Raw genomic sequence first — 56,392 nt, forward strand, 5'->3', positions numbered from 1 at the left:
TGACGGTTGTAGAGGGCCGGGCTGCAGGGGACGATGAGGCGCCAAATGTCTCCGGTTCGAACAACACTGCCACGCGTCATGCGGGCAAGCGCCAGATACGCGCAGCGTTGTGGCCCAGCCCGGATTTTCGCGATGTGGGTATTCTGGGGGATCTCTCTGAAATGCAGGGAGCGCGCTATGCTGCCGAGCCGGATAGGGCAGAGGCGATGAGCGGCTCTCCGGGCAGAGTTGATGGATCGAACCATGTCGCGGTATCCGATCGTAAATTTATCGACGTAGTGGCCGACGTGATGGCGCGCCGTATGCAGCAGGACGCATCGGTGATTGTGATGGGTGAAGACGTCCATCGCCTGAAGGGCGGCACCAACGGTGCGACGCGTGGGTTGAGCCAGCTGTATCAGGATCGATGCCTGGGAACGCCTATCAGTGAGAATGCCTTTGTAGGCTTGGCAGGTGGCATGGCACTGGACGGACGCTATAAGCCAGTGGTCGAGTTCATGTACCCTGATTTCATGTGGGTCGCTGCCGATCAGGTCTTCAATCAGATCGGTAAAGTGCGTCATATGTTTGGCGGCGATAGCGATGTGCCCTTAGTGTTGCGCACCAAGGTAGCAATGGGAACGGGCTATGGCTCGCAGCATTCGATGGACCCTGCGGGTATCTTTGCTACCAGTCCTGGGTGGCGCATTGTTGCGCCTTCCACGCCGTTTGATTACGTCGGGTTGATGAATACGGCCCTGCGTTGCAAGGATCCGGTGCTGGTCATCGAGCATGTTGATCTGTACAACGCGACGGCCTTGGGGCCGGTAGATGATTACGACTATTGCTTGCCTGTGGGCCGAGCCTGCGTGCGTCGAAGCGGGACTGAGCTGACAGTCATCACGTATTTGTCCATGGTTCACCATGCCGCAGAGGCGCTGGACGAGACCGGCATATCGGCCGATTTGATCGATCTGCGCTGGCTGGACCGCGCCAGCCTGGATTGGGAGACGGTGGGGGAAAGTATTCGAAAGACAAACAATGTGCTCATCGTCGAGCAAGGCGCGCGCGGGACTTCATACGGCGGGTGGCTGTCCGATGAGATCCAGCGCCGTTTTTTTGATTGGCTGGATCAGCCCGTACAGCGTGTGACAGGGGGCGAGGCCGCACCCAGCATTTCCAAAGTGCTAGAGCGCGCCGCCGCCGCACGGACGGAAGAGGTGCTCGAGGGACTGCGTGAGGTCATGCAGCAAAAAGGAGCCGCATAATGGCCAGTATTGTTCGTATGCCCGAAATTGCCGCAAATGCCGAGTCAGCGACGCTGTTGTCTTGGGAGGTCGAGGGCGGTGCCACGGTACATGCAGGCGACACCTTGGCGTTGATAGAGACCGACAAGGCGACGGTAGACCTCGTGGCCGAGCATGATGGAACACTGTCGCACATCCTGGCACCGGCGGGACAAGAAGTCGCCGTGGGAGCTGCAGTTGCTGTGTTGTTGGAGAATGGTGAGTCGGAGGAAAAAGCACAGACGCTGCTGGCTTCTCTTTCGGCCGAGAATGTGTCGATTGCTGCAGAGACGCCGTCTCGTGCAGAGGCATCATGTGCGCAGCCAGCGGAGAGCCTTACCCATCGACAATTCGCGAGCCCGCTGGCGCGCCGTTTAGCGGCCGAGCGTGGCATTGACCTGCGTGGTGTGCAGGGGTCGGGCCCAAATGGGCGGGTAGTGAAACGTGATCTGCCACAGGCTGCATCCCAGCCCGCTGCGACAGCGGCTGAAAACATATCCGCAGGCAGCAGCGTACGAACCGGGGCAAACGAGCATGCCGCCGCTGTTCGCGATGCCATCATCCGAGTACCTCATTCCAAGATGCGCAAGACTATCGCGCGGCGTTTGTCGGAAAGCAAAGCCACGGTTCCGCATTTTTATCTCGATGCAGAATGCCGTGCCGGGGCATTGTTGACGTTGCGGGAACAAATCAACGGCTCGATCGACGGGAAAATTTCGATCAATGACCTGATCGTCAAGGCCGTGGCTTGCGCGCTGAGAGACCTGCCAGAGATGAATGTCACCTGGGCAGAGGAGGACATGCTGCATTATCGCGATGTCGATGTCAGTGTCGCGGTGTCAACCGATAAAGGACTGTATACGCCGGTGCTGCGGCAGGTAGAAAAAATGTCTCTGACCGAAATCAGCCACACCATGAATACCTTGGCGCAACGGGCGCGTGACGATCAGTTGTCACCCAACGAATACCAGGGCGGTGCGTTCAGTATCAGCAATCTGGGTATGTTTGGTGTATCGCGTTTCAGCGCCATCATCAATCCTCCTCAGTCCGCCATTCTCGCCGTCGGCGCGGTGCAACGTGTCCCGATCGTCGTGGATGACCAACTCGCCATCGAGTCCGTGGTGAAATGCACCCTGTCTGTCGATCACCGTGCGATTGATGGCGCGCTGGCGGCCCAGTGGTTGAGCCGTTATACACGCTACATCGAGCAACCTTGGGCCATGCTGGTCTGAGTACCAACAAGCGATTGCATCATGGCTATCTACGATTTTTCCGGACGTACATTGGTGGTGACGGGGGCGGCCGGTGGTATTGGGCGTGCCGTGGCAGAACGCTTTTTCCGTTCCGGCGCCAATGTGTTCTTGCTGGATCTGGATCAGGGCGTGCTAGACGCCTTTGCAGCAACTTTGCAGAGCGGCATTGATGTGGCGCATCCGCCGGCCATCGCCACCTTTGCTGCCGATTTATCTGATGCGCATGCGGCCGCCAGGGCGGTGGATCAGATTGAGCAAGCATTTGGCGGCGTTGATTTTCTGGTGTCGTGTGCAGGGATTTATCTCGCCGAGCCGTTGGCCCAGATGATGGACGAACAGTGGCGGCGCACGCTGGCGGTGAATCTGGACGGCGTGTTTTACTTGACCCGCAGGGTGTTGCCGTTACTGCGCGATAACAGCGCGATCGTGAACCTGAGCTCGATGGCGGCGCATCGAGGCGCGTTCTACAACGCACACTACAGCGCCTCAAAGGGGGCACTGTTGAGCTTTACGCGCAGCATCGCACGCGAGCTGGGGCCACGCACCCGTGTCAATGCGGTTTCGCCTGGTATCATCGAAACCCCGATGACCTCGGCATTGCTAAAGACCCGAGCGGCCGAGTCGATCGACCAATCCATCGCAAAGCGCCTGGGGCAAGCCCAAGAGGTTGCATCGGCGGTGGCATTCTTGTGCAGCGATGACGCCAGCTTTATTACCGCCGAGGTCTTGCACGTCAATGGTGGACTGTATGTCTCAGGATGATCCTGTGGTGTTGCCTGATCCGTTGCGAGAGAGCCTGATTCCTCGCCCGGCAACTTTGCCGAGCGAGGTCGCCGATCGTTTGCGCCAGGCGATTTTGCAGGGCGATATCGTCGATGAGAATCACAAATTGCCGTCTGAGGCGGCGTTGGCTGCTACCTATGGTGTGAGCCGGCCTGTGATACGCGAGGCTATCTTCATGCTGAAATCGGACGGCCTGATCATCTCTCAGCAAGGCAGGGGACAGTTCGTCAATCCGCACGGCAGCAATGTGTTCCGCCTGGATGCGAATATGGGCAACGGCGACGAGATCGATGCGTTGTTCGAGTTCTTGTTATCGGTGGAGGTCTCGGCGACGCGTCTGGCTGCGCAACGCCGTACTGCTGACGATCTGAAACGTATTCGCGCATGCTATCAGCGGCTGTACGATGCCACCCGGGGACTGGCCGACGGCACGGAGGAGGACGGGCAGTTTCACAAGTCTATTGTGCTGGCCAGTCACAATCAGCATTTCATCGCTTTTGCTGGATTTTTGGACGGGCAAGTCCGCAGGCTCATACGCACGGCGCGCAAAAACACCCGTAATCGTTCGCATGATTTGATGTGGCAGGTGCAGGCCGAGCACGAGGCGATCCTGAAGGCGATCGAGGCAGGCGATGCAGAGCAGGCCGCGCAGGCGGCCAGCGCGCATTTGCAAAACGCATCTGCGCGACTGGCGTCATATCGATCTTAGACCTCGGCCCCGCCGTTGTTGGCTGTGCGAGATATGGTTCTTGGATCGACACGGCGTGGCTCGCTGCAGTAACGGATTGCGTTACGTCATCAGCCATCCACCGGCCACATCGAGTACTTGGCCGGTGACGAATCGAGCCTGGTCGGAAGCAAAATACAGGCATGCATCGGCCACCTCCTGAGGGGTGCCCAGGCGGCCCAGGGCCGTGACCTTGACCACGGCATCATTCATTTCCTGAGAGACGGTTTTTAATAGTGGTGTGGCGATACGTCCCGGCGCCAGCGCGTTGACAGTGACCTGGTGCGGGCCTAACTCGGCCGCCCAATGGCGGGTGAGGCCAATCAGCGCGGCTTTGGTCGCGGCATAATGTGCCGCCACGATATCGCAATACGCCCGGCCTGCGACTGACGACATATTGATGATACGGCCGGTGTTTTGCTGCACCATGTGGGGCGTGGCCAGGCGCGTCATGTAGAACACGCTGTTGAGGTTCACATCTACGACCTTGTCCCATTCCTGCGGGGACATTTCCCAGACATTCAGCGCGCGGCCATTCGTTTTCGGAGAGATCCCGACATTGTTGACCAGAATCGTGGCCGGGCCGAGGGCTGTAGAAATGGCCTCATAAGCCGTCTGACATGATTCAAACTGCGAGACATCTGCCTGCACAAAATGGACGCGATGTCCTTGTTCGCGCAGAACCTTTGCGTATTCCTGGCCCGTCGACGCATTGGTGTCGATCAGGCCCACGTGCGCGCCCTCGGCCAGTAGCCCCTCGACGATGGCGCTGCCGATGCCGCCAGCGGCGCCGGTCACGATCGCGATTTGATCGCTAAAACGCATGATGGTCAGTCCTTGATCTTCAGCATGATCTTGCCGATATGTTTGCTGCTTTCCATGAGTTCGTGCGCCTGCACGGCTTGATCCAGCGTGAATACCTGATGGATCAATGGCAGGCAACGGCCCGATTCCATCAGGGGAAAGACGCGCTCCTGCAGTGCCTGGCCGATCGCCGCTTTGTCCTCGTCAGTTCTGGGGCGCAGTGTGGAGCCAGTGAACGACAGCCGCTTTAGCATGATAGGCATGGCGTCGATCTGTGCCTTGCTGCCCTCCAGAAAGGCGATCTGCACCAGGCGGCCGTTCAGCGCCAAGCTGCGCAGGTTCTTGTTGATATAGTCGCCGCCTACCATGTCCAGAATGACATCGACTCCCTTGCCTTGTGTGGCGTCGCCCAGCACTTTCTCAAAGTCCTGGTCACGATATTGAATCGTGTGATCGGCACCGGCCTTTGCGCAGGCCGCGGCCTTGTCGGCATTGCCGACCGTGGTCCATACGGTGGATCCCAAGGCATGAGCCAATTGGATTGCCGTCAGGCCAATGCCGCTGGAGCCGCCATGCACCAGCAATGTTTCTCCGGGCTTTAACGCCGCGCGTTCGAATACATTGGTCCATACGGTGAAGTAGTTTTCCGGAATCGCAGCCGCGTGCAACAAGTCCAGGCCCTTTGGTATGGGTAGGCATTGCCGTTCGTCGGTCAGGCAATATTGCGCGTAACCACCGCCGGGTGTCAGTGCACATACGACGTCGCCGACGCGCCGGTCACGGACGTCCGGGCCTATGGCAATGATGCGGCCAGAGACTTCCAGGCCCAGGTGAGGCGATGCGCCGGGAGGTGGGGGGTACGATCCGGCGCGTTGCAGGATATCCGGGCGGTTGACGCCGGCGTACGCAACTTCGATCAAGACCTGCCGTCCCTGAGGTTCCTCCATGGGACGGGTGGCTATTTGCATGCAGTCGGGCGTTCCGCCCTTGCCGTGGTCGATATAGGTGCAGTTCAGCGACATGACGCCGGTCCTTATAGGAAACAGATTGAAGGTCAGTGGCCCAGGTAGGCTTTCTTCACGTGAGGATTGACCAGCAGTTCTTCGCCCGTGCCAGAGAGGACGATGGCGCCGTTTTCCAGCACGTAGCCGCGATCTGCCAGGCGCAGGGTGCGAAATACATTTTGTTCGACCAGCAACACGGTCATGCCATGCGAGGTGACGTTGCGGATGGTGTCGAACATCTGCTGTACCAGTAGTGGCGACAGGCCGAGCGACGGCTCGTCAAACACCAGCAGTTTCGGGTCGGCCATCATGCCCCGTGCAATCGCGACCATCTGCTGTTCGCCGCCGGACAGCGAGCCGGCATATTGATTCAGCCGTTCCTTGACGCGGGGGAAAATGGTGAGGACTTCTTCCAGCTTGCGACTCACAATCGGCCGGGCCGCGCGTTTGTACGAACCCATCACGAGGTTGTCGCGCACGGTGAAATGAGGAAATAGCTGACGGCCCTCGGGGATCATGGTGATTCCCGCATCGACAATGTCGTAGGGTGTGAGGTTGGTGAGGTCTCTTCCCTCGAACTCGACTTTGCCTGCCGTGCTGCCAATGACGCCGCACAGAGTTTTCAAGGTCGTCGTCTTGCCTGCGCCATTCGCGCCGATCAGTGTGACGATTTCTCCGGCATGGACTTCAAAATCCAATCCGTTCAGGACCTGAGTCTTGCCATAGCCCGAGGTCAGGTTCGATATCTTAAGCATCTTGATACTCCTTGCCGAGATAGGCTTCAATCACCGCGGGATGCTCGACCACTTCTTTCGGGGAGCCCGTCACGAGTACGGCGCCTTCGTTGAGAACGATGATGCGATCGGACAGCGCCATCGTGGCCTGCATCATGTGCTCGATCAACAGCACCGATACGCCGGAATCGCGGATGCGCTTGATCATTTGAATGGCTTTTTCGATGTCGGTAGGATTGAGCCCAGCCATGACTTCATCCAGCAACAGTATCCGTGGCTGCGTGGCCAATGCGCGGGCGATTTCCAGGCGCTTCATGCCTCCCACGGTCAGGCTGCGCGCTTCCGTGTTCAGGTGCTTTAACAGATCCGTCTGTTCGGCGACGGACAAGGCGATCTGTTCGGCCTGCTCGCGATCACGGGTGTTGATGAACGCCCCTAACATGATGTTTTCCAGCACAGTCAGGCCGGTGAAGGGCTTGGCCGTCTGAAAGGTGCGGCCCAGGCCTTGGTGCGCAAAGGCGTCTGGCGTGTTGCACGATATCCAGTTGCCGTTCTTGTCGCGCAGTGTGACTGAGCCTTTGTCCGGCGACAAGAAGCCCGACAGTAAATTGAATACCGTGGTTTTCCCCGCGCCGTTCGGACCTATCATGCCCAGAATCTCGCGTTCGTTCAGCTGCAACGACACGTCGTTTGTCGCGCATAGGCCGCCAAAGCTCTTGAACAGATTCTCTGCACGTAGGACGGGTTCGCCGCGATGAGGCGTGTCGGTATGTGCCAGACCATGCCTCATCGGCGGTTTTGATTTCGGAGTGCCGAGATAGGGTAGCCGTGCCATCAGACGCCCCAGCGCGGGACCAAACGCGCCAGCCAAGCCGCGCGGAATCGTCAACACCACCGCGACCAGAATCAGGCCATAGATCAATCCGTGCATGCCGCTGCCGACACTGCTGAGCCAGCCGCGAGCCAGCTCTGCGATCGGCAATACGAGGAATGTGCCGGCAATGGGGCCGCCCACAGTACCTAGGCCGCCGATCAGGGCGAACATGGCGATCTGTATGGACAGATCCAGAGAGAACGCCGAGCTCGGATCCACAAAGGTCAGATAGGTAATGTGAAAAGTGCCGATCAAGCTGGTCAACATGGCGGAGACCACGGCAGCCAGGATCTTGACGCGTACGGTATGGATGCCGACTGCTAGAGCAGCGTCTTCGCGTTCGCGGATCGCAATGAGGTAATGGCCCATGCGAGATTTGCGGATGAACCAGGAGGCCCAGACGACAAAGAGAAACAGGGCAAACGCGATGATGACGTAATTGATTTTTTCGCGGAACACGATCCAGGTCCAGCCGATGTTCAACGGCAGGCTGATACCGCTCGATCCGCCGGTCCAGCTTTCCTCATGGATGACCAACAACCGCACGACCTCCAGGATCGCGATCGTCGCCAGGGCAAAGAATGGACCACGCAGACGCAGGGTAGGATAGGCGATCACGATGGCGACCACGCCGGAAATCACCGCACCGGTCAACATGCCGATCCATGGCGAAATGCCAAAATTCTGCGTCAGCAATGTGGCGGTATAACCGCCTATGCCATAGAACACGGCGTGGCCCAATGACAATTGGCCTGCGTAGCCGCCGACGATGTTCCAGGCCACGGACAACGAAGCGAACACAAATAGTAGGACAAACAGGTTGGTCCAGAATGGCGTACCCATGATGACGGGCACGAGGAACATCACCAGGAACAGGATGAGGCTGGTGTAAACCTTGGGATGACGGATATCGGGAAACACGGCAGGCTCCTTGTTATTCTGTGCCGATGCCAAACAGGCCGGTGGGACGCAGGACAAGGATCAGCAAGAAGATCCCGAAATACACGACCTCTTTCAGGTCGGGGGCGATGTAATAGCCTGCCAGCGTATCGACTACGCCCAGAATCATTGAGCCGGCAACCGCGCCATAGAGGCTGCCCAGTCCGCCCAGCACCACAATGACAAATGCCGTGAGCACAAAATAGGTGCCTACGGTGGGAAAGACGGGATACTGTGGCGCCAGCAGTCCGGCCGCGACCCCGACAAATGCGGTGCCCAGTCCAAACGCGATGGCATAGACGGTATGGACGTTGACGCCCATCAACATGGCGGCGTAACGATGTTGGGCGACGGCGCGCAGCGCCCGGCCCAGATAGGTGCGATGCATGAACAGATGCAGCAGCACGGCTAAAGTCAGGCCGATAATGAACGTGATCAACTGCCCCGTCACCACGGTGTACGTCCCGACGTTCATCGTGGAGGTACCGAGCTCTACAGGGGCACGATAGACATTGGCGCCAAAGATCACCAGGGCCAGGTTCAGCAGTATTGTCGATACGCCCACGGTGGCAAAGATCTGTATATGTTCATCGGCGTTGAGCAGAGGCTGAATAATGGCCTTCTGCGTCATTGCGCCTAGCGCAAACAGAATCACCGCAACCGGGATCAGGCCGGCATAAGGATGGACGCCGAAATGCGTGGCGATCAGATAGACCATGTACATGCCTATCATGAGGAATTCGCCGTGCGCGAAATTCACCACTCGCACCACACCGAATATCAACGTCAGCCCCAGACTGATGATGGTGTAGGCGCCACCTAGCAACAGGCCATTGATGACCAGTTGAACAAAAATGTCCATTGTGCAACCTCTGTGATGGGAAGCCTCCCGGTGTCCCGCGCGGACCGGGAGGCTTTTGAGGGGCAAGGAAACGTGAGGCGGTCCCGCATTTCCTTGAGAGCCGCGGGCCGTTTCTTTTGAACGGCGCTGCAGCGGCAAATCATTTACTTGTTAAAGATGGGCTTGCCTTGAGCGAGATTTGACGGCGCGATGGTGACGAGTTTGCCGTCTTGCCACTGCATGACGTAGAACGTGGATGCCTTGTTCTGGCCATCTTCGCCAAATTCAAAGCCCCAGCCATTGGCTGTTTGTCCTGCAGGTTTCTTATAGGCCAGCACAGCCTCGCGGATTTTTTCGGGGTCGGTGGATTTGGCGTTGCCGATGGCTTCGAAGAATGCCTTGGCACCTACGTAGTTGGTCAGGCTGTGGCCGGATTGCGGGTCGCTTTTATAGGTGGTTTTATAGGCCTGCAGGAACTTGTCCAACCCCGGAGCGCCCGCCGGATTGATCGAGGATTGCGGGAAATCCAGATCAAAAACGCCGTTCATATCGGCGCCCACGGCCTTTGCGGTGTCCGCCAGCGAATAGCCGCCGCCCGCGCCGATGACGACTTTGGGTTTGAACCCGCCAGCGCGTGCTTGGCTGAAATACAGGATAGCGTCGTTCTGATAAGCCGTCTGCAGCACCACGTCAACCTTGGCGCCTTTCAGGCGCAAGATCAACGACGACAGATCGACGGTCTTGGCCGAGTAGGGCAGGACTTCTGCCACGGTATAGCCCAGCTCCTGGGCACGTTTTTTCTCGGTGGCTGCGACGTCCGTGCCGTATGGGCCGTCTTCGTGAATGATCCCTATCCGGATTTCTTTGGGGTTCAGCCCCATGCCTGGCGCGACGATGTCATGCAAGGCATCGATCACTGCGGCCCCGTACAGCCCTGTATTCGGATTGCTGCGGAACAGGTACTTGTAGCCGCGGGTCGTGATTTTGTGCGCGGTCGCACCCAGTTCGAAATAGGGGATGCCGGCAAGTTCGGTCACGGGCGACGCGGCATAGGAAATGCCTGAGGCATAGCTGCCGAATACTGCTGCCACACCTGAGGAGACCAGGCGTTTGGTTTCGGACACGGCCTGGGTGGGATCAACTGCGTCGGCCTTGAGAATCTCGATCTTTTCGCCGTTGACGCCGCCTGCGGCATTGATTTCATTGACCGCCAGCTCCAGGCCTCGATAGCTCTCCTGGCCCAACAGCGCCAGGGCGCCGCTGAACGGAAACAGGGCGCCAACCTTGATATCTGCCCATGCGGTGGTGGCCGAAAGCGCGCTGCATAACCCTAGTGCCAATGTGAATTTTTTGATTTTGAACATTGTCTCGCTCCATGCGTTGATGTGGGAGTGCGTGGGACTTTTCAGAGAGTCCGTCTTGGTTTTTATAATATATGATATATGAAATTTTGGGCTAAAAACGCCCTGTTCGATTCTAGTTGCCGAGGGAATGAGACGAATCGGGGATTTCCCTAAATCCGCATAAGCATCGGATTTTGAAAGAATTTTTTTCGTTATCCATCAGGTTCCTGTTCAAACTGGGGCGGCGGACGACGAGTTTGGCGTTGCAAAAATTTTCTGAGCATGAAGTGAAATTATCATATATCGTATATCGAAAATAAAGCGAGACACGTATAACAATTCGGAGACTCAGGTATGTTCGAAGAGGTTAATTACGCAGGCAAAAAGGTGCTGATCACCGCGGGCGCGGATGGATTGGGCCTGGAGATGGCCAAGGTCTTTCACCATGCGGGCGCGACCGTGTTCATCTGCGATGTGAATGACACTCGGCTGGCTGAGGCGGCGAGCCAGCTACCAGGATTGCATGCGGCGCATGCGGACGTGTCCGATGAAGTCAGTGTCGAGCGGTTGTTTGCCCAGGTTCGCAACGAGTTGGGCGGACTGGATATCCTCGTCAACAATGCGGGCGTGGCTGGGCCGACGGGATTCGTAGAGACACTCAGCAAAGCCGACTGGGATCGCACGCTGGCGGTGAATATCACGGGGCAGTTCCTGTGTGCCAGGCAGGCGGTGCCGTTGCTAAAGCAGTCGCAAGCCGGTGTCATGATCAATCTGTCGTCGGCGGCAGGGCATTTGGGCTTTGCCGGGCGCTCTGCCTATTCCGCATCGAAATGGGCGGTGATCGGTTTTACCAAGACGCTGGCGATCGAATTGGGAGCTTATGGCATACGCGTGAACGCCATATTGCCCGGTGCGGTCGAGGGGCCGAGAATCCGGGCAGTGATCGAGGCCAAGGCCAAAACGCTGGGGCGTCCGGTCGCAGAAATCGCCGAGCAATACGAGAGTCAGGCAGCCTTGGGCCGTATGGTGAGCGCGCGCGATATCGCCAACATGGTGCTATTCAATGCCAGTGAGGCAGCGCGCAGCGTCAGTGGGCAGGCAATTGTGATCGATGGTTTTACGCAAAAGCTCTATTGATCGAGGATCTCTCATGCGTACTGTTGCCGTTATTGGCGCCGGCCTGATAGGCCAGGGTTGGGCCATTGTTTTTGCACGCCGCGGTTGGAATGTCAGGCTGTACGATGTGCAGACCCAGGGCTTGGGTCAGGCTCGCGAATTGATTGTGCAGCAATTGGCAGAACTGCAGCGCTATGGTTTGCTGGACGACGTACAGGCAGCTGCTGATCGCGTCAGTATTGCCGAGTCGTTGCAGGCTGCATTGTCGGGTGCGGATTATGTGCAGGAAAATTCGCCGGAACGGCTGGAAATCAAGCGCGCCGTCTTTGCCGAGCTGGACCAATATGCCGAACCCCACGCCGTAATCGGCAGCTCGACATCCAGCTTGCCGGCCAGTGAATATACGGAGTCGTTGGCCGGCAGGCATCGCTGCCTGGTAGTGCATCCCGTCAACCCGCCGTATTTGATTCCATTGGTCGAGTTGTGCGGCGCCCCGTGGACGTCACCGCAAACGATAGAAACCGCACGGCAGATCATGCAGGAACTGGGACAGAAGCCCATCACGGTCCGGCACGAGATCGAAGGCTTTGTGTTGAATCGTTTGCAGGGCGCGCTATTGCACGAGGCGTTTCGGCTGGCGGCAGCGGGGGTGGCCAGCGCCGAGGACATCGATACCACGATCAAAGACGGCCTGGGCCTGCGTTGGTCATTCATGGGGCCATTCGAGACCATAGATCTGAATGCGCCTGCAGGCCTGGCAGACTACTGCGCCCGTTATGGCGGCCTGTATCAGTCGATTGGTGCGACGCAGTCTCAATCCGTGCCGTGGGACGAGGCATTGGTGGGATCGCTGGAGCAGCAGCGCCGAGAGCAATTACCGGCGAGCCAATTGCAGGAACGCCGATTTTGGCGCGATGATCAGTTGATGAAATTGATGCGTCACAAGAACCAAACTGGAGACGAGCATGGCCAGAGCTAAACCGAAGATCGTTATCACGTGCGCCGTGACAGGCGCCATTCATACGCCCAGCATGTCGCCGCACCTGCCGGTGACCGCTGACGAGATTGCGGAGGCGGCGATTGGCGCAGCCGAGGCGGGCGCAGCAGTATTGCACTTGCATGCGCGCGATCCGCAGACTGGCAAGCCATCCCAGGATCCTGAATTGTTCCGGCCGTTCCTGCAGAAAATAAAGGAACGTACCAACGCCATCATCAACATCACGACGGGTGGCAGCCCGCATATGACGGTAGAGGAACGCATGCGTCCGGCGACGACGTTCAAGCCCGAACTGGCATCGCTGAACATGGGGTCGATGAACTTCGGGCTGTTTCCCATGCTGGACCGGTTCAAGGAGTTCAAGCACGACTGGGAGCGCGAGCATCTGGAAAACAGCCGTTCGCTGATTTTTCGCAATACGTATCAGGACATCGAGTCCATCCTGACCTTGGGCAATCAAAACGGCACGCGTTTTGAGTTCGAGTGCTATGACATCAGCCATTTGTATAACCTGGCCCATTTCGTCGACCGCGGCCTGGTCAAGTCGCCACCGTTCATTCAGTCGGTGTTTGGCATCCTGGGCGGCATCGGTCCCCATCCGGAAGACCTGATGCACATGAAGCGCACGGCGGACCGGCTATTCGGCAACGAATACGAATGGTCCATCCTGGGGGCGGGGCGCAATCAGATTCCGCTAGCGACTATCGGCGCCGCCATGGGATCGAACGTGCGTGTTGGGCTGGAGGACTCGCTATGGATCGGGCCGGGTCAACTCGCCGAGTCAAATCGTGTGCAGGTCGAACGGATTCGCACGATTGCAGAGGCGTTGAACCTCGATATCGCGACGCCCGATGAAGCGCGAGAAAAGTTGGGACTGAAAGGCGCAGACAACGTGGCGTTCTAACGTAGAGCACCACGAGACGCAGCGTCCTAACGCCGCCGCAGCGCGTCGACCAACTCTTGCTCGGTCAGCGTGCGATCGAAATTGGTCGCATGGCGCGCGGCCAATGTCAGCGTGGCGGCTTCGTGCAACACCGCATCGTCGATGGTGCCCGCCGCACCTAATTCGCTCAGTCGCGTTGGTAATCCTACCTGCGCATACCAAGCCAGTAGATCGTTCAGCATGGTGTCGGAACGATGCTCCAGATCCAATTGCACCAACAGTCCCACGGCGACTTGCAGGCCGTGCAGGGCCTGCCCTATGCCTGGAATACGTGGCAGGCCGCGAGTCAGCGCATGGGCGATCGACAGGCCGCCGCTCTCGAATCCGAGGCCGCTCATCAGAATCATGGCTTCAACGACCCGTTCGAACGCCGCTGTCGGGCGGCCGGTGCCTGCCGCGTCCAGTGCGGCCGCACCATCGGTCAGCAGCGTGCGCATGCAGCCCTCGGCAATCAACTGCGCCGTCAGTGTCGACGCCGCGTTGAACATGTTTTGTCCTTGATTGCGGAAACACTGTTCGGCTTCGAATTTTTTCGAGATGGCATCGCCCATGCCGGCACGGAAAAACAGGGCAGGGGCGGTGCTGATGACCTCGGTGTCCACCAACACAATGGTCGGATTGAACAGCATGTGTTCGACCGCCAGCAGATTGTGATGCGCGTCGTACAAGACGTAGTTTTTGCTGGTGGGGGCGTCGTTAGAGGCCACTGTCGGCACGGTGATCAAATGCTGGTGTTGGGCTTTGGCCACGGCTTTGCCCGCGTCCAGTGCCTTGCCTCCGCCCACCGCGATCACCATATCTACCGATTGCGCCTGCGCCTGGGCCCGCAGCGAGGCAATCGTATCGGGCGTCATTTCGCCCTCTACGATCAGGGGGATCAATTCCACGTTTGCGGGTTTGCAGAGATCGGCCAATCGCTCATGCAGTACGCCATAGACATAGCTGTCGATGACAAGTGCGGCGCGCCGTCCGAACAGGGCAGCCGATTCGCCAAGCGTGCGCAATGCCCCGGGGCCCTGGAAATAGCGGCCCGGACCTCCGAAAACCTTCAGCATGGTGTCTCCTTATTTACGTGGTGTCGTGCTGAGAAATTGTTGTTCTTTTTCTTTCTCGACCAACCAGTCGATCATGATCTGTCCGCCCCATACCAGGTCGGCCTGGATCGCTGTGCGGGCAGCCTCGGGATCACGGGCGATCAAGGCGGCCAGCACGGCCTCGTGGCGGTGTTCGTCGGTCGAATAGTCCAGCCCGGCGGTCTTGATATGAAAGACCTTCAGAATGGGGCCCGTGATCACCCAGAACGACTCCACGGTAGCGCGCAGGATCGGTTTGTTGCTGGCCTCGAGGATCGAGAAATGGAATTTGCGATTCAGGGCGCTGGCACGCTTGGGATCCGTCGAGGTGCAGGAAATGAATTCCTTTTGCAGCGCTATCAGGTTGTCCAGTTGTTTGCGGGTGATGTTTTTGGCTGCCTCGGCCGCGCCCATGCCCTCGAGGTGAAAGCGGATCTGCTGGATTTCCCGCAGCTTTTCCGAGTTCACATAGGGCACGTAGACCGCCGTTGCTGCCTGCATTTCCAGGCCTTGCTCGCTGATCAGCCGAAAGATGGCCTCGCGCACAGGCGTAATAGATACCCCCATTTCCGCGGCCAGCTCTCCAATGATCAGGCGCTCGCCAGGCTCGTATTGCCCATTGATCAAGGCATTACGGATCTCGTTATAGACCTTGACGGAGAGGTTTTCTTTTTTGACCGGTTTCAGGCTCGACATGACGTGACAGCGCTTGCAAGTGACGGGACGGTGAATTCTAGCTTGCCATAGCGTATTATCCGAATTTGAGTATATTATATATCATATATCTTGAATAGAAGAGGAGACAGGCATGGCATCGGATGAGCAGTGCCCCGTGGCGCAGCCCCCCACATCACAGCAAATTGCGCTGCTGCGCGACAAAGCACGCTATATACGACTGGAAACGATCCGACTGATCGAGATCGCAAAAGTCGGTCATTACAGTTCCGTGTTTTCCTGCGCCGAGATATTTGCCGCGCTGTACTACGACGTGATGCGCCTGCGTGCGGGTGAACCCGATTGGCCGGATCGCGATCGATTCCTGATGGGCAAGGGCCATGCGGCCGTCGGTCTGTTCCCCGTGCTGGCGGACCACGGATTCATCTCGCGCGAGTTGCTGGATGGTTATACGCGGCTGGGCAGCCCGTTGGGAGACCATCCGGACATGACCAAGGTGCCGGGCATTGATTTCAGTTCTGGCTCGATTGGGCACGCGCTGTCCAACGGTATCGGGATAGCATTGGGTGGGCGCATGAATCAGCGTCCCTATCATGTGTTCGTCATGCTGGGCGATGGCGAGATGCAAGAAGGCCAGGTATGGGAAGCCGCATTGTTCGCTGGCCATAACAAGCTCTCGCGATTGATCGCCATCATTGATCGCAATGGCTATCAACTGGACGGCAAGGTCGACGATGTCGTGGGGGTAGAGTCGTTGCGCGATAAATGGACCGCGTTTGGATGGGAGGTGCACGAGGTCGATGGTCATGACCTGAATGCCTTGACGCACACCTTGCGCAAACTCAAGGCCGATGGCACACGTCAAAAGCCAGCTTGCCTGATCGCCCGCACCGTCAAGGGCAGAGGCGTGTCGTTCATGGAAACCGAGCCCGGTTGGCATTTGGGGTATCTGGCGCCCGCCGACGCACAGATCGCCATTGACGAAATCCAATCGCAGGAGATCTGAACATGACACATACCCTGAGTCCAGAGTCTTGGCAGTATCGCGCACTGAATGCGATGAATCCCGGACTGAGCTATTTGTCCAACGCCCTCATTGAGTTGGCCCATGAGGGGCATCCCGTGGTAGCGGGGTCTGCCGACCTGCAGTATTCGAATGGCCTGAATCGTTTTGCCGCCGCCTATCCGGATCGCTATGTGCAGTTTGGCATTTCCGAGCAAAACATGGTGTCCGCCGCGGCAGGGCTGGCGACGACGGGGGTGATGCCGTTCGTGGCGACATTCGCGTCGTTTCTGGGATTGCTGTGCTGCGAGCAGATACGCATGGATGTCGCGTATACGAAACTGCCAGTGCGGCTGATCGGCCATCATACGGGGATCAGCCTGGGGTTCTACGGCACGTCGCATCACGCTACAGAGGATATTTCGACTATGCGCGCGATCGCCGGACTCACAGTGGTGTCGCCGGCGGATGGCGCGCAATTGGCGTCGGCCATCAAGGCCTCGGTCGATTGGCCCGAGCCGATTTACTTTCGGATCGGCCGTGGCCGAGATCCCGAGGTTTATCCAGATGGTGTTCCGTTTGAGTTCGGCCGTGCCATTGAGCATAGCCTGGGCAGTGATTTGAATATCATCGCATGTGGCATTACCGTCAGCGCGGCATTGCAGGCTGCGCAAGCGCTGCGGGATCAAGGCTATTCCGTGGGGGTGATAGATATGCCGACGATCAAGCCCCTGGATCGTGATGCCGTACTCAAAGCAACGGGCGCGTCGTCGCGTTTGTTGACGGTAGAGGAACACAATGTTTTGGGTGGCCTCGGATCGGCGGTAGCGGAAGTCCTGGCCGATATCGGCAGCGGGACGCGGCTGCGGCGGCACGGCATCTATGACGAATACAGCTTGATTGCGCCGCCGACCACCTTGTATGCCCATTACAAGCTGGACGCTGAGGGGGTAGCGGCCGTTGCGTTGGAGCAATTGCGGTCTTGAAGTTTCGATTTTGGTTGCGCCATGCGCGGTATCGCTGCATGGCGTGCGCTGGCATTGATAAGTGCACAAAGGAATGACAACGTGAAAGAAATCACTGGTACGACCCGCCTGTACGGCATTCTGGCCGATCCCATTCATCACGTAAAAACGCCTCAGCGGTTGAATGAGTATTTTGCGCAGATCGGTCACGATGGCGTGTGTGTGCCGTTTCACGCGACTCCGGACAGTTTGGCCACCGTCGTCGCGGGCTTGCGGCAATTGCGCAATCTGGGTGGATTCATTGTCACCGTGCCGCATAAGACTGCGATTTTGCAGCTGGTGGACGAGGCCTCCGATGCGACGACATTGATTGGTGCGGCCAATGTCGTGCGCCGCGAACCCGATGGGCGGCTGGTGGCGGACATGCTGGATGGCGAAGGCTTTGTGCGTGGCGTACTGGCCGCTGGTCATGAGCTGCGGGGCAAGACCGCCTATATGGCCGGAGCAGGCGGAGCGGCAAACGCGATTGCCTTTGCGTTGGTCAAAGCTGGCGTGGCCAATCTGACTATCGCAAATCGCACGAGTGCCAAGGCCGAGGATCTGAAGCAGCGTATTCTCACGCTGTATCCCGATGCACGGATTCATGTGGGCACACCCGACCCGTCAGGGCACGAGATCGTGGTCAACGCCACGTCGCTGGGTTTGGCCGAAGGCGATGCCTTGCCATTGGAGGTCAATCGCCTGACGCCGGACCAGCTCGTGTGCGAGATCATCATGCAGCCCAAGGACACGGCCTTGTTGCAGGCCGCACAGGTGCGAGGATGCCGTATTCATTATGGTGCCCCTATGTTGGCGTGCCAGATTCCGCTGATGGCTCAGGCCCTGGGCGTGCCGGGGGCAGGGCAGTGATGCATCAGTACGACTTCATCATCGTAGGGGGCGGGACGGCTGGCTGCATTCTGGCCAATCGATTGACGGCCGACGGCAAGTATCGCGTGCTGATGTTGGAGGCTGGCACGGATGCACGCAGCATGTGGATTTCGATTCCCGCCGGTTTTAGCAAGCTGTTAGTGAATCCGGTGTTCAACTGGCGGTTTCAGACTGAGCCGGAGGAAAACGTACTGGGTCGAACCATTGCGGTGCCGCGCGGCAAAGGACTGGGCGGTTCTACCTTGATCAATGGCATGATCTATGTGCGCGGCCAAGCCGGCGATTATGATGCCTGGCGTGATGATGGCGCGACCGGTTGGTCGGCGGCGGATGTCGCGCCGTATTTTCAGAAGATCGAGAACTATGCGCTGGGTGGTCCGAATCGCGGTACATCCGGGCCCATGCATATTGAGCAGGTTTCCGAGCGCTACCCAATCGCCGATGCCTTTCTGGCGGCGGCGCAAGAGGACGGTCAGCCCATCAATGCCGACTACAACGATGGCGATCAAGAGGGCTTTGGCTATTATCAGGTGGTGCAGCATCGCGGGCGTCGCTGGAGCGTGGTCGACGGCTATCTGAAACCCGCATTGGGACGCAAGAATCTGACAGTGATCAGCGGTGCGCACGTGTTGCGCTTGTTGTTTGAGGGGCAGCGTTGCGTGGGTGTGGTTTACCAAAAAGATGGCCAGCAACACACCGTGCGCTCGAGCCGCGAGACGCTGCTGTGCACGGGGGCGATTCAGACGCCTCAGGTGCTGGAGCTATCTGGTGTGGGTGATCCCGAGAGATTGCGAACGCTGGGTATCGACGTGGTGCATGCACAGCCCCGCGTCGGAGAGAACTATATCGATCATTTCGCCACGCGGATGAACTGGCGTGTGCGGGGCACGGTGACTCTGAACGAAATGTCCAGAGGATGGCGCCTGGCCAATCAGGTCTTGCGGTACTACGCGTCTCACAAAGGCATACTGACGCTGGGCACGGGCCTGGTGCATGGCTTTGTAAAGTCCGCGCCGGATCTGCCGAGCCCCGACGTGCAGTACTTTTTTGTGCATGCCAGCTATGCGAACGCGGCCGAGCGCATTCTGGATCACCATCCCGGCATGACCATAGGGGTCGCGCAACTGAGGCCCCAGTCTGTGGGCAGCATCCATATCAAAAGTGCTGATCCGTTCGATGCCCCCGCGATACGTCCCAACTTTTTGAGTGCAGAAGAGGATCGCGCGAGCTTGGTGGGAGGGATGCAGGTGGCGCGGCGTATTGTGGGGCAGCCCAGTATGCAGCGATATATCGAACAGGAAACCAGCCCGGGGGCGGCGGTGCGAACGGACGATGAATGGTTGGATTTTGCGCGCCGGAACGGACAAACCATTTATCACCCCATAGGCACATGCCGCATGGGGTCGGACGCCACCGCAGTGACGGATCCCCGTTTGCGCGTACGGGGGGTAGCCGGCCTGCGTGTGGTGGATGCGTCAGTGATGCCGCGTATGGTGTCGGGCAATACACAGGCCGCGGTGATGATGGTGGCGGAAAAGGCGGCGGATCTTATTTTGGAAGATGTGCGTGTGTCGGTGTGACGAATAGCATACGTGGGAAGGGGAGCAACGACGAGAATTACAGGGATATATCAGTCTAAACTGATGCCGCCCGCTGCCTGGCGACTTGGTTCAATTTCACCTGGAGTTCAGCGCATGCCTCCATCAGTTCGTGGAAGGGTAAAGCATGCCCTATCATCACGTCATCCGCGAGCATGGCGGCATAATCGTCCTCTAGGGCTGCTCGCGCTTCTCGCTCGGGGACGATCTTCAAATGTCCACCGGTTGCTGTACCGTAGTTGATGGCTTGGCCGCTCGGATCCTTTTCGATGAAGAAGCAGGATTTATGATGAGCGACGGTCTCCGCTACTGAATGATCAGCAACGACGCTTTCAAAATGAGGCCCGCTAGCTATCGCGACCAGATCGTGCCAATGCCGCGAGTAGCGTTCGCTGCGAATGCGGCCTTGCGCACAGAATACGTGGGCCGCCGTTGCTTTCTCCCAAAATGTGCGCGAGATGCTCATGACCAGTGGCGAGGAGGTGGGGAATGACACATCGGGCAAGAAAGCTGCGACATCGCAATTCACTGGGAAAACTTGGTGGGGCTCGCCTGTAGCGCGGCCACCGAACTCCAGAGTTACAACCGGCGCGACGTAGCCGGTGCCCAGCGTTAATGCGGGATATCGTAGGAATAGCTTGTCTTTTTCGTGGCCGCCCAGCTCAAGTTGGCCGGCCAGGTGTTCGCGCGCCAACGCTGCCTGAAGCACAGGTTGTATGTTTTCCATGATCCAGTTTGGCAGCCGATGGCGAACCGCTTGTGTCCACTTGGTTGCTTGACTGCGGCTTGCGGGCAGGCCGTTGCCTGAGCCGATTAAGTCCGGTATCAATCTGCGAATGTCATAGGTCAGGTCGATGTCTTCGGAAAATCGGTCGATAACTTTATAAACCTTTGATAGCGAAGTGCCGCCCTTGAATGTCAGGTGGGCTGAGAGGGGCGATTCAAATAGACAGCGAAGGGTCCATACAACCCATATGTCTTTTTCTAAGAGGTGTGCCGGGCGACTGCTATTGGCACGGGCATACTCCAGAGCTTCCCGTTGATCCTTTTTGCTTAGATCGAAGAAGTACTCAGTCACGGAATGCTTCTTTTCCAATCGCCTGCGCCATCCACGCTGGAAGGGTTGCACGTGCTGAGGTTAGCGCCTGCCATTCTGAGCGTGGAAGCGTGCGATGTAGTGAGGCTAACGACTCTCTCGCATGCGCTGGTCCGATCCAGGCTAGTGCACGTACAGCGGCTCCGGCCGGGCGTGAGCCTAGTGCCAACATCCAGCGCGGTGCGCGTTTTACCTGTATCTCAGATCGTCCTAGCTTCAGTGTGATGCTACGGCCCGACGTCAGGTAGACCTCACGAATTGGTACTTGTTGAGTCAGCCCTAAGGCATTGGCCGCGCTGGCACCATGCGGCATGACGATTTCGCCGCTGTGTTCGGCCAACGCCTGGACGACTTTTTCAGGCGACGGGGCACGCGAACCAAATCGACTGGAAACGGGGGAAGAGTAGAGGCCACGAGCGACGCGTAGTAGTTTGCCGGCCCTGCATAGCCGCGAGAATGCTTGATCCACCGCTGCCCGGCTGCCCAGATGCAAAAATTCCTTAGGCGAAAGTACCCCTCCCTCAGGAAGAGCCCGTGCTTGTCGAAGGATCGTTTCCGGTAGCGTGTCCATGAGATACTCTCATTTAATGTCAGAAACAGTATAACAGTTTCTGACATTGGCAATGTTGCAAATTCTGAGAAAACAGGCGGCTCGGTCGCCTGAGGCCATTCTTCTTAACAGGTGCTTGTCTGGGCGACCGCGCGACTATGTCGAAAGGCTTGCATGCATTGTGGCAAATCGACAGAGCAAAGCGTGGTGTTGACTAAACAGTCCCTCAGAATCGGACACATATCCAATCCCTGAGGCTGTTTGTCAGTATTTTTTCTAGTTCGTTAATGGGATGAGGTAGGCAGGGCCGTTCCGCCCGGCTTGTCATGCGTCGCGTATTTCTCGATCATCGTCGCGCTGGCGCGGTTCAGGCCTGTGACGGTCACTTCGATGCCATTGCGGCGGAATTTATGAACGATGCGATCCAGTGCCTCGATCGCGGTAATGTCCCAGAAATGGGCGTGCGATAGGTCCAGGTGTACGGACGAAATTGTTTCTTTGAAATCAAACTCCGACACCAGCGCCTCGGACGAAGCAAAGAAGACTTGGCCGCGTACCCGGTAGTGGCGCTCGCTCGTTTGTGAATCCAGCGTGGATTCGACCGTCAAAATGCGACGGGCTTTTTCGGTAAAGAAGATCGCGCTCAGCAACACGCCCAGGCCTACGCCAATGGCGAGATTATCGGTCGATACCACCGCAGCGACCGTGGCGACCATGACTACCGATGAGGTCTTGGGGTTGGTTTTCAAGCGGGTAATGGAGCGCCAGTCGAATGTACTGATCGACACCATGATCATCACGGCCACCAATGCGGCCATGGGGATCTGCTGGACCCAGGGGCCCAGGAATACAACAAGCACCAGCAAGAAAGCGCCCGCGATAAAGGTGGACAGACGACCGCGGCCACCGGATTTCAGGTTGATGACGGTCTGGCCGATCATGGCGCAGCCAGGCATCCCGCCTAAAAATCCCGCGACGATGTTGGCGCAGCCCTGGCCCCGGCATTCGCGGTTTTTGCTGCTGGGTGTGTCGGTGTAGTCATCGACAATGCTGGCCGTCATGAGCGATTCGAGTAGACCGACCAAAGCAATACTGACCGAATAAGGAAAGATGATGCGCAAGGTGTCCAGCGAGAACGGGACCTCGGGAAAGGCAAAGATCGGCAGCTCGTCCGGGAATGCACCCATGTCGCCGACGGTGGGCACATCCAGATGCAGCGTCATGGAAATGGCTGTCAGGACGATGATGCAGATGAGCGGCGAGGGCACGGCCTTGGTCAGGCGGGGCACGAGATAGATAATGGCCAGGCCGCCCGCGACCATGGCATAAACGTAGGGCGGGACGTTGTGCAGTTGAGGCAACTGAGCCAGAAAGATCAGAATGGCCAGCGCATTGACAAAGCCGGTGATGACGGAGCGGGACACGAAGCGCATCAGCGATCCCAGCCCCAGAAAGCCGGCGCCGATCTGCAGCAGTCCGGCCAGGATGCCGGCGGCCAACACATATTCCACACCGTGATTCTTGACCAGGGATCCGATCAGCAGCGCTACGGCGCCAGTTGCTGCAGAGATCATTCCCGGGCGGCCACCGGCGATCGCGGAGACGACGGCAATGCTGAACGCTGCATAAAGGCCGACTTTAGGCTCAACGCCTGCAATGATGGAAAAGGCGAGCGCCTCGGGAATAAGTGCCAGCGCGACCACAATGCCGGCCAGGATGTCGCCTCGAATGTTGGAGAACCATTCGTCGCGTAGAGAATGCGTGTGCATGAAAGGGCCTAAAGAGAAAATATGAAGCAGGCCGGCAGGAGGGCGTGATGGGACGTGAGTAGCGCAAACGAAGTGATTTCGTCACAGAAGGGGCAAACGACCCTGAAACTCATCAGATGCTGAGGGAGCGTCACGACGGCGCCGATGTAGGCGCACGCGAACCACGAACGTCCTGTCCGGTCAAGGAGATGACAGAAAAGGGTTCGTGGCGTAGTTACATGGGTAGAGGTGGCAGGCGGGTTGGATCGCACGCGGCGCAGTAAGCGCCAGCGTTTTCAAGTGGGCCGGATTTTAGGTGATTGTGTGCAATGCGTCCAATTCACGCCGGCGAGCAGAGGTAATCCGTCAGTCGAGACAGCATCAAATCGCAGGCCGCGATTTGCGAAACTTCCACGTATTCGTCGGCTTTATGTGCGACTTCGATGCTGCCGGGGCCGCAGACCAAGACGGGCGTCTGATCCCATTGTTGGCGAAACAGACCGCCCTCGGTGCCAAAGGCAACCTTGGTGCGCGCGGTGTCTGGAGGCAGCAGGGAGGTGAGCAAGCGGACTGCCGATGAGTCTTCGTCGGTGGAGAGGCCTGGATAGGCGTTGATCAGTCGAACATCGGGCGGGGCGGCATCGGGATGGGCGTTATTGGCCGTCATCCGTGCTCGCGTGACCTCCAGAATGTGGGCCAGGATTTGCGCGGGGTCGTCTTCTGAAACGTTGCGGATTTCAAAATCGAGTTCGCATTCTTCAGGAACAATATTCAGCGCACGTCCGCCGCGTATCGTGCCTACATGCACGGTCGAGTAGGGAATGGCATAGCCGTCTTCTTGAGGGCCTGACTCGGCAAGTTCCTGCTGGACTTCGCGCAACGCGGTGATGAGATCAGTTGCGGTATGAATGGCGTTGACGAATCGCGGCGCCAAGCCGGAGTGGCCAGCTTGGCCGCAACACATTGCACGATAGGCGGCTTTGCCCTTGTGGCCTGTACCGATTTTCATGAGTGTCGGTTCGCCGACGATGCACAGCGAGGGCGCGGGTAGCTTACCCTCCAGTGCGCGCAAGAGATGGCGTACGCCTACGCAGCCGATTTCCTCGTCAAAGGACAGCGCCAGCAATAACGGGCGTTTCAGGGGTTGACGCGCCGCGTTGATCATGGCGACGACGGCACAGGCGACAAAGCCTTTCATGTCCGAACTGCCCCGTCCATAAATGCGGCCATCGCGTTCGGTAGCCTCGAAGGGCGGAAAGGTCCAGGGCTGGCCTTTTGCCGGGACGACGTCGGTATGGCCTGACAGCAGGACCCCGGGGGTGTCCTGCGGACCGACGCTGGCGAATAAATTGCAGCGCGAGGCGTCTTGCGGATCCGATACCAGCGTTGACGCGATGCCGGCCTCGCTCAATAACGCCTGTACGCGTGCCATCAGATCCGCATTCGGAGTCAAGGATACTGAGGGAAAGGCAATCAGTTCGCGCAGCAAGTCAAGGCTGCTCAAGGACGAAGTGTTGTTCATAGAGGGGCGCGTAAAGGAGGATAGGACGTCAAGAATGCTGTGATGATAGATCAGGATTTTTTGCTTTCGGTCCTGTTGGATAAATGGGGGTCGAAGAAACTCGCCGCGCTCATCCCAGGAATGTATTGATCGGAGATATAGGCGCGGCAGCGTTGCATGAAGGCTTGTGTCAGTCGGGATGGCTTCATCGGCTTGTATGTGGCCAGGCCGAGCAACATTGGTCGTTGTTCGCCCACCAGGCGCAGGCGTACGAGCCGTTTTCCATCTAGAGATTGCGTGGATTTGGGGCGTACGTTGAACAAGGCGTAGCCGATGCCATTGGCGACCATGGATCGGACAACGTCCTCCGAGCGGGAGCGTGCGACGATATTGGGCTCGACGCCGGCCTTGGAGTAGAGCGATGTGAAATACTCCTTGCTCATGGGCAGGTCCAACAGCACCATGGGTTGCGGGGCCAATTCCTCAAGCGTGACCGCCAGTTGTTGCGCCAGCGGATGCAGTTCGCTAACCAGCACGTGCGGCGGCAGACGTGCCAGCGTCTCAAAGCCAATTTCTTCGCCCAATTGCAGGTCATAGGTGAGGGCGATGTCGATTTCCAGCGTGTGCAGCTTCTGAATCAGGTCTTGCTGATTGCCTTCGGCCATATGCAATTCGACCGTGTCAAAGGCACGCGAAAAGCCAAAAATGACTTCCGGCGCAATCATGGCCGCCAGTGACTGAAAGCATCCCACGCGAAGTACGCCGCGCAGGGTATCGCTGGAATCCGAAGCGATTTCGTACAGGCGGGAGGCGCGCTCCAGCAGGTCTTCGCATTCCTGCATCACTTGAGTGCCGACTGTCGTCAGCGCCAGGCCCTTGGACGGATGCCGTACAAATAGTTGCGTGCCCAATTCGGTTTCTATGTGCGCAATGGCGGCCGAAATAGAGGGCGGTGAAATATGGATCTGGGCGGAGGCCGAGGCGATGCTGCCGTGTTTGGCAGTGGCCACAAAGTACTCCATCTGACGCAGAGAAATGCGATTAAGCATGATGGCAACGGAATGGAAGCGAGTGCAGTGGATGGGGGCGGTACGTGCGCCGTGGCTGAGATGTCGTCAGCGTTGACGCCGGGCGCCGGCGGCTGTGATACCGCAGTGTATCCACTCTGCTTGGTCCGAGGCGATGGCGCATTTCAAGGGTGCCCATGCCCTGCAGGCTCTGCGCGCAATCAGAGGTCGCCGGGAACGCCAAAGCTCGGCGCTGCGCGTGGGTCCCGTGCTCGCGTGATGTAGTCCTGTACCTGCGGCTCATAGATCTTCCAGGTCGCATAAAGCGCCTGGACAGGATCTGCATCGAGCCAGTCCAGGCGCAGGTCGATCATGGGCCAATCCAGTTCTCCATAGACTAATAGTCCGGCGGAATGGACGGGGCCTTCTTCCCCTCCAGCCTCCTGTCCGGCCAGCATCGCCTGCATCAGCCGCTCGGCCAACGAACCCTGTGCGCTCTCGAAAGCCGACAGCATGACGGCGGGCACGTCCAGCGACGCCAGCATGTTGCCCGCGCAAGCTGCGTGTTCGCCCGCTGCGCTGGCCAATGTTCCGAGGGCGCTTTCACCCGTAAAAATCGCCGGCGGGTGAGTGGCGTTGATGGCCATCAGTTGGCGGTAGGCGATGAAAGGGCGCTGTTGCAACGCTTCGAGCGCTTGCTCAGGAGTATTTCCAGCAGCCAGTAAGTCCAGGACCATAGGTCCCAGGCCCGGATCGGTAATGTTTTGACTGACTGCGGCACCCACACCTGGCCGGGCGCGAATGCAGCGTGACGCGACGGCAGGGGAAGAGGAAGCGACGGCTGCGCCGAATTGGCCCGTAGCGGGGCAGCGCGCAATGATCGAGAAAGTCATGGTCAGCGCCTGGTAGGGGTTAATCCGGAATGACGGCAGTAGCGTCGATTTCCACCAGCCATTCCGGGCGGGCCAGGGCGGAGACCACGATCCCCGTGGATACCGGAAAGACGCCTTTGAGCCAGCGTCCGACAACACGATATACCGCTTCCCGATAGCGAGGGTCAATGAGGTAGATGGTGATCTTGCACACGTGTTCGAGTTCGCCGCCGGCTTCTTTGAGCAGCATGGCGATGTTTGCCATTGCTTGCTCCGCCTGGCCTGCGGCATCGCCGATGCATACGCTTTCCGAGGTTTCCAGGTTCTGCCCTATCTGGCCGCGCAGGAAGACCGTGCTGCCGCGTGCGACCACGGCCTGGCAGAGGTCGTTGTCCAGATTCTGTTCGGGATAGGTGGCCTTGGTATTAAAGCTGCGTATGCGGGTGTGTTTCATGGTCGTCCACCGTGAGTGAATGCGTGCGATGCGCGTTGTGAGGCTGGTGTGCCGCTGAGGCGAGGCCCTTCATAGTCAGCTCAGGAGTGGATCACGCCAATTTGTTTTTTCCGGTGGGTGGTCTCGGAATTTCCGACCGTGAACGCGGCGGGCCAGCCGAAGGCCGCGTCAGGAAAGGCGAGTCATTCCTAAGGAAATCGCGAATTGGCCCGGTGGGCGGCGGCTCTCATACTTGTTTGCGTCTGAGGGGAAGCCACCTGATCACAAGAGGAATTTAATGATTCAAGAACACACAATGCCGGGATTTCGCTATGACGGTGCAGGGAGTATGACCCGTATTGGATTGATTTACATCGCCTCTAGCGTGGTCATGGAAGAAGAAATGTGGGCCATGTCTGCACCTGGGGTTTCTACCCATACCGCCAGAATCAAATTGCCGAAGGTCACGGTGCAGGGCATTGAGGAAATGATGAGCGCGCCGGAATTGGAGCAAGCCGCTCGCCTGGTAGGGTCTGCACCTATTGATGTGCTGCTATTCGGCGGAACCAGTGCGTCTTTCCTGCATGGCACAGCTTATGACCATGCGCTGATCGAAAAACTGCGTCAATGGGTACCGGGGATTCAGGTCACGACAGCCTCTACGGCAACACTGGCGGCGCTGAAAAAGGTCAAGGCCGGCAAAGTGGCGCTGGCGACTCCGTATCTGCCGGAGATTCACGAGCGCGCTATCCGATTTCTCTCGGAAAATGGCCACGAGGTGGTGAAGAGCTCCTATCTAGGCATTTCCGATGATCACGCGCTGGCCGAAGTGCCTCTGGAAAAAGTGTATGAGCATGTGTTGTCGGTCGATCATCCCGATGCTTCCGCAATTTTCGTCTCGTGCACCAATTTCAGAACGGTAGGCGCCATCGAGGCACTGGAGCAACGCTTGGGAAAACCGGTGATTTCTGCGATCCAGGCTTCGTTCTGGCATTGCCTGGCATTGATGAATGCTGCTGGCGCGAAGCCCGGTTATGGCGAGTTGTTTACTGACAGCCTCGCCCAAGAAAACAGGAACTGAGCGAGGCTTGCCCCTCATTCTGTTTGAGGGCTGATTGATCATCCAACGTCAATAACGCAAGGGGAAGTCAAGATGCGTAGAGGTCAAGTTTTCTTTTCAATGGCAGCAATCGTCGCGGCATGGTCGGTAGGGGCAATGTCGCCAGTGTCAGCGGAAAAACTGGTGCTGGGCAATGAGGGTAGTTATCCGCCGTTCAGCATGGTCGCTGCTTCCGGCCAGCTCACCGGGTTCGAGCCCGATCTTGCACGGGAAATGTGTAAACGCATGAATGTGCAGTGTGAAATCGTCGTGATGGATTTCAAGGGGTTGATTCCCGCGTTGTTGCAGAAAAAGCTGGATGCGGTGGCGACACAGACCAAGCCACTGCCCGAGCGCAAAGCCAAAGTGCTGTTCGGCAGGCCCGTGCTGTTCAATCCGGACTCTTATGTGGTCCCCGCGGACAAGGACTATGCGTTTACGAAAGAGGGACTGAAAGGCGTGCGTATCGGGTTGCAGCGTGGGTCTGCACAGGCCAAGTATGTGACTGAAACCTTCGGGGATGCGGTGCAGGTCGTGTTCTACGACAATCCAGATCAGATCCGCCTGGATCTCGCCAGCGGCCGCCTGGATATGAGCTTGGGGCCAAAGATCAGCTGGACGAATGAATTCTTGTCCAAGCCCGCCGGGAAAAACTGGAAATTCGCTGGTGGCGATTTATGGACAGGGGGCGGCGAGGCCGGTTCCAGTTGGATCGCACGCAAGGATAGCCAGGCTTTGCTCGACAGGATGAACCAGTCTATCGACAGCATTATTCGCGATTGCACGTTCACGAAACTGCGCAAGCAGTACATGGAAGTGGAGCTGTTGCCGGAAGAGGCGGCCTGCCGGTAGGTGCCATAGATGCAGACCATCACATGCGCCAGCGTGCGATGGTCCCGGCAGGTTTTAGGGCCTGTACGGCTCAAGGTCTCCATGTTCACAAGGATACTCCCATGCCATTGTTGGGATTTGTGCAACAAATGGGTATTGGTGCGCTGATGACCATTCAGGTCGCGGTGTGCGCCTATTTGCTTGCGCTCGCCATCGGAATACTGTTTGCGCTGGCGACGCTGAAGCCCAAGAATTTGATGAGAATCGTCTGGGTGCCGTATGTCTCGGTTTTCACGGGCGTTCCGTCGTTGCTGATTGCCTTTCTTTTCTTTTACGCCGGGTCAGGCATGCTGAACCAACTGGGTGCGTTGGTCGGGATGGACCTACAGATCGAAATCACGCCCTTTATGGCGGCGGTCACGGCATTGGGCATGGTGTACGGCGCCTATTTGACCGACCTGATTCGCAGCGCCATCCAGAATGTGCCGCGAGGGCAGTTCGAGGCCTCGGACGTGTTGCTGGTGCCGCGGCCGGTGACCTGGGTCAAAGTCATTTTGCCGCAGGTATTGCGCCTGGCGCTGCCAGGGATGACCAATATGTGGATCGTGGTGTTGAAGGACACCGCATTGGTCTCGTTGATCGGGCTTAAAGAGATCATGGCCTATGCGAAACTGGCGTCGGGCGTGACGAAAGAGCCGTTTGTCTATTATCTGTTGGCGTCGGTCTTTTTTCTGGGCATGACCTGGTTGACCTACTTTGTGGCCAGGCGGGTAGAAAAATGGACGGAATGCGGCTTTCGGCCCGTGGTGACCAAAGGACGCGCTCATGCACTTTGATGTCGAAATCGCGTGGGAGAGCCTGCCCGCTTTGTTGAACGGCCTGGGAACGACATTGACTGTGTTGATCCCGGTGCTGATTCTGGGTCTGCTGTTTGCATTGCCTGTCGCGCTGGCGCGTCTGCAACCCGGACCCAGATCGACTGTTGCCGCCATGTATATCGGGTTTTTTCGTGGTGTGCCGAGTCTGGTCTTGCTATACCTGATCTATAGCGGGCTGCCTCAACTGACAATCGTGCGCGATACCTTTTTATGGCAGTTTTTCTCGAATGCCTATGTCTGTGCCTGGTTGGGGCTGGCGTTGACGCATTCGGGATTCATGGCGGAGATCATCCGGGGAGGGCTGGCAGCGATCCCGGCAGGGACCGTTGAGGCGGCGGCCACGCTCGGGCTGACTCCCCGGCAGATTTTGTTTCGACTGCGTCTGCCGATGGCTGCGCGCTACGTGCTCAAGGCGTATCAGAACGAACTGCTCATCATGGTCAAGAGCACGGCGGCGGTGAGCGCGATTACGCTGGTGGATCTGACATCCGCAGCCAATACGGTGTTCGATTACACCTACGATCCGTTTACGCCATTGATGACGGCGGCAGCGATTTATTGGTGTCTCATCAACATGCTGCGTTTCGGTTTTGCCACGGCGGATAGGAAGCTTAACCGTCATCTAGTCAAGTCCTGAGCCCGAAAGGGAGCGTCGAGCGGTCACGTCCGTCGTCTTGGCGACACGATGCGCCGAGGAATGGGATTTTTCTTCACTACTTCTGTCTAGGCACATTGACATGCAAGCTGGAATGAATACTTCCGTGCGGATTGAGGCTATCAATCCGAGGGTACCGAGCACACCTGCTGATGCGCAGGCTGCGATATCCATCAAAGATCTGAATAAGTTCTATGGGTCGTTCCAAGCGCTGCGTCAGATTAATTTGGAGATTGCCAACGGCGAAATTGTCGTGTTGTGCGGGCCGTCGGGCTCTGGGAAATCTACGCTCATTCGCTGCGTCAATCATCTGGAGCCGCATGACTCCGGCCAGATTCACGTCAACGGGGCGAGACTGACGCCGCGGACGGCGGATATCGAACATGTCCGTCGTCAACTGGGGATGGTCTTCCAGAGTTTTAATCTCTTTCCGCACATGACGGTGTTGGAAAATTGTACGTTTGCACTCAGATTGGCATTGAAGATGCCGGTGAAGGACGCGGAGTCAGTCGCCTGCGGCTACCTGGAGCAGGTCAACGTACTCGAACAAGCAGACAAGTATCCGATTCAATTGTCAGGGGGACAGCAGCAGCGCGTGGCAATCGCGAGGGCGCTTTGCCTGAAGCCCCGCATCATGCTTTTCGATGAGCCGACCTCCGCGTTGGATCCGGAGTCTGTTGGATCGGTCTTGCGCATTATGGAAGATCTGGCTGCGACGGGGATCACCATGGTATGCGTGACGCACGAGATGGGTTTTGCTCGACGCGTGGCGGATCGCTGTGTATTCATGGAGCGGGGAGAAATCATTGAGCAGGCCGAGTCGGAATGCTTTTTCAGGACGCCCCGAAGCGAACGATTGAAACACTTTCTCGACCAGGTGCTGTGAGCCAGGCCGGCACCAGGGGCGTCAGGAAAGGTGAGCCATTGCTAAGGAAAAGGCGAATTGGCCCACTAGCGTGTCTCTCGCATTATTGGTGCTGCTCCACTCGGAAATTCTGGCGCATCTATACACACTACAAGGGGTATGCAATGATTCAAAAAATCTTGACGGCTGGGGTTTTATCCAGCGTATTGTTTGCGGGCGCCGTACAGGCCGAGGATGCATTGGTGATCAGCACCTGGGGCGGCAGCTTTCGGGATCTGATAGACGAGAACATCGGCAAGGAGTTCACTCGCCAGACAGGTGTGCCGGTCAAATACATCACCGGCGGTACGATAGACCGGCTGAATAAAGCCAAGTTGGCCACTACCCCCGAGAGCGATCTGACGTTTACAACATCCCATATCGGCTGGCTATACGTCAATGGAGGGTTGTTTGAACAGCTGGACACAAGCAAGCTGACGAATTATTCGCATTTGGTCGACCGCGCCAAAATCAGTCCGTATCACATCGGCAGTTGGGCTTACGTATACACCATTGGTTATCGCCCTGATCTGGTGCCGTCGAGCATCACGTTCAATAGTTGGAATGACCTTTGGAATCCGGAACTAAAGGGGAAAATTGCTTCGCCTGATTTCGATCCCAGCCACATTATCGATATTGCTGCGATTCTGTCCAGCGGCGATGCCAGCACCTGGGAAAAGGGTCAGGACAAACTCAAGGCACTAAAACCTAATTTCAAGGCTTTTTACACCAACGATGCCAATAGCCAGCAGTTGATCTCCACCGGTGAAACGCCTGTGCAGATCCTGTTGTCGATGAATGCCTATCACATGGTAGGTCAAGGCGTACCTATCAAGGTAGTCATGCCCAAAGAGGGAGCGGTTCTGGGCGTGGATTCCATGGGCATCATGAAGGGGTCGAAAAAGGTCGACTTGGCCTACAAATTCATGGACATCGCGCTGTCGCCCGACGTGCAAGCCAAGATCGTGGCCTATAAAAAGGCCAGCCCTGTGGTGGATAACGCCAAGGTTTCATCCGAAGACGCGGCGTTGCCTGGCGTATTCACGACTAAAGAGCAGTGGGCAACTCAGGCCATCGTGATTGACGACAAATTGCGCGCCGAGAAAACGGCCGAATGGCGCAAGTGGTTTACCGAAAACATCATGAACTGATGGTGTCAGCGCATGAGATGATGCCCCGGCCGCCCAGTCGCCGGGGTATCTGCGTTCCGATATAGGACAACGTAGACGGAAGATCATTCGAGTTATGGACACACGTTCCGGACTAAGAGCATGGCTGGTGTCTCCGGCGGTTTTGGTGGCGTTTTGCATCTGCGTGGCGTTGGTGACGGTATTTCAGTACAGCCTGCGCACGTACGTGCCGGGCTCGCTGGATGTCGGTGGGCTGACGCTGGCCAATTTCACTGGGTTGAACAAACCGATTTATTTGGACGCCTTCTGGAATACGCTGCTGTTAAGTGCAGAGACGACGGTTTTATCGTTGCTGGTGGCGTATCCATTGGCTTATGCAATGGTCAGAGTGCGCAATCGTGCGCTGAAGTCTTTCATCCTCATTGTCTCGGTCACACCCTTGTTTCTGGGTGAGATCGTGCGCACGTATTCATGGATCATTGTGTTGGGGAACACTGGCTTTATTAATACGATGCTGCGAAAGTTGGGGTTGATTGAATGGCCGCTTGAGCTGATGTTTACGCACTTGGGCGTGCTGGTCGCGCTGGTGCATGTCACGATTCCCATTGTGGTGTTGATGCTGGCCACCGCGATTTCGCATATTGATCGCGATTACGAAAAGGCTGCTCAGAGTCTAGGGGCGGGGCCGATTCGGACTTTCCTGACGGTGACTTTGCCTTTGTCGATGCCGGGCATCCTGGCAAGTGTGACGACGGCGTTTGCATGGACGTTCAGCGCATTCGCCACGCCGCAAATGATAGGCGGCGGGCGCGTACCGACGGTGTCGACGCTGGTGTACCAACTTGGTTTTTCTTCGATGAATTTTCCGCTGGCTGCCAGTCTGAGTGTCGCTGGGCTGGCGTTGACGGCGGTGGCGCTATGGGGGCTTGGTCGAATGACACGACGGCTCAAGGCAGTGGGAGGTCATTAACCATGAAGATTCGAAGTTCTTTGCCGTTGCCGTTGCGCGTGGCGGCCCCGGCGCTTGTATGTCTGATACTGGCTTTTGTTTTATTGCCAGTGGTGGTGGTGACGATGGCGTCGTTCAACGACAAGGCGCTATTGACGTTTCCTCCGCAGACGTGGTCGTGGCGATGGTTCATCCGGGTATTTACGTACGCAGACTTTCAACACGGATTTCGTGCCAGCCTGATAGTCATGTTCTGGTCGTCACTGATTGCTTTGGTGATTGGAACCGGATTGGCGATTGCAGTGAAACGGATGGCGTTTCCGGGGAAAGATACCCTGCAAGCGATCTTGCTTTCGCCTTTGGTGATCCCTCACTTTACTCTCGGGTTGGGCCTGCTGATTCTGGTGGCGCAGTTCAGGGTGGATCGCGGCTATGCATTGGTGATCTTGTGCCATGTGATGCTGGTGCTGCCTTTTGTATTGCGTAGCGTTTACGTCTCGATGGAGAATCTGGATGAACGCCTGGAGCAGGCGGCGGCGAGTTTGGGGGCGTCGCCGCTCAAGGTGCTGTTGACGGTGACGATCCCCTTGCTGGCGCCCGGATTGTTTGGCGGCTGGCTGTTTGCCGCCATCATGTCTTTCAGTGAGTTCACGGCATCGCTGTTTGTGACGACGCAAAACACACAGACGCTCCCTGTGGCGATGTACAACTATGTGCGCGAGTTCGCAGACCCGACATTGGCCGCGTTATCGGTGGTCTACATTGCGGTGACTGCCAGTTTGCTGGCGTTTGCCAATTATTTTCTGGGCCTCGGCCGGGTGTTGAATATCGAGGACAATCAGTAGGGCAACATTCGAGAAAAAAGGAGGCGGAAGTTTCGCCTCCTTTTGGCCGCAGTTCATTCCGCAGTTCAGTAACCGCGTAATGGGTCGATCTGATTGTTGGGTTGTTCGCCTCTGGAGACCCTGAGGATATTTTCTGCGATCTGCGCGGCAGCAGATGAGGGAATGGCGACGGACGCGAGGTGCGGTGTGATCAGCACATTGTCCATGCGCCATAATGGGTGGTCCGCAGGCAGTGGTTCACGTGTAAAAACATCTAGCGTAGCCGCGCCAAGATGACCATTGTTCAGCAGGTCGGTCATTGCATCCTGATCGATCAGGGCGCCCCGAGCGACGTTGATCAGGGCGGCGCCTCTGGGAAGCCTCGTGAGTTTTTCGCGGCTGAGCAGGCCCTGCGTCTGCGGCGTCAGCGGCAACATGACGACCAGGATATCGGCCTGGGATAGAACCGTGTCGAGTGTTTCCAGGCCAGCAAAACACTGGATGCCGGCAAGCTGCCGAGGCTGTCTGGACCAGCCTAGCACCGTCAGCCCCTGGCGTTGCAGCTCATTGGCGGCATAGGCGCCCAACTCGCCCAGGCCCAGGACGGCGACGCGGATGTCTTCGGCAGACCGAGGGTGGCGATAGGCCCATTCGCCACGCCGCTGTGCTTGCTCAAAGTGAGGGATATCCCTGGCATAGCGTAGCGTGGCAAAGAGTACATAGCCCGCCATCATGCGAGCCATGTGAGGATCGGTGAGCCGCGTAATGGGTACACCAGCGGGTAAATCCCCGCGGCCGACGAGCGAGTCTACGCCTGCGCCCAGATTGATGATCAGACGCAGGCTGCTCATCTCGTCGAAAAAGCCCTCCGGCGGCTTCCACGCTAACGAGAAATGTACACGGGTCGGGTCGGTGATTTCACTGGCCTGCAGAATGCGCAGCGTGGGAAGTTGTGCCTGAAGGGCATTTTTCCAAACGATGAAGTCATCGAATTCACTGTAGAAAACAAGATCCCCCGACGGCATGGTCGCGGGGGCGAGGGGGGAGCGCTGGGGCATGATAATTGTCCTTCAGGCTGGGCGCTGGATGAGGCGCGCCATGGCTTCGAGAGCGAGTTCGTAGCCTTCGCCGCCGAGGCCGGCGATGACGCCATCGGCAGCCTTGGAAATATACGAGTGATGGCGAAAACTCTCGCGCCGCCAGATGTTGCTCATGTGGACTTCAATGATGCGGCCGGGAAAGGATAGCAGCGCGTCGAGAATGGGTATCGAGGAATAGGTCAGACCCGCCGCATTGATGATGATGCCTTGCGCCGTGCCGCGCGCTTGCTGGATCCAGTCGACCAATTGCCCTTCATGGTTGGACTGCACAAAGTGCAGCGCCATCTGCAGTGCCGCGGCTTTACGCTCGCATCGCTGCTGCAGGACGGGAAAACTCTCAGAGCCATAAACTTGATTCGTGTCCAGGCCATACAGATTGGCGTTGGGGCCGTTGAGAAACCAGACTGTGGTCTCGGTGGTGTCGGGTGAGGAGGGGGAAATCTGTGCAGGCGTATTCATGGGCTATTCCTCGGGGCCTCGGCATTGGGGGGGCGATGCGGTCATTGTCGTCAAGAGCAGGCGGTAGCTCGAGGCTAGCTGTCACGGGGGATGGTGGCGAGCATGGCAGGCAGGCTCTGAAAGGCCTCGTTCCAACGGCTGGCCTGTGGGCGGTCGGCACGCCAGTCGATCTCGGGAAAGCGAAAATCCAGATAGCCCAGAGCACATCCCAATGTGACTTCGCCGATGGTCGGGACGTCTATCGAGAGTGTGGATGCCTGTGCTTCGATATCGTTCAGGCAAGCGGTAACCTTGACCAGTTGGGCCTCGCGCCAGGCCGTCCATTGCTTTTCAACGGGGCGGGCGGTCAACTCGTAACGGGCCAGCAGGGCTGCATCCAACAAGCCATTGCCCAGTTCCTGGCGCATGAGCGCTGGCCATCGTTGGGAACTCTCATGGGGAAAGAGACGGGTATCGCCGGCCAGGTTAGCCAAGTATTCGCAGATGAGGCGGCTGTCATATAGTGACTGTCCATGGTCCAAGATCAATGTGGGAACCTTGGCCAAGGGGTTGTGCGTGGCAATGCGCGCATCGCGTTTGATGGGGTTGGCCGCGCTGTCGAGAAATTGGATTTGATCAGTCAGGCCCGTGAGGTGTGCGCAGACCATGACCTTGCGTACAAAGGGGGACGTGGGGGCATATAGGAGTTGCATCATAGGAGGAGCGCTCCAATCTGGCGGTGGTCTTGTCGAGGTGATGGTTGCAGGACAGAGACGAGACTATGGGACTAACACGACTTTGCCGAACACGTCGCCGTTTTCGAGCAGCTCATGCGAGCGGGCAGCCTCGGACAGCGGCAGGCTGGCGTGCACGCGTGGGAGGATTCGATGGTCAGCGATCAAGGGCAGGACCCGTTGGGCAATGATTCTGGCCATACGGGCTTTCTCGTCTGCGCTCTGAGGGCGCATGGTTGACGAATGCAGGCTTAATTGCTTTTGCATCAATGTGAGCAATTCGATTTGCACCGAGGAGCCTTGTAGAAACGACAGGCTGACATGGTGTCCGCCAAAAGCCAAGGTTTGTAGATTGCGCCGCACATAATCGCCGCCAACGACATCGAGCACCACATCGACGCCGCGCCTTTGGGTATGATCCAGGCAGGCTGCGACAAAGTCCGTGTCGCGGTAGCAGATGGTGTGGTCTGCACCGATCTTGTGCAGGGCAGGGGCGCGGTCGCTACGGCCCACGGTCGCAATGATCTTGGCGCCAGCTGCGCGGGCCATGCTGATGGCCAGGGTGCCGATGCCGCCGGCAGCGCCATGGATCAGTACGGTTTGGCCCATGGTCAATTGGCCGAGTTCGAACAGGTTGTGCCAGACGGTGAACAGGCCCTCTGGTAGTGCGCCGGCAGAAATATCGTCCAGGTTGTCGGGAACGGGCAGCGAATGGTCTACGCGCGCGACGCACCACGGCGCATACCCACCACCTGGCAGCAAGCTCATCAGCCGTTTACCGAGCAGATGTTGCGGGACGCCAGGCCCGCAGGCGATGACTTCGCCGCAGGCTTCCAGACCCAAGACGTCGGTGATACCCGGGGCGGGCTTGGAAAATCCCTGGCGCTGCATGATGTCGGGTCGATTGACTCCTGCTGCGAGTACGCGCAGCAGGACTTCGCCAGCAGCCGGCGTTGGCACGGGCCGTTCTGCCAGGGTGAGAACGCTGGCGTCTCCCGGCTCGCGGGCAACAACGGCGTGCATGGTGGTGGGAGGATTTTTCATGGCTTATCGCCCTGCTTGAAAGACACTGATGCCGTCGCTCGGCAGAGCGAGCCCGGCAACTGCGCCGATGGGCCATTGATGCATCGCGTCCAGGCCGGCGCTACGCACCATGACACGTTGACGACCCGCGACCGGCAGATCCACATCGAAGTAGGAGTCGATGTGATCCCCTTGGAAAACGTGGTTGACCACGGTGCCGCTGAGGACGGAGTCCGAGTGCAGGTTTTCCAGGCGGATCTGTTCTGGCCTGACATAAATATCCAGGCGTCCCCCTTCGTGCGACCCGCCGACCAGACGTTCCCGGCATACGCGCAGCAGCTTCGCACCCAGGCGCAGTTGCAGACCGCCAGCGTCTGAGCCATGGTAGTAAGCCGGCAGGATATTGACGTCACCCAGGAACGAGGCGACGAACGGATCCTGGGGATGGCGATAGAGCGTATCAGGCGCGGCGATTTGCCGGATGACGCCGCCGGACATGACGGCGATACGATCCGACATGCTCAGTGCCTCGCCCTGATCGTGCGTCACAAAGACGGTCGTGACGCCTAGTTTGCGTTGGATTTCTCGGATCTCGACTTGCATGGCGCCGCGCAGGCTTTTGTCCAAGGCGGAGAAAGGCTCGTCGAGCAGCAGTACCCTGGGATGAATGACCAGCGCGCGCGCGAGCGCGACACGCTGTTGTTGGCCTCCTGACAGCTCGCGCGGCTTGCGTTGACCCAGGCCATCCAGTTTGACCAGGGCCATGACCTCTTGTACGCGCTGGGTGATTTCCCCGGACGGAACGCGGCGCATGCGCAGGCCATAGCCGATGTTGCGCTCTACGGTCATATGCGGAAAGAGTGCATAGTTCTGAAAGACGATGCCGATTTCGCGGTTGTGCGGCGGTTGGTCGGTGATGACTTTGCCATCAATGAGAATCTCGCCATTATCGACGGGGACAAAGCCGGCAATGATGTTAAGCAAGGTGGTTTTGCCGCAGCCAGAGGGGCCCAGCAACGTCAAAAATTCGCCATGCCGGATCTTGAGCGAGATGTCATGCAGAACGGTCTGTTCGCGATATTTTTTCACCACGCCCTCTAGGCTGACAGCAATGGGCGACTCCTGGGATAAGGGACTGTTCTGCATGTGCAATCTGGCTCTCAAGGAAACGTTGCTTCGCCCCAGGCGGTCTCCTTCCGCTCGCGGATGAGATCTGCCGCCGGGACGATCAATGATCAGTGGCTGTGTTGCAGAATACGGGAAAAGCCCGGCGGGAATGCTTTGGGGATACTGATGCGGTTCATCGGAAAAACGAAACGTCTCCCAGGCCCGGTGATATCTGTCTGACGCCATTCGGCTATGACACGGCTGTGCAGCGAATGGTGCATGCGCATTGGCGCGAGGGGTATTTGCTTTTTCCTAAGCCCAGCGTCCGAAAAACGAAGTTATCAAAAAGCGGAAGTTTGATCACACTGCATTCCACCCGTGATCGAGTCTTTTTGTGCGACTTGAGTCATTGCCCGCGTTTTTCGTGTTGGGTTCGAGAGAGAGCTCTCGGTTCTATTTAGGAAATAAACAAATGTCAGTTGAAAAAATCAATACGCTGGTGATTGGAGCCGGTCAGGCTGGCGTCGCGATGAGCGAGCATCTCGGTTTATTGGGTATCCCTCACATTGTGCTGGAGCGCAAGCGTATTGCTGAGCGCTGGCGTTCAGAACGCTGGGATTCGTTGGTGGCCAACGGACCGGCCTGGCACGATCGTTTCCCGAGTTTGCAGTTCGACGATGTTGGCCCCGAGGTGTTTCCGCCCAAAGAGCGTATGGCACAGTATTTTGAAGACTACGCAAAAATGATCAAGGCGCCGATTCGCACCGGCGTAGAGGTGAAACACGTCAAGCGTAATGATGGTCGTCCGGGGTTTACGGTGACTACGACGGATGGCGTGATCGATGCGATGCATGTGGTCGTTGCGACGGGGCCGTTTCAGGTGCCGAGCTACCCCAGAATTATTCCTGACGGTACGGGTATTCAGCAACTTCATTCCTCGGCGTACAAGAACCCGGGGCAGTTAGAGGACGGCGCGGTCTTGGTGGTTGGCGCAGGCGCCTCTGGCTCTCAGATCGCGGAAGAGCTGCGCCAGGCAGGAAAAACGGTTTATCTGTCGGTCGGCGAGCATTATCGTCCTCCGCGGTCCTATCGTCAGCGTGACTATGTATGGTGGCTGGCCGCGCTAGGGATGTGGGATGAGGTGAAAACCAAGCCGAAACGAACCCATGTGGCTTTTGCGGTCAGTGGCTATGAGGGAGGGAAAACCGTTGATTTCCGTCGGCTGGCACAGATGGGTATCACTCTGGTCGGCATTACCAAAGGCTATGAGAATGGCATCGTGAGCTTTGAAGAAGGCCTGGGACGCAACATTGCACAAGGCGATGAGGATTATTTTGAAGTGTTGCGAGAGGCCGATGCGTTTATCGAACGCAATGGCCTGGATCTGCCTCCGGAGCCGGAGGCCTGGAAACTGTTGGAAGATCCAGAGTGCCTGAAGAACCCGTTGCTTGAATTGAACCTGGCTGAGGCGGGCATCAAGACCGTGCTTTGGGCGACGGGGTTCAAGTTTGATTTCAGTTGGCTGGAGGTCGATGCGTTTAATGACAAGGGCGAGCCTTTGCATAAGCGTGGCATCTCGGCAGAGACGGGTATTTACTTTTTGGGTTTGCCGAATCTCACCAACCGGTCTTCATCATTTATCTGGGGGGTTTGGCATGATGCCAAGTTTATTGCTGACCACATTTCGGTGCGTATGGAATATCTGGCGTATACAAAAGAGTAGGTTGGCTTGATCTGTAGGTTAAATAATCAGGGCTCCAAGTCGTGTGATTGGAGCCCTGATGGCGTGCGGCTTTGTCAACGCTAACCGTACATTCGCACGGCTTACGAGGATGCGAAGCCGCAGGAATTGCCCGTGTAAACCAAGGTTAAATCAGGCAAGTCTCAATCAGCCGTGATATTTGCGTCTTTAATGACCTTGGCCCATTTCGTGAATTCCCCATTCAGAAATTGACCAAATTGCTCGGATGTGCCGCCAACCGGCTCGACGCTTTGTGCTGCAAAGATTTTGCGTACGTCTTCTTCTTTCAGGATGGCATTCAATGTTGTGTTGAGTTTCTCGACAATCTCAACGGGTGTGCCAGAGCGCACGACCAGACCGTACCAAGCTGTCATGGCATAGCCCGGGACGCCTGCCTGTGCAACGGTGGGAACACCAGGCGCATAGGGCGAGGGTTCGGCGCTGGTGACCGCCAATGCACGCATCTTGCCCGACGTGACGTAGGGCATGAGGTTGGGCGTGTTATCGAACATGATGTCGACTTGGCCGCCCAACAGGTCGGTGGCCATCGGCGCACCGCCTTTATAGGGGATATGCACGAGATCTACTTTCGCCATGGATTTCAGCATTTCCATGGACAGGTGAGGTGACGAGCCGACGCCGGACGAGGCGTAGCTGAGCTTGCCTGGATGTTTGCGCACATAGTCCAGCACCTCTGCCAACGATTTGTACGGCGATGCGCTGTTGACGACGAGCAGGTTCGGCGTCTGGCCCAGGAAAATCAACGGCGTGAAATCACGGGCGGTATCGTAAGGCAGATTGCTACGCAGCGCGGGGTTGGTGCCATAGGCAAAGGAGACGACCAGAATGGTGTAGCCGTCCGCAGGCGATCGTGCTGCATTCGTGGTGCCTAGTTGAGAACCTGCGCCAGGTTGGTTTTCAACAAGCACGGGCTGCCCCATGGCGTCCGACATTTTCTTGGCGAGCAAACGGCCCACGGTATCGTTGAACCCGCCCGGCGGTTGCGGAACGATCATGCGGATGGGCTTGTCGGGGTAGGCTGCATGGGCGGCAGGGGCGGCACATATGCCAAGCAATGCAGCGGCCAGTCCCGTGGTTTGTGCGAGTTTGCGCGCGAATCCGGTTGCGCGTCCGACGAATGAATAAGGCATGTTGTCTCCTGAAAAATAGAGCCGGTCCGTGCGCATCTAGCGTGGCACTTGAGAAGTGGACGAGCCGGCGTTGTGTTTAATAAGCCGGGGCGGCAGCCTGCTTGGCTCGAGCCTGGTCCAATTGGGCGAATAATTGTTGTTGCGCGATAGCGAGCAGACGGCCGTCATTGGAGACGGTCAGCATCTCGAATTTTTTGTCCGCCATGTACACGGCGTATTCGATAGGCGAGCAGTGCATGACAGCGAATTTGCCGGCCTGTTGTGCGCGCGTGCGGATATCTTCGATGACGGCCAATACCTCGGGCGTGCTTTGGTCATCGACGGGATCAAAGCCCAGCGACAGGCTCAGATCGGCAGGGCCGATATAGACGCCGTTCAAACCCGGTACGGCCAGAATGCCGTCCAGGTTTTCCAGTGCCTGTCTGGTTTCGATCATGGCGATGGTCAGCACGTTGTCGTTCGCGCCTTTCCAGTAGTCCGCTCCCGCATACAAGGGCGCGCGCGTGGGTCCGAAACTGCGGGCGCCCACCGGGGCGTACCGGCAATAGCTGACGAATTCCTGGCATTGCTCGGGCGTGTTTACCATGGGGCAGATGATGCCGTAGGCGCCCGCGTCGAGGATCTTCATGATGATGCCGGGCTCCAGCCACGGTACGCGCACGATAGGGGTGACGTTGGTAGTGGAGATGGCGCGCAACATCTGCACCGTGGTTTCGTAATCCGACAATCCATGCTGCATATCGATGGTCAGGCTGTCCCAAGGCTGATGAGCCATGGCTTCGGCGACAGCGACGCTGCCTAGTGTCAGCCAGCCATTGAGGGCTGGTACGCCCGTTTTCAATCGGGCGATCAGTGGATTGGTGCGCATGTGATTGTCTCGTGGGAAGGAAAGTTTTATGATAACAATTAAACCATTAAAGAATTAAACCATAAGACGAAAAGGATACGAGTATGGGTTTACCCCAACCCCCCAAAGATTCACGCCGCGTGGGTTTTATTGGTGTGGGCCTGATGGGCCACGGTCTGGCAAAGCACGCGCTGGCACACGGGTATCTGGTGTCGTTGTTGCTGCGCAGTCCGGCGGCGCGCGAGCGCAATACTGACCTGTTGGAGGCCGGGGCGACCGTGCTGGATACCGCGGGCAGTGTGGCTGCGCAATGTGATGTCGTGATCATTTGCGTCACGGGGTCGCCGCAGGTGGAAGAAGTCATATTCGGCCCGTCTGGCTTGCTGTCGCAGGTGCGTCCCGGCACGGTGGTGGTGGACTGCTCGACCTCATTGCCAGAATCCTCCCGGCGTATCGCTGCGGCTCTAGAGACCGCAGGGGCGCATTTTCTGGATGCCGCGCTGACGGGGACGCCGAAGGAAGCCGAAGAAGGGCAAGTGAACCTGTTGGCAGGCGGGGACCCCGCGGTGTTGGATCAGGTGCGCGATGTGTTGTCGTCGTTTTCGCGCCAGATATACGAGTGTGGCGGTGTAGGTGCAGGCCACAGTGTGAAGCTGTTGCATCAGTTTGTGGTGTTGAGCAACGCGGCAGTGTTGGCGGAGGCGTTTTCTTGCGCGCAAAAGACGGGCGTGAATCTGCAGACGCTATGTGGTGTGATTGGCTCTGGCGGCGCGAATAGTACGGCGTTTCAGCGCTTGAGCGCATTCGTGGCCGAAGGCAATGATCAGCTATTCCGCTTTTCCTTGGCAAACGCGTTAAAGGACATGCAGTACTACACGCGTATGGCGAGCGATGCGCAGGTGGTGTCCGCTGTGGCGGGCGTGGTGCATAACAGCTATGCCGTGGCCAACAATGTGGGGCTGGGCGAGCGGTATGTGCCGCATCTGATTCAAAGTCTGAATAAAATGAACGGCAATAAATCTGCTTAAAACCCTGAAACCTAGGTAATCCATGACCCTACGCGAGCCCGGCATCGGCACTGAACTGAGCAAAGGCAGCACGCTGACCGACAAGCTCAGCAAGGCGCTGCTGGACGTGATCAACGCGGGCGAATTTCAGCCCGGCGAAAAGCTGCCCACGGGGCAAGAACTGGCGCGCCGATTCGGTGTCAGCTTGACGGTGGTGCGCGAATCGATTTCCACGCTCAAGGCCGACGGCATCGTGGAAACGCGCCAAGGCGCCGGCGCGTTCGTCAGCAAGTCAGCACACATGCGGCCGTTTCGGATTACGCCTTCGGGCGCTTCGGAGGATCAGCCGGCCATTGGTCCAGAGCAGATTTTCGAATTGCGCACTGGCGTGGAGATGCAGGCGGCCGCCTTGGCTGCCGAACGGGGCAGCGATGCACAACTCGCGGCGATTCGCGATGCTTATGCGGCGATGCAGGCCGATATCGAAGCCGGCGGTGATGGGGTGAGTGCGGACATCGTGTTTCACCGCGCGATCGCGGAGGCCGCAGGCAACGCCTTGTTTGGATCGTTCCTCGATTTCCTGGGCGGCTATATCCGGGAAAGCATCAAAGGATCCCGGCAGGATCAGGCATGGGTAGAGCATCAGGATGCGGTCATGCAGGAACATCACGCCATTATGGAAGCGATTTGCCGGCGTGATGGGCAGGCGGCTCGCGATGCCGCCCACGCGCATATGGCCAACTGTCTGCAGCGCTGCCTGCCGTAGCGGGCGGCGCTGGGACGGCCGGTGTCCCCCTTACATCCGCAGGCCTAGCGACAGCATGAAATTACGCGGATCGCCGTAGTAATTGCTGATGCCTGTCGCATCGACCTTGCGGTAGTACACCTTGTCGAACACGTTGTTGACGTTTAACTGCAGGCGCACGTTTTCGTTGAAATCGTAGCTGGCCATCAGGTTGTAGACGGCATAGCCACCCTGGCGGGCTTCGATGCCTCGGCTGGTGGCGTAGGTGCTGCTTTGTGCCTGCACGCCGCCGCCGATGGTCAGGCCGTGCAAGGTACCGGGGAAGCGATAGGTGGTGAACAGACGCAGCAGGTGGCGGGGATCGAGGGTACGAATGGGTTGCCCGATGTTGGTGTCGGACGCATCACGCACATATTTGGTCTGGGTGTTGGTGTAGCCGGCCATGATGTGCCAGTTCGGCGTGATCTCGCCGGTCAGTTCCAGTTCCCAGCCTTGGCTGCGCGTTTTGCCACCTGCGACTTTGCAGTAGCCGTTGGGGTAGTTTGGCAGGCAGGGATTGGCGCTGTTGGCATCGTCCATCGCGCGGCCCGTGTTGTTGATGCGGAATACCGACGCGCTGAAATTCAGGCGGCCATCGAGGAATTCGCCCTTCAAACCGGCCTCGTAGTCTTCGCCGGTGATGGGGTCCAGCAGATTGCCGGTCGCATCGTAGGCGTCTTGCGGCACAAAGATCTCGCTATAGCTGCTGTAGAGACTGAAGTTGTCGTTCAGGTCGTAGATCAGGCCGACATAGGGGGTGATCTCTCGATCGATACTGTAGTTGCTGTCGGAATCGCCAGGGACTTTGTAATCCCACCATGTGGCGCGCGCGCCCAGCAGAACGGTCAAGGGATCCGTGACTGAAATGCGGCCTACGGCATAGGCGGCTTGTTGTTTGACGATGTTATTCGTGGCTTCGTAATAGGAGCCAGCGGTTTCATCGGTTGGTTCGGGGTAGCTGGTATAGGGATCCCAGTCGCGGATGTCGATGTTGCTCAGGGGGCCGAGATTGAAGTAACCGCTCGACCCGGTGGTACGGGTGTAGTTGCTTTCCAGGCCGACGGTCAGGTGATGTTTGCGGCCGAACATTGCCAACGGACCATCGGCCACGAGCGCGAGCGCGTTTTGATCGCTTGCGGAGTCGGGATAGACCGATGTCGTCACGTTATACAAATACGGGTTTGTCGTGCTGGCGCGCGTGATGTAACTCTGCTTGAAACCGCCATCGAAATAACGGAATCGCGTGTTGGCGGCACTGGCTTTGACTTTCCAGTCGTTATCAAAGCGGTGTTCCAGTTCCAGCGAGGCTTGCTGGTTGTAGCGGTTCCAATGATTCCACGCGGCGCCCAGATAGGTGTCTCGCGAGAAATGCAGTGAGCTGCCATCAAAATCCCGAGGCAGTCCCCCCCATGCGCCCGTGGCTTTGAGTTCGGTGTGTTGGAAACTCGCGGTGAGGGTGGTGTTGTCCGTCAAATCGGCTTCGAGCACGCCATAGAACACACGGCGTTTTTCTTCGCGCGCATCCTGGAAAAAATCTTTGTTGTCTAAGACAGCGACGACGCGGCCACGCAGGCTGCCGGATTCATTCAGCGGGCTGGAAATGTCGGCCTCGACGCGGTTGCGATCCCACGAGCCTGTCATGAGTTTGACGCCGGCCTGGAATTCAGGCGTGGGGCGTTTACGGACGAGGTTGACGGTGGCCGATGGGTTACCCGATCCACGTAGAATGCCGGCTGCACCGCGCAGCACCTCGACGCGATCGAGAACGGCCGTATCGGGTTGAATAAAGGTCGAGCCCGATTGGTAGACGTTCAAACCATCGATCTGCAGAGAGTCGATCTGAAAACCGCGCGAGTAGTAGGTGACGCGTTCGCTGTCGGTGTAGTCCACTGTGACGCCCGGCGTATTCTGCATCACGTCGTGCAGGTCCGGCATGTCGCGATCGTCGATGAACTGGCGCGAGATGATGGTGACAGGCTGCGGTGTTTGGCGGATCGATGTCTCGCCTTTGAATACCGAGGTCGTATGGCCGCCATAATTGCCCGAGTTTTCGGTTGACGCCATGGATGAGGCTGTCACGGTCACAGGAGCCAGCGTGACGTCGCCGCTGCTGCGAGGCACGGGTTTTCTTTCAAGCACATAGGCGCCGTTGGCGCTGCGCCGTGCTTGCCAGCTCGATGCAGCGAGCACTCGCCGCAGGCCTTCGTCTACCGTGTAGCGTCCTTGTACGCCCGGCGAGGTCTCGTTTTGCAGCGCATTGGCGTCGAATGTCAGCGCGATGCCGGCCTCGGAGGCAAACTGATTGATCGCGGGCAGCAGCGGGCCCGCTGCAACCTGATAGGTCCGTACGGCGACCGACTCCGCTGCGGGGGCTGCGTGGGTCGCGAGCGGCGCCAGATTGAACGACATGGTCGTGCTCAGCATGAGCAAGAGCCTGGCTTGTGGGAAAACGCGCGTGGATGAGGACGAGAGGGTTGGCTTCGTGGGCAGGTGTCGGAGCGGCATATTGAAACGGACGGTGATCGTCAATGTTCACGGATACCAAGGAGGCCGAATGACGCCGCGATTTCTTGCAAGCCAATTTGTTTCTGGTTGAAACCAGCGGCGCTGGCCCGATGACTTCACGAGGTTCGAAATGTGATTTGTGCGGCGAGCCCCCTCAGGCCCGCGGTTCGATCCAGGTGAGATAACGTGTCAGCCGCCGTACCTGCACGGGATAGCTGTTTTCCAGAGCGGCTAGCGCCAATTCCGGTTTAAACAGGGGAAATACGCCAGAGACTTCCACGTTTGCCAGACTGTCATCCAAGAACAGATAACCGCGCTGGTAAGCCTGGAATCGCTCGACAAATCGCGGCAGGCGCATGTTGGTAGCCACCAGCGAGCCATTGCGCCAAGGCGCAAAATTGCTGGCGGCCAGCGCATCATGCTTCTCGACAGGCCCGGCCTCCAGGTCGCGGTCCTCGAATGTCGCGCGATGACCCGCCCGGATGATCATCGGGGCGTCCGGCGCACCTCTCGGGCTAACGCGCACAGCATGTTCGTTGACCCAGACCTTGCTGTGCGTATCGGTGACGCGGACCATGAATTCGGTGCCTAACGCTTCGACTGTGCCATGGCGGGTCTGCACAATAAAGGGCCGTGATCGGGCGGCGTTGTCGGCATGGGTATTGGTGTAGAGACGGCCGGCGCGCAAGACAATACGACGGACATCGGCAGTGAAATCTACATCTGCCGCACTGTTGGTATCCAGGATGGCCACAGTGCCATCAGTGAGGGGCAGGGGAGCAACCTCGCCGATAGCAGTACGAAAATCAGCCGTCCATCTGGCGCGGTGAGCATCGTCACTCATCCAGAATCCCAGCGGCAACAGCGCACCGCCGGCTGCGGCCCAACTCAGCAGCCGGCGCCGTCCGTGATCGACATTCTGCAGGGTCGGCAACGCGACATGGCCGGGTACCGCGGCGAACTGTTGCTGCACTGCTTGTACTTTTGACCAGGCGTTGCGATTCTCGGGATGACGCGCCATCCAGGCCGACCAGGCCGCACGTGCGGCCTCATCCGCCTGCGACGCTTGCAGGCGGGCAAACCAGCGAGCCGCTTCTTTTATGGCAGTACGTTGTTCGGCAGTGGAGGAAAGTGAGACGGTCATGATCGTGCTCAATCCAAATCCATCACCAGGCAGCAACGTTCCATGGCCCGGGCCATATAGTGACTGACGGTCCGTTCCGAGATGCCCAGGCGCTGCGCGATGGCGGGATACGTGGCGCCCTCGATGACTGATAACAAAAAAGCTTGTTTTACTTTGGCTCCCAGGCCGTTGAGCATGCGGTCGAGCTGGACGAGTTGTTCCTGGATCAATGCTTGTGCTTCAAGCGACGGCTGGTGTTCGACCGGTAATGTCTGCAGAACCTGCAGATAGGCTTGTTCCAACGCACGCCGCCGCCACAGGTCCACGACCAAGCCACGCGCAATCGTGGTCAGGTAGCTGCGTGGCTCTTGTATGCGGTCAGCCAGGCGCGATTGCAATACGCGCACGAACGTGTCGTGCGCGACATCGGCCGCATCATGTTGATCGCCCAATTTGCGGCGCAGCCAACTGTTCAACCACGTATGGTGGCTTTGATAAAGCGTGCCGACGCATTCAGTGGCTGATGGGGGCAACGATCGTGCAGGGACGGCAGGCAAGGGCATCGGGCATGCGCGGTTAAGTTTTGTAATGAGAACGTGTCTTATTAGTGATTATATAGAGGTTCATGGCGCAGGTGGTCGCTCTGTGCCGAGCCATGCAGCACGCCGACTGCGCCGTGCTCTGGACGGCGGCAGCGACGTGAGAGGAAATTGCCGAGTGTGCACTGCATTGGTGCGTCGGCAGACCCAAAAAGTTGAAGGGCGTGTTGCGGCCGGGCGCCGCGTCAGAACTGATAGCTGACGCTCAATCCTGCGCTCCAGTTGCGACCTGGGGCGGGTTCAAAGTAGCGGTCATTACCATCATTGACGATGACTGAACCTACGTAATCGCGGTCGAACAGGTTGTCTACGCGAGCATAGGCGTTCCATTCCCAAGGGCCTTGGCGCCAGAGATAGCCAGTAGAGACCGAGGCTACGAAATAGCCGGGGGCCGTGTCGCTATTGGCGTCATTCACATAGATCTTGCTGAGGTAGCGGCCTTCGATGCCGGCGCGCCAGCCTTCTGCGGGGGCCCAGGCAAGGGCTCCGTACAGCATTTGGCTGGCGATGCCGGGGATCTTGTTGCCAGCGCGAATATCCGAGTCATCGACGCTATCGCGGTAACGCGCGTTGATCCAGGTGTAGGCTAGATCAGCGCGCCAGTTTGAGTCGATGGTGCCGCTCCAACCCAGTTCTGCGCCATCGCGGCGCGTCCGCCCGGCGTTGCGATACGAGGTCCGTCCATTCAGGCTGCCTGCTGAAACGATCTCGTCGCGGGTGTCGATGTGAAAAGCTGCCAGGGATAGGATGCCGTTGCCGAGTTCGGTCTTTATTCCTGCTTCGTAGTTATTGCTCAACGCGGGCTGCAAGCCCAGGTTCAGGCCCGATTCGCCATCAGGGCGATAGGATAGTTCGTTGGTTGTCGGGGTCTCAAAGCCGCGGCCATAGGAAATATAGGCCATGGTTTTCGGCGTGAACTGGTAACGCAGCGCCGCCATGGGCAGCGCCTTGCGATAACGCGTCGAGCCGCTGTCGTCGCCGTTGGCTGCGTTTACGTAATGGTCGTCGGAGTCAAAGTCGATCGTGCTGTAACGAAGTCCGGCATCCAGGGTCCAGTCCGGTGCGAATTGCCACGAGGCCTGCAGATAAGGATCCAGGCTGTCGACGTCGTTGGTTTCGTTGCGACGCAGTGCGCCTTTGACGCCGAGCTCAGTCGGGGCGCTGGCGCTGCCTAGAAAATTTTCATAGCCTTTGCGCCGTTCGCTCAAGGTGTCGTACGACACGCCGCCAATCAGGGTAAAGGGCCGGCCCGCCAGGCTCAGATGCGAGGTCCAGCGCAGATCGGCCCCGGCATATTCGCGCCGCAGATCAATGACACCGCCGGATTGTTGGGGATTGGCTTGGATGATGGCCGGAATGGATTGATATTGCACGGTGTGGCGCTGGCCGTAATACACCATCGCGCGCAATTCGTTGTCCGCGTCCATTTGCCGTTCGTACACCAGGCCGCCCTGGGTTTGCTGGACGGTTTTGCGGGTGTTGTATTGGTCGGCTTGCGGTGCAGCCTGCCGCGGATCGGATTCGTATTGCTCGCGAGTCAAGCCCAAGGGATCCTGAGCCGTCAGGTCGACACTGTTGGCCACGACCGTCAGACGGCTGTCGTCATCGAGTTGGATACCCAGCTTGGCATTGCCCAGGTTCTTGCGTGCGCTGCTGTGATCGCGATAGCCGTCGGTGGTAAAGCGGTTGGCGCTGACCACGTAGTCGAACTGGCCCGTTGCGCCGCTAGCCTTGGCGCCATAGTGATATGTGCCGTAGCTGCCAGCGCCGAAGTTGGCTTGTAGGGCGGGAGGGGCTTTACCCGTTTCGGTCTCGACCAGCAGCACACCACCGGACGCATTGCCATAGAGCGCGGAAAATGGGCCTCGCAGGACTTCGACGTGATCCGCCGATGCGATATCAATGTTGGACGTCTGGCCCTGGCCATCCGGCATGGTGGCCGGGATTCCGTCGACAAAGATCTTTATCCCTCGTACGCCAAAGGTCGAGCGGGCGCCAAAGCCACGTATCGAGAGCTGCAGGTCCTGGGCGTAATTCTGCCGATTCTGAATCTGCAATCCAGGGACGCTGCCCATGCTGTCGGATAGATTGATCTGTAGATTGTCTGCGCGCAATTGAACGCCGTCGACAATGTTGACCGAGGCAGGCGTGTCCAGCACATTGGTGTCATAGCGGGTACTGGTCGTGATGACCGGCTCGAGCGTAGGCGTTTGTGCCAACGCGGCCGAAGCGCTGAACCACAATGTACTGTGGCAGGCTAATCCAAACCATGAGAATCGGTGCGCTGATGGTGAATGAGGCATGTGTGGATGCGTGATGACGCCAGGCACTGCAGCCCAGATATGACACGGCCGTATGTCCAAAAAGGCGAGCATGCGCAAGAGACGTGCCCGGTATTTTTCAGGATGAACGGGATGCGTGAAGGATAGAGTCGAACAGCAACTCTACAGCGAGTCAGGCGATACATAAGACTTGCCAAGCTTCAAATTGTGCCTTTGCATCAAACTCCTTTAGGGGAAAACCATACAACGGGTCTAGTTATTGTGTGTGCGTTGGATGGCTCCGGCGCCATCCAACGTTGCTACTTACTTCGCTTTGACGCTGTTGGGTTACGGCGTTGCGGTCGGGGGCGGGCAGTTGAGATGTCGGCGGCTGGCAGGCTTTCTTCCAGTACGCCGCGTGATACTACCCAGCCTGCTTTGTGATGCCTGCGGAGCATTTCGCGCAAGACCGGTCCCGCACGATCACGCAGCGCGTTGAGCATCTCGCCATGTTCGCGCACGGCTTGGTGCCAACGCGCAGGTTGTTGATTACCTGCGTAACGATAGCGGCGTATACGCGCGCATTCTGCGGTATAGATGCGTGAGAGCACGGGGTTGCGGGCGGCATCGACCATGCGTTGATGGATGGCTTGGTTGATCTGGAAGTAGGACATCAGGTCGCCCGCATCGTGGGCCGCCACCATTTGCATATGCAACGCCTCTATTTCTGCGACCTCGCTGTCGGTGATCAATTCACAGGCGGGTTCGGCGGCCAGGGCTTCGAGCCCGCTCAATACCTCTATCGCGGCTTCGACTTCGAGCAGGGACAGGGCGGTGACCACCGCGCCGCGATTGGGCTCCAGGGTCAGCAGACCCTCGGCCGCGAGGATCTTGAATGCCTCGCGCAACGGGGTGCGGGAAATCCCCTCGAATTGCTCCGACATGACGCGTTCGGACAGGCGTTGTCCGGGGGATAGGGTGCCTGACACGATCAGCTTGCGCAGCTGTGCGGCGACCTGGTCGGTGCGCATTCCATCCCGGCTGGAGGGTTTGGCCGGGGCCAGGGGTTCAGTATCTGGTTTCATCTCGTAATCAGTACTTTTGTGCAAAGTGCATGCAATCAATCAATTTTTAGCCTAATATTCGGCCTGTCATTCAACTGAAATGCCAAGATTACATGCAAAAGTGCATGTAATTCGCGTTTCCTTAGAAGCGCATTGTCGCTTAAGCGTGCTTATTTCACTCCATGGACTATCTGCATCGTTATCACGGCGTCACTCAGCCTATCGAAGTTTGCGTTATCGGAAGCGGTGGCTTCGGACGGAGTTTCCTCGCGCAATCACGGCGTGTGCCGACGATCAGCGCCCGTGTCGCCGTCGACCTGACGTCGGCCATCGCGGCAGACGCCTGGCTTTCGATCGGTGTCGACGCTGCTCAGATCGCGCAGTGTGACACGGCGGAGCAAGCCGTGAAAGCCTGGGAGCAGGGCCTGTTCATTGCCGCGAGCGATGCCGCTGCCGTTGTCGGTTTGCCGTTGCAGGTCATGGTGGAGGCTACCGGTCACCCCGAAGCGGGTGCCCGTCATGCGCGTCTGGCGATCGAGGCGGGTCTGCATGTGGCGTTGGCCTCGAAAGAGGTCGATAGCGTGGTTGGCCCGGGGCTGTCGCGCTTGGCGCGTGCCAAAGGCCGTGTCGTGACGCCGGTCGATGGTGACCAGCCGTCCTTGTTGATCGGCTTGGTGACCTGGGCGCAGGCGATGGGCTTTGAAGTCCTGTCCGCGGGCAAATCCAGCGAATACGACTTCGTTTTCAACGCCGAGGCGAGCCGCATGGACAGCAATGGTGTGTCCGTCGATGTGCCTGGCTTTGGCGATCACTGGGTGATGCCTGGAGGCAAGGCAGTTGAGTGCGTTCAAGCGCGCGCCGCTATTTGCTCGGCATTGCCGCAGCGGGCCGTGCCCGATTTGTGTGAACTGCAGGTCGTGGCAAACAGCACAGGCCTGGGCGTGGATACTGCGGCTTTCCATGCACCTATTGCGCGTCCGAGCGAAGTCCCCGATTTGTTCGCCACAGCGGCCGAGGGCGGATTGTTCCGAGCCAATGGCGTGGTTGATGTATTTCACTGCCTGCGCAAGTCTGACGAGCTGAGTTTTGCCGGCGGCGTGTTCGTCGTGATTCGCTGCGATGACAAGCCAACCTGGGACCTGCTGTTGGGCAAGGGGCATGTCATGAGCCGCGATCAGCAGCGCGCCATGATGTACATTCCCCGTCATTTGCTGGGTCTGGAGGCTTTCAGCAGTGTGTTGGATGCAGCCGTTTACGGGCTGTCGAGCGGCGCTCAGGCGCCTGAACCCCGCTTGGATCTGGTAGCTCGCAGTACGCGAGCGCTGGCTGCCGGCACGGTCTTGACCATGGGCGGCCATCATCACACGATCGACGGCACCACGGCCGAGTTGGTGTCCGCGGCTCCGCTGGCTGCGGGCGTGCCTGCTCCGTTCTATCTCGTTGGCAATCGCAAGCTCGTCCGCGATGTGGCTGCCGGGCAATTGATCTGCTTTGACGATATTGAGATCGATCCGGCGTCGGAGCTGCTGCAGTTGAGGCAACAGCAGGATGCGGCGTTTTTTGCGGCCGCCTAAGCCGCTGCACGCCGCAAGCAGTACGACAAGACTTTGTTTTCATTAATAAATCGCTATACAGGAGACAACATGCGTAGCGCATTTCGTTTTGCTTCTTTGGCTGCCGCCTCGATCGGCGCCTTTGCTGTCACCCTGCCGGCCATAGCGGCCGACTGGAAACCCACGCGTCCCGTAGAGTTCGTCGTGACAGCAGGGCCCGGTGGCGGTACGGATCAGTTTGCTCGCGTGGTGCAGGCGGTGGTGCAAAAGCACAAGCTGATGCCCGTGCCTATCATCGTCACGAATAAAGGCGGCGGTGCCGGCTCGGAAGCTTTAGTCTATTTGCAGTCGTCTGAAGGCGATCCCACTCGCCTGGTGTTCTCGACCAATCTGGCTTATCTGATGCCGATGATCACCAAGGTGGGTTATCAAATTGAAAACATGACGCCGATCGCCATCATGGCGGCCGACGAGTTCCTGCTGTGGTCAAACGCCGACGGCCCCTATCAGGACGTCAAGAGCCTGTTGGACGCCGCGCGCGCCAAGCCGGGTTCGATCAAGGTGGGCGGTGCACAGTCCAAGGACACGGATCACATCTTGACCCGTCAGATCGAAATGACGACTGACGTCAAGGTTACGTACGTGCCGTTCAAGTCCGGCGGTGAAGTCGCCGCGCAATTGTCGGGCGGCCACGTTGATGCCAACCTGAACAATCCGTCGGAGAACGTGTCGCACTGGCGTGCCGGCAAAGTGCAACCGCTGTGTGTGTTCACCAAAGAGCGCATGACCATTGCAGGCAAAGTGCATGGCGACAAGGGCTTTGCCGATGTGCCGACCTGCCATGAGTCGGGTATTGCGATCGAGACGTTCAATATGCCGCGTACGGTCTGGGCAGCAGGCGGCTTGACCCCGGAGCAGGTCAAGTACTACGAGGACGTCATGGACAAAGTTCGTGAACAGCCCGAATTCAAGGCATGGATCGAACGCGGATTGCAGACCGAGATGTTCCTGACGGGGCAGGCGTTGAAGGACTACATCGTCGCCGACGGCAACAAAAACAAAGCCCAGTTCGAAAAAGACGGCTGGTTGGTCAAAGACTGAACCCCGCGGGTGACTCAGCATGAATGGCAAGTCTATATCGATTCAACGCCAAGCCATGGAGGTCACCATGGCTGGTCTTCTGGCCGCGTTTTCCGCAGTGGTCATCTACGGCAGTCTGCAACTGAATTCCGGTTGGAGCAGCACTGGGCCGGAGGCGGGTTATTTCCCCCTGCGGTTGAGCGTGTTGCTATTGATCGTCAGCGTATTGCTGCTGGTCCAGGCCGTGCGCAAACCTGTGCAGGAAGTATTCGTCACTGGCGAGCAGTTGCGACGCGTCATGTCGCTATTTATTCCCACGGTGGTGCTGGCGGTTGCTGCCCCATTTCTGGGTTTCTACGTGGCGTCGGCCGTCTTTCTGGTCTACATGTGCCGGGCACATGGCGGTTTTGGCTGGGGGCGTTCGCTGCTGGTCGGTGTAGGCGCCGTTCTCGTGCTGTACGCCGTATTCGAACTGTGGTTCAACGTGCCGCTGGCGCGCGGGCCACTGGAAGACTGGATTGATACCTGGCGCATTGCCGCCTAGAGATTTGCCATGCTAGATCAACTGAGCTATCTCGCGTCAGGCTTTGACACTGCGCTGAGTCTGTACCACATTGGGTTAATGGCGGCGGGCGTGCTGCTGGGCATTCTGGTCGGCGTGCTGCCCGGCCTGGGTGCGCCGAACGGCGTGACGCTGCTATTGCCTTTGACGTTCACGATGGAGCCGGTGGCGGCCATCATTTTGTTGTCTTCCATGTACTGGGGCGCGCTTTTCGGCGGGTCGACAACTTCTATTCTCTTTAACATTCCGGGCGAGCCATCGTCGGTGGCGACGACCTTCGACGGTCATCCGATGGCGCGCAAGGGGCTGGCGCCAGAGGCCCTGGCTACCGCGTTCATTGCAGCGGGCTTCGGTGCCATGGCGGGGGTGATTGTCGTTACCCTGATTGCCAATGCGATCGCAGATTTTGCGCTGAAATTCGGTCCGCCAGAGTTTTTCGCTGTGTATCTGTTGACATTCTGCAGCTACTTGGTGAGTGGCGGTTCCCCGCTGAAAACCCTGGCCTCGCTGTTGATCGGTTTGATTCTGGCCACCGTGGGCATGGACACCGTGTCGGGCGAAATGCGCCTGACTTATGGTTCCAACACGCTGGTCAGCGGCATCTCGTTCCTGGCGGCTGTGGTGGGTTTGTTCGGCATTGGCGAGTTGCTGGTCACGATCGAAGAAGGCCTCAAATTCAATGGCCTGCGGGCGCGCATGAGTTGGGGCGTAGTGTGGCAGGCCATCAAGAAAATGCCCAAGCATGGCGTAACTCTCATTCGCTCCACGATCGTGGGATGCTGGATGGGAATCACACCCGGTGGCCCAACGGCGGCATCGTTCATGTCGTATGGCTTGGCCAAACGTTTTTCCAAGTATCGCAATAACTTTGGCAAGGGCGAGCCGGACGGGGTCGTGGCTCCGGAGGCGGCCGATCACTCGGCGGGCGTGTCGGCGTTGCTCCCCATGTTGGCGCTGGGCGTGCCCGGCTCGGCCACCGCTGCGGTGATGATGGGCGGGCTGATGATCTGGGGTTTGCAGCCGGGTCCGATGTTGTTTATCGAACAGCCTGATTTTGTCTGGGGCCTGATTTCCTCGATGTACGTGGCCAATATTGTGGCCGTGGTGTTGGTGCTGGCGACGATTCCGCTGTTTTCGTCGATCCTGCGTGCACCGTTTGCCGTGATTGGGCCGTTGATTATCGTCATCTGCTTGATCGGCGCCTACACGATCAGCGGCAAGATGTCGGACGTGTACATCGCGCTGGTGTTCGGGGTGGTCGGCTATGTCTTTAAAAAGCTGGACTATCCGATTGCGCCATTGATTCTGGCCATGGTGCTGGGCGACAAGACCGAGGACGCTTTCCGTCAAAGTATGTTGTTGGCAGATG

53 protein-coding genes (2 of these 53 only partly in view) are annotated in these 56,392 nt (G+C 58.1%); 26 read left to right on the forward strand and 27 right to left on the reverse strand.

Going from position 1 to position 56,392, the window contains the following annotated elements:
- The 4 genes in view from ACNA0J_RS07365 to ACNA0J_RS07380 are tightly spaced (at most 21 nt apart) and all read left to right on the forward strand, a layout consistent with a single transcriptional unit that may run on beyond the window.
- On the forward strand, nt 1-1,247 hold the 3' portion of the coding sequence (locus ACNA0J_RS07365; protein ID WP_415817952.1) for an alpha-ketoacid dehydrogenase subunit alpha/beta. It extends 1,042 nt beyond the left edge of the window; only the last 1,247 of its 2,289 coding nucleotides appear in the window; its start codon lies off the left edge, out of view; the stop codon is at nt 1,245-1,247.
- Nucleotides 1,247-2,497, forward strand: coding sequence for a dihydrolipoamide acetyltransferase family protein (locus ACNA0J_RS07370; protein WP_415817955.1), 1,251 nt, complete (start codon nt 1,247-1,249; stop codon nt 2,495-2,497). Before ACNA0J_RS07365 ends, ACNA0J_RS07370 begins: the two co-directional genes overlap by 1 nt.
- A gap of 21 nt (nt 2,498-2,518) precedes the next feature.
- Entirely contained in the window at nt 2,519-3,280 is a 762-nt protein-coding gene (locus ACNA0J_RS07375; RefSeq protein ID WP_415817957.1) for an SDR family NAD(P)-dependent oxidoreductase, read from the forward strand.
- Entirely contained in the window at nt 3,267-4,010 is a 744-nt protein-coding gene (locus ACNA0J_RS07380) for a FadR/GntR family transcriptional regulator (protein ID WP_415817960.1), read from the forward strand. Before ACNA0J_RS07375 ends, ACNA0J_RS07380 begins: the two co-directional genes overlap by 14 nt.
- 81 nt (nt 4,011-4,091) lie before the next feature.
- Here the strand turns inward: ACNA0J_RS07380 and ACNA0J_RS07385 are convergent, their stop codons facing one another.
- From ACNA0J_RS07385 to ACNA0J_RS07410, 6 genes are all read right to left on the reverse strand, one after another.
- Nucleotides 4,092-4,853, reverse strand: coding sequence for an SDR family oxidoreductase (locus ACNA0J_RS07385; RefSeq protein ID WP_415817962.1), 762 nt, complete (start codon nt 4,851-4,853; stop codon nt 4,092-4,094).
- 5 nt (nt 4,854-4,858) lie between these two features.
- On the reverse strand, nt 4,859-5,854 hold the full coding sequence (locus ACNA0J_RS07390) for an NAD(P)H-quinone oxidoreductase (protein ID WP_415817965.1): 996 nt from the start codon (nt 5,852-5,854) through the stop codon (nt 4,859-4,861).
- A 32-nt stretch (nt 5,855-5,886) separates the two neighbouring features.
- Nucleotides 5,887-6,591, reverse strand: coding sequence for an ABC transporter ATP-binding protein (locus tag ACNA0J_RS07395; protein WP_415817968.1), 705 nt, complete (start codon nt 6,589-6,591; stop codon nt 5,887-5,889).
- Entirely contained in the window at nt 6,584-8,365 is a 1,782-nt protein-coding gene (locus ACNA0J_RS07400; RefSeq protein WP_415817971.1) for a branched-chain amino acid ABC transporter ATP-binding protein/permease, read from the reverse strand. Before ACNA0J_RS07400 ends, ACNA0J_RS07395 begins: the two co-directional genes overlap by 8 nt.
- 13 nt (nt 8,366-8,378) lie before the next feature.
- The gene (locus ACNA0J_RS07405; protein WP_415817973.1) at nt 8,379-9,245 is read right to left on the reverse strand and encodes a branched-chain amino acid ABC transporter permease; all 867 of its coding nucleotides are present in this window, start codon (nt 9,243-9,245) and stop codon (nt 8,379-8,381) included.
- Nucleotides 9,246-9,388: 143 nt separating this feature from the next.
- Nucleotides 9,389-10,588 carry an ABC transporter substrate-binding protein gene (locus tag ACNA0J_RS07410; protein ID WP_415817975.1) on the reverse strand — a complete coding sequence of 400 codons (1,200 nt, stop codon included), beginning with the start codon at nt 10,586-10,588 and terminating at the stop codon, nt 9,389-9,391.
- A 333-nt stretch (nt 10,589-10,921) separates the two neighbouring features.
- Between ACNA0J_RS07410 and ACNA0J_RS07415 the strand changes: the two genes are divergently transcribed.
- The 3 genes from ACNA0J_RS07415 to kce are packed head-to-tail and all read left to right on the forward strand — an operon-like array spanning nt 10,922 to nt 13,584.
- A complete protein-coding gene (locus ACNA0J_RS07415; protein ID WP_415817976.1) occupies nt 10,922-11,704 on the forward strand; it encodes an SDR family oxidoreductase in 783 nt (260 codons plus the stop codon).
- 13 nt (nt 11,705-11,717) lie between these two features.
- The gene (locus ACNA0J_RS07420) at nt 11,718-12,662 is read left to right on the forward strand and encodes a 3-hydroxyacyl-CoA dehydrogenase (RefSeq protein WP_415817978.1); all 945 of its coding nucleotides are present in this window, start codon (nt 11,718-11,720) and stop codon (nt 12,660-12,662) included.
- Nucleotides 12,649-13,584, forward strand: coding sequence for a 3,5-dioxohexanoate:acetyl-CoA acetone transferase (gene kce / locus ACNA0J_RS07425; RefSeq protein ID WP_415817980.1), 936 nt, complete (start codon nt 12,649-12,651; stop codon nt 13,582-13,584). Before ACNA0J_RS07420 ends, kce begins: the two co-directional genes overlap by 14 nt.
- Before the next feature lie 26 nt (nt 13,585-13,610).
- On the opposite strand, the gene ACNA0J_RS07430 is transcribed toward kce, so the two are convergent.
- A complete protein-coding gene (locus tag ACNA0J_RS07430) occupies nt 13,611-14,678 on the reverse strand; it encodes a glycerol dehydrogenase (protein WP_415817983.1) in 1,068 nt (355 codons plus the stop codon).
- A gap of 9 nt (nt 14,679-14,687) precedes the next feature.
- Nucleotides 14,688-15,392 (reverse strand): GntR family transcriptional regulator, encoded by a 705-nt coding sequence (locus tag ACNA0J_RS07435; RefSeq protein ID WP_415817985.1) that lies wholly within the window; start codon nt 15,390-15,392, stop codon nt 14,688-14,690.
- Nucleotides 15,393-15,504: 112 nt separating this feature from the next.
- Here ACNA0J_RS07435 and ACNA0J_RS07440 point away from each other — a divergent pair, with 112 nt between their 5' ends.
- The 4 genes from ACNA0J_RS07440 to ACNA0J_RS07455 all read left to right on the forward strand — a co-directional run bounded on the left by ACNA0J_RS07440 (nt 15,505) and on the right by ACNA0J_RS07455 (nt 19,849).
- Entirely contained in the window at nt 15,505-16,377 is an 873-nt protein-coding gene (locus ACNA0J_RS07440) for a transketolase (RefSeq protein ID WP_415817987.1), read from the forward strand.
- A 2-nt stretch (nt 16,378-16,379) separates the two neighbouring features.
- Entirely contained in the window at nt 16,380-17,360 is a 981-nt protein-coding gene (locus ACNA0J_RS07445; RefSeq protein ID WP_415817989.1) for a transketolase family protein, read from the forward strand.
- 81 nt (nt 17,361-17,441) lie between these two features.
- Nucleotides 17,442-18,248 carry a shikimate dehydrogenase family protein gene (locus tag ACNA0J_RS07450; protein ID WP_415817992.1) on the forward strand — a complete coding sequence of 269 codons (807 nt, stop codon included), beginning with the start codon at nt 17,442-17,444 and terminating at the stop codon, nt 18,246-18,248.
- Nucleotides 18,248-19,849 carry a GMC family oxidoreductase gene (locus ACNA0J_RS07455; RefSeq protein WP_415817994.1) on the forward strand — a complete coding sequence of 534 codons (1,602 nt, stop codon included), beginning with the start codon at nt 18,248-18,250 and terminating at the stop codon, nt 19,847-19,849. The genes ACNA0J_RS07450 and ACNA0J_RS07455 overlap by 1 nt, the downstream gene beginning before the upstream one ends.
- 55 nt (nt 19,850-19,904) lie before the next feature.
- Here the strand turns inward: ACNA0J_RS07455 and ACNA0J_RS07460 are convergent, their stop codons facing one another.
- From ACNA0J_RS07460 to ACNA0J_RS07490, 7 genes are all read right to left on the reverse strand, one after another.
- Nucleotides 19,905-20,945, reverse strand: a complete 1,041-nt coding sequence (locus tag ACNA0J_RS07460) for a nucleotidyl transferase AbiEii/AbiGii toxin family protein (RefSeq protein WP_415818207.1) — start codon at nt 20,943-20,945, stop codon at nt 19,905-19,907.
- Nucleotides 20,938-21,534 carry a DUF6088 family protein gene (locus tag ACNA0J_RS07465; RefSeq protein WP_415817997.1) on the reverse strand — a complete coding sequence of 199 codons (597 nt, stop codon included), beginning with the start codon at nt 21,532-21,534 and terminating at the stop codon, nt 20,938-20,940. Before ACNA0J_RS07465 ends, ACNA0J_RS07460 begins: the two co-directional genes overlap by 8 nt.
- A 263-nt stretch (nt 21,535-21,797) precedes the next feature.
- Nucleotides 21,798-23,282, reverse strand: a complete 1,485-nt coding sequence (locus ACNA0J_RS07470; RefSeq protein ID WP_415817999.1) for a SulP family inorganic anion transporter — start codon at nt 23,280-23,282, stop codon at nt 21,798-21,800.
- A gap of 319 nt (nt 23,283-23,601) precedes the next feature.
- On the reverse strand, nt 23,602-24,783 hold the full coding sequence (argE, locus tag ACNA0J_RS07475; RefSeq protein ID WP_415818002.1) for an acetylornithine deacetylase: 1,182 nt from the start codon (nt 24,781-24,783) through the stop codon (nt 23,602-23,604).
- A gap of 50 nt (nt 24,784-24,833) precedes the next feature.
- Complete coding sequence (locus ACNA0J_RS07480) at nt 24,834-25,811, reverse strand: LysR substrate-binding domain-containing protein (RefSeq protein ID WP_415818004.1); 978 nt, start codon at nt 25,809-25,811, stop codon at nt 24,834-24,836.
- A gap of 179 nt (nt 25,812-25,990) precedes the next feature.
- Nucleotides 25,991-26,662: a DUF1028 domain-containing protein gene (locus ACNA0J_RS07485; protein ID WP_415818006.1), complete on the reverse strand. Its 672-nt coding sequence runs from the start codon at nt 26,660-26,662 to the stop codon at nt 25,991-25,993.
- 19 nt (nt 26,663-26,681) lie between these two features.
- Nucleotides 26,682-27,095 (reverse strand): RidA family protein, encoded by a 414-nt coding sequence (locus tag ACNA0J_RS07490; protein WP_415818009.1) that lies wholly within the window; start codon nt 27,093-27,095, stop codon nt 26,682-26,684.
- A 277-nt stretch (nt 27,096-27,372) separates the two neighbouring features.
- Here ACNA0J_RS07490 and ACNA0J_RS07495 point away from each other — a divergent pair, with 277 nt between their 5' ends.
- The 8 genes from ACNA0J_RS07495 (at nt 27,373) to ACNA0J_RS07530 (ending at nt 34,365) form a co-directional block, all read left to right on the forward strand.
- Nucleotides 27,373-28,155 carry a maleate cis-trans isomerase family protein gene (locus tag ACNA0J_RS07495; RefSeq protein WP_415818011.1) on the forward strand — a complete coding sequence of 261 codons (783 nt, stop codon included), beginning with the start codon at nt 27,373-27,375 and terminating at the stop codon, nt 28,153-28,155.
- A 72-nt stretch (nt 28,156-28,227) separates the two neighbouring features.
- On the forward strand, nt 28,228-29,025 hold the full coding sequence (locus ACNA0J_RS07500; RefSeq protein WP_415818013.1) for a transporter substrate-binding domain-containing protein: 798 nt from the start codon (nt 28,228-28,230) through the stop codon (nt 29,023-29,025).
- A gap of 101 nt (nt 29,026-29,126) precedes the next feature.
- Nucleotides 29,127-29,840: an ABC transporter permease gene (locus ACNA0J_RS07505; RefSeq protein WP_415818016.1), complete on the forward strand. Its 714-nt coding sequence runs from the start codon at nt 29,127-29,129 to the stop codon at nt 29,838-29,840.
- On the forward strand, nt 29,830-30,519 hold the full coding sequence (locus tag ACNA0J_RS07510) for an ABC transporter permease (RefSeq protein WP_415818019.1): 690 nt from the start codon (nt 29,830-29,832) through the stop codon (nt 30,517-30,519). Before ACNA0J_RS07505 ends, ACNA0J_RS07510 begins: the two co-directional genes overlap by 11 nt.
- A 112-nt stretch (nt 30,520-30,631) precedes the next feature.
- Nucleotides 30,632-31,423, forward strand: a complete 792-nt coding sequence (locus tag ACNA0J_RS07515; RefSeq protein WP_415818022.1) for an amino acid ABC transporter ATP-binding protein — start codon at nt 30,632-30,634, stop codon at nt 31,421-31,423.
- A gap of 143 nt (nt 31,424-31,566) precedes the next feature.
- Nucleotides 31,567-32,592 carry an ABC transporter substrate-binding protein gene (locus ACNA0J_RS07520; protein WP_415818025.1) on the forward strand — a complete coding sequence of 342 codons (1,026 nt, stop codon included), beginning with the start codon at nt 31,567-31,569 and terminating at the stop codon, nt 32,590-32,592.
- Nucleotides 32,593-32,686: 94 nt separating this feature from the next.
- A complete protein-coding gene (locus ACNA0J_RS07525; protein ID WP_415818027.1) occupies nt 32,687-33,541 on the forward strand; it encodes an ABC transporter permease in 855 nt (284 codons plus the stop codon).
- 2 nt (nt 33,542-33,543) lie between these two features.
- Entirely contained in the window at nt 33,544-34,365 is an 822-nt protein-coding gene (locus ACNA0J_RS07530) for an ABC transporter permease (RefSeq protein ID WP_415818029.1), read from the forward strand.
- 65 nt (nt 34,366-34,430) lie between these two features.
- Here ACNA0J_RS07530 and ACNA0J_RS07535 read toward each other — a convergent pair whose 3' ends face one another.
- From ACNA0J_RS07535 to ACNA0J_RS07555, 5 genes are all read right to left on the reverse strand, one after another.
- Nucleotides 34,431-35,402 carry a 2-hydroxyacid dehydrogenase gene (locus ACNA0J_RS07535; protein WP_415818031.1) on the reverse strand — a complete coding sequence of 324 codons (972 nt, stop codon included), beginning with the start codon at nt 35,400-35,402 and terminating at the stop codon, nt 34,431-34,433.
- A gap of 12 nt (nt 35,403-35,414) precedes the next feature.
- On the reverse strand, nt 35,415-35,903 hold the full coding sequence (locus tag ACNA0J_RS07540) for a type II 3-dehydroquinate dehydratase (protein WP_415818033.1): 489 nt from the start codon (nt 35,901-35,903) through the stop codon (nt 35,415-35,417).
- Between the two features lie 74 nt (nt 35,904-35,977).
- Nucleotides 35,978-36,595 (reverse strand): glutathione S-transferase, encoded by a 618-nt coding sequence (locus tag ACNA0J_RS07545; protein ID WP_415818209.1) that lies wholly within the window; start codon nt 36,593-36,595, stop codon nt 35,978-35,980.
- A 66-nt stretch (nt 36,596-36,661) separates the two neighbouring features.
- Entirely contained in the window at nt 36,662-37,660 is a 999-nt protein-coding gene (locus ACNA0J_RS07550; RefSeq protein ID WP_415818035.1) for an NAD(P)H-quinone oxidoreductase, read from the reverse strand.
- A 3-nt stretch (nt 37,661-37,663) separates the two neighbouring features.
- On the reverse strand, nt 37,664-38,785 hold the full coding sequence (locus tag ACNA0J_RS07555; RefSeq protein WP_415818037.1) for an ABC transporter ATP-binding protein: 1,122 nt from the start codon (nt 38,783-38,785) through the stop codon (nt 37,664-37,666).
- A 433-nt stretch (nt 38,786-39,218) separates the two neighbouring features.
- On the opposite strand from ACNA0J_RS07555, the gene ACNA0J_RS07560 reads away from it, so the two are divergent.
- Entirely contained in the window at nt 39,219-40,469 is a 1,251-nt protein-coding gene (locus ACNA0J_RS07560; protein ID WP_415818039.1) for a flavin-containing monooxygenase, read from the forward strand.
- Nucleotides 40,470-40,630: 161 nt separating this feature from the next.
- Here ACNA0J_RS07560 and ACNA0J_RS07565 read toward each other — a convergent pair whose 3' ends face one another.
- Together ACNA0J_RS07565 and ACNA0J_RS07570 are read right to left on the reverse strand one after the other, a co-directional pair.
- Nucleotides 40,631-41,638 carry a tripartite tricarboxylate transporter substrate binding protein gene (locus ACNA0J_RS07565; RefSeq protein WP_415818041.1) on the reverse strand — a complete coding sequence of 336 codons (1,008 nt, stop codon included), beginning with the start codon at nt 41,636-41,638 and terminating at the stop codon, nt 40,631-40,633.
- 76 nt (nt 41,639-41,714) lie between these two features.
- On the reverse strand, nt 41,715-42,506 hold the full coding sequence (locus tag ACNA0J_RS07570) for an HpcH/HpaI aldolase family protein (protein ID WP_415818043.1): 792 nt from the start codon (nt 42,504-42,506) through the stop codon (nt 41,715-41,717).
- An 83-nt stretch (nt 42,507-42,589) separates the two neighbouring features.
- On the opposite strand from ACNA0J_RS07570, the gene ACNA0J_RS07575 reads away from it, so the two are divergent.
- Both ACNA0J_RS07575 and ACNA0J_RS07580 read left to right on the forward strand, forming a co-directional pair.
- Nucleotides 42,590-43,513, forward strand: coding sequence for an NAD(P)-dependent oxidoreductase (locus ACNA0J_RS07575; RefSeq protein WP_415818045.1), 924 nt, complete (start codon nt 42,590-42,592; stop codon nt 43,511-43,513).
- A gap of 22 nt (nt 43,514-43,535) precedes the next feature.
- Nucleotides 43,536-44,258, forward strand: coding sequence for a FadR/GntR family transcriptional regulator (locus tag ACNA0J_RS07580; RefSeq protein WP_415818047.1), 723 nt, complete (start codon nt 43,536-43,538; stop codon nt 44,256-44,258).
- 30 nt (nt 44,259-44,288) lie between these two features.
- Here ACNA0J_RS07580 and ACNA0J_RS07585 read toward each other — a convergent pair whose 3' ends face one another.
- From ACNA0J_RS07585 to ACNA0J_RS07605, 5 genes are all read right to left on the reverse strand, one after another.
- Nucleotides 44,289-46,700 carry a TonB-dependent siderophore receptor gene (locus ACNA0J_RS07585; RefSeq protein WP_415818049.1) on the reverse strand — a complete coding sequence of 804 codons (2,412 nt, stop codon included), beginning with the start codon at nt 46,698-46,700 and terminating at the stop codon, nt 44,289-44,291.
- A 235-nt stretch (nt 46,701-46,935) separates the two neighbouring features.
- Nucleotides 46,936-47,925 (reverse strand): FecR domain-containing protein, encoded by a 990-nt coding sequence (locus ACNA0J_RS07590; RefSeq protein ID WP_415818051.1) that lies wholly within the window; start codon nt 47,923-47,925, stop codon nt 46,936-46,938.
- A gap of 8 nt (nt 47,926-47,933) precedes the next feature.
- On the reverse strand, nt 47,934-48,467 hold the full coding sequence (locus tag ACNA0J_RS07595; protein WP_415818053.1) for a sigma-70 family RNA polymerase sigma factor: 534 nt from the start codon (nt 48,465-48,467) through the stop codon (nt 47,934-47,936).
- A gap of 221 nt (nt 48,468-48,688) precedes the next feature.
- Nucleotides 48,689-50,806: a TonB-dependent receptor domain-containing protein gene (locus ACNA0J_RS07600; RefSeq protein WP_415818055.1), complete on the reverse strand. Its 2,118-nt coding sequence runs from the start codon at nt 50,804-50,806 to the stop codon at nt 48,689-48,691.
- Nucleotides 50,807-51,084: 278 nt separating this feature from the next.
- On the reverse strand, nt 51,085-51,849 hold the full coding sequence (locus ACNA0J_RS07605) for a GntR family transcriptional regulator (protein WP_415818057.1): 765 nt from the start codon (nt 51,847-51,849) through the stop codon (nt 51,085-51,087).
- 161 nt (nt 51,850-52,010) lie between these two features.
- Here ACNA0J_RS07605 and ACNA0J_RS07610 point away from each other — a divergent pair, with 161 nt between their 5' ends.
- The 4 genes from ACNA0J_RS07610 to ACNA0J_RS07625 all read left to right on the forward strand — a co-directional run.
- Complete coding sequence (locus tag ACNA0J_RS07610; protein ID WP_415818059.1) at nt 52,011-53,402, forward strand: NAD(P)H-dependent oxidoreductase; 1,392 nt, start codon at nt 52,011-52,013, stop codon at nt 53,400-53,402.
- A gap of 69 nt (nt 53,403-53,471) precedes the next feature.
- Nucleotides 53,472-54,482 (forward strand): Bug family tripartite tricarboxylate transporter substrate binding protein, encoded by a 1,011-nt coding sequence (locus tag ACNA0J_RS07615; RefSeq protein ID WP_415818061.1) that lies wholly within the window; start codon nt 53,472-53,474, stop codon nt 54,480-54,482.
- A gap of 19 nt (nt 54,483-54,501) precedes the next feature.
- The gene (locus ACNA0J_RS07620; protein ID WP_415818063.1) at nt 54,502-55,005 is read left to right on the forward strand and encodes a tripartite tricarboxylate transporter TctB family protein; all 504 of its coding nucleotides are present in this window, start codon (nt 54,502-54,504) and stop codon (nt 55,003-55,005) included.
- A gap of 9 nt (nt 55,006-55,014) precedes the next feature.
- A protein-coding gene (locus ACNA0J_RS07625) for a tripartite tricarboxylate transporter permease (RefSeq protein ID WP_415818065.1) crosses the window boundary here: on the forward strand, nt 55,015-56,392 show its 5' portion. It continues 131 nt past the right edge of the window; only the first 1,378 of its 1,509 coding nucleotides appear in the window; it begins with the start codon at nt 55,015-55,017; the stop codon falls past the right edge of the window.

It is taken from the genome of Bordetella tumbae, from assembly GCF_965139195.1.
Lineage (GTDB): Bacteria > Pseudomonadota > Gammaproteobacteria > Burkholderiales > Burkholderiaceae_B > Bordetella_A > Bordetella_A tumbae.

What these genes read in the sequence shown, in the direction of transcription:
- ACNA0J_RS07485 (WP_415818006.1), bottom strand. Translation starts at nt 26,662, where the DNA reads ATGACTTTCTCGATCATTGCGCGCTGCCCCGCTACGGGCCAATTCGGC.
- ACNA0J_RS07435 (WP_415817985.1), bottom strand. Translation starts at nt 15,392, where the DNA reads ATGTCGAGCCTGAAACCGGTCAAAAAAGAAAACCTCTCCGTCAAGGTC.
- ACNA0J_RS07380 (WP_415817960.1), top strand. Translation starts at nt 3,267, where the DNA reads ATGTCTCAGGATGATCCTGTGGTGTTGCCTGATCCGTTGCGAGAGAGC.
- ACNA0J_RS07440 (WP_415817987.1), top strand. Translation starts at nt 15,505, where the DNA reads ATGGCATCGGATGAGCAGTGCCCCGTGGCGCAGCCCCCCACATCACAG.
- kce (WP_415817980.1), top strand. Translation starts at nt 12,649, where the DNA reads ATGGCCAGAGCTAAACCGAAGATCGTTATCACGTGCGCCGTGACAGGC.
- ACNA0J_RS07530 (WP_415818029.1), top strand. Translation starts at nt 33,544, where the DNA reads ATGAAGATTCGAAGTTCTTTGCCGTTGCCGTTGCGCGTGGCGGCCCCG.
- ACNA0J_RS07410 (WP_415817975.1), bottom strand. Translation starts at nt 10,588, where the DNA reads ATGTTCAAAATCAAAAAATTCACATTGGCACTAGGGTTATGCAGCGCG.
- ACNA0J_RS07595 (WP_415818053.1), bottom strand. Translation starts at nt 48,467, where the DNA reads ATGCCCTTGCCTGCCGTCCCTGCACGATCGTTGCCCCCATCAGCCACT.
- ACNA0J_RS07370 (WP_415817955.1), top strand. Translation starts at nt 1,247, where the DNA reads ATGGCCAGTATTGTTCGTATGCCCGAAATTGCCGCAAATGCCGAGTCA.
- ACNA0J_RS07515 (WP_415818022.1), top strand. Translation starts at nt 30,632, where the DNA reads ATGAATACTTCCGTGCGGATTGAGGCTATCAATCCGAGGGTACCGAGC.
- ACNA0J_RS07390 (WP_415817965.1), bottom strand. Translation starts at nt 5,854, where the DNA reads ATGTCGCTGAACTGCACCTATATCGACCACGGCAAGGGCGGAACGCCC.
- ACNA0J_RS07620 (WP_415818063.1), top strand. Translation starts at nt 54,502, where the DNA reads ATGAATGGCAAGTCTATATCGATTCAACGCCAAGCCATGGAGGTCACC.
- ACNA0J_RS07615 (WP_415818061.1), top strand. Translation starts at nt 53,472, where the DNA reads ATGCGTAGCGCATTTCGTTTTGCTTCTTTGGCTGCCGCCTCGATCGGC.
- ACNA0J_RS07455 (WP_415817994.1), top strand. Translation starts at nt 18,248, where the DNA reads ATGCATCAGTACGACTTCATCATCGTAGGGGGCGGGACGGCTGGCTGC.
- ACNA0J_RS07430 (WP_415817983.1), bottom strand. Translation starts at nt 14,678, where the DNA reads ATGCTGAAGGTTTTCGGAGGTCCGGGCCGCTATTTCCAGGGCCCCGGG.
- ACNA0J_RS07525 (WP_415818027.1), top strand. Translation starts at nt 32,687, where the DNA reads ATGGACACACGTTCCGGACTAAGAGCATGGCTGGTGTCTCCGGCGGTT.
- ACNA0J_RS07560 (WP_415818039.1), top strand. Translation starts at nt 39,219, where the DNA reads ATGTCAGTTGAAAAAATCAATACGCTGGTGATTGGAGCCGGTCAGGCT.
- ACNA0J_RS07480 (WP_415818004.1), bottom strand. Translation starts at nt 25,811, where the DNA reads ATGCTTAATCGCATTTCTCTGCGTCAGATGGAGTACTTTGTGGCCACT.
- ACNA0J_RS07575 (WP_415818045.1), top strand. Translation starts at nt 42,590, where the DNA reads ATGGGTTTACCCCAACCCCCCAAAGATTCACGCCGCGTGGGTTTTATT.
- ACNA0J_RS07555 (WP_415818037.1), bottom strand. Translation starts at nt 38,785, where the DNA reads ATGCAGAACAGTCCCTTATCCCAGGAGTCGCCCATTGCTGTCAGCCTA.
- ACNA0J_RS07540 (WP_415818033.1), bottom strand. Translation starts at nt 35,903, where the DNA reads ATGAATACGCCTGCACAGATTTCCCCCTCCTCACCCGACACCACCGAG.
- ACNA0J_RS07580 (WP_415818047.1), top strand. Translation starts at nt 43,536, where the DNA reads ATGACCCTACGCGAGCCCGGCATCGGCACTGAACTGAGCAAAGGCAGC.
- ACNA0J_RS07470 (WP_415817999.1), bottom strand. Translation starts at nt 23,282, where the DNA reads ATGCACACGCATTCTCTACGCGACGAATGGTTCTCCAACATTCGAGGC.
- ACNA0J_RS07565 (WP_415818041.1), bottom strand. Translation starts at nt 41,638, where the DNA reads ATGCCTTATTCATTCGTCGGACGCGCAACCGGATTCGCGCGCAAACTC.
- ACNA0J_RS07445 (WP_415817989.1), top strand. Translation starts at nt 16,380, where the DNA reads ATGACACATACCCTGAGTCCAGAGTCTTGGCAGTATCGCGCACTGAAT.
- argE (WP_415818002.1), bottom strand. Translation starts at nt 24,783, where the DNA reads ATGAACAACACTTCGTCCTTGAGCAGCCTTGACTTGCTGCGCGAACTG.
- ACNA0J_RS07550 (WP_415818035.1), bottom strand. Translation starts at nt 37,660, where the DNA reads ATGAAAAATCCTCCCACCACCATGCACGCCGTTGTTGCCCGCGAGCCG.
- ACNA0J_RS07535 (WP_415818031.1), bottom strand. Translation starts at nt 35,402, where the DNA reads ATGCCCCAGCGCTCCCCCCTCGCCCCCGCGACCATGCCGTCGGGGGAT.
- ACNA0J_RS07375 (WP_415817957.1), top strand. Translation starts at nt 2,519, where the DNA reads ATGGCTATCTACGATTTTTCCGGACGTACATTGGTGGTGACGGGGGCG.
- ACNA0J_RS07600 (WP_415818055.1), bottom strand. Translation starts at nt 50,806, where the DNA reads ATGCCTCATTCACCATCAGCGCACCGATTCTCATGGTTTGGATTAGCC.
- ACNA0J_RS07585 (WP_415818049.1), bottom strand. Translation starts at nt 46,700, where the DNA reads ATGCTGAGCACGACCATGTCGTTCAATCTGGCGCCGCTCGCGACCCAC.
- ACNA0J_RS07605 (WP_415818057.1), bottom strand. Translation starts at nt 51,849, where the DNA reads ATGAAACCAGATACTGAACCCCTGGCCCCGGCCAAACCCTCCAGCCGG.
- ACNA0J_RS07520 (WP_415818025.1), top strand. Translation starts at nt 31,567, where the DNA reads ATGATTCAAAAAATCTTGACGGCTGGGGTTTTATCCAGCGTATTGTTT.
- ACNA0J_RS07495 (WP_415818011.1), top strand. Translation starts at nt 27,373, where the DNA reads ATGATTCAAGAACACACAATGCCGGGATTTCGCTATGACGGTGCAGGG.
- ACNA0J_RS07490 (WP_415818009.1), bottom strand. Translation starts at nt 27,095, where the DNA reads ATGAAACACACCCGCATACGCAGCTTTAATACCAAGGCCACCTATCCC.
- ACNA0J_RS07510 (WP_415818019.1), top strand. Translation starts at nt 29,830, where the DNA reads ATGCACTTTGATGTCGAAATCGCGTGGGAGAGCCTGCCCGCTTTGTTG.
- ACNA0J_RS07415 (WP_415817976.1), top strand. Translation starts at nt 10,922, where the DNA reads ATGTTCGAAGAGGTTAATTACGCAGGCAAAAAGGTGCTGATCACCGCG.
- ACNA0J_RS07395 (WP_415817968.1), bottom strand. Translation starts at nt 6,591, where the DNA reads ATGCTTAAGATATCGAACCTGACCTCGGGCTATGGCAAGACTCAGGTC.
- ACNA0J_RS07505 (WP_415818016.1), top strand. Translation starts at nt 29,127, where the DNA reads ATGCCATTGTTGGGATTTGTGCAACAAATGGGTATTGGTGCGCTGATG.
- ACNA0J_RS07405 (WP_415817973.1), bottom strand. Translation starts at nt 9,245, where the DNA reads ATGGACATTTTTGTTCAACTGGTCATCAATGGCCTGTTGCTAGGTGGC.
- ACNA0J_RS07500 (WP_415818013.1), top strand. Translation starts at nt 28,228, where the DNA reads ATGCGTAGAGGTCAAGTTTTCTTTTCAATGGCAGCAATCGTCGCGGCA.
- ACNA0J_RS07610 (WP_415818059.1), top strand. Translation starts at nt 52,011, where the DNA reads ATGGACTATCTGCATCGTTATCACGGCGTCACTCAGCCTATCGAAGTT.
- ACNA0J_RS07545 (WP_415818209.1), bottom strand. Translation starts at nt 36,595, where the DNA reads ATGCAACTCCTATATGCCCCCACGTCCCCCTTTGTACGCAAGGTCATG.
- ACNA0J_RS07570 (WP_415818043.1), bottom strand. Translation starts at nt 42,506, where the DNA reads ATGCGCACCAATCCACTGATCGCCCGATTGAAAACGGGCGTACCAGCC.
- ACNA0J_RS07385 (WP_415817962.1), bottom strand. Translation starts at nt 4,853, where the DNA reads ATGCGTTTTAGCGATCAAATCGCGATCGTGACCGGCGCCGCTGGCGGC.
- ACNA0J_RS07465 (WP_415817997.1), bottom strand. Translation starts at nt 21,534, where the DNA reads ATGGACACGCTACCGGAAACGATCCTTCGACAAGCACGGGCTCTTCCT.
- ACNA0J_RS07590 (WP_415818051.1), bottom strand. Translation starts at nt 47,925, where the DNA reads ATGACCGTCTCACTTTCCTCCACTGCCGAACAACGTACTGCCATAAAA.
- ACNA0J_RS07420 (WP_415817978.1), top strand. Translation starts at nt 11,718, where the DNA reads ATGCGTACTGTTGCCGTTATTGGCGCCGGCCTGATAGGCCAGGGTTGG.